The sequence below is a fragment of the Streptomyces sp. NPDC058240 genome (assembly GCF_042882135.1).
GTDB lineage: Bacteria > Actinomycetota > Actinomycetes > Streptomycetales > Streptomycetaceae > Streptomyces.
In genome coordinates this window covers 149345-206346 of sequence record NZ_JBHVWT010000011.1, presented here as the reverse complement: position 1 = coordinate 206346, position 57002 = coordinate 149345, and the positions used below count along the sequence as shown (strand labels likewise).

Sequence of the window (57002 nt, the reverse complement as noted above, 5' to 3'; positions counted from 1 at the left end):
AGATCGCGGACATGGCTACGAACGAGCCGCCGGGGGAGTTGATGTAGAGCGAGACGGGCCGGTCCGGGGCGGCGTACTCCAGGTACATGAACTGCGCGATCAGATCGGAGGCCGCCGTGTCGTCGACCGGGGTGCCGAGGAAGACGATCCGTTCGGCGAGCAGCTTGGAGTACGGATCGAGGGTGCGGGTCCCGTCGGTCGTGCGCTCGGTGAACTCGGGCAGGACATGACGGGCGGTGGGACGGAACAGCATGGCGATGCCTCTCCTCCGGGGTCTGTACGGGGGTCTGCACAAGCTTCGTAAAAAATGTACAGGACGTACAGAATGTTCTGATGGGAGCAGATCCTGGTGATCCACTAAAAATCCCAGGTCAGAGGCTGTTTTGGCTGTTCGCTGAGGGCGGATATCTCACCAATTTCTAGACGTCTTGCTCGTCAGGCTGCTTCGCCCTCACTGAAACCGAGTAGAGAAGTGAGGTGGTCCGAGGCGACGCGGAGGTCCTCGTGGCCCGGGTGGACGTACACCCGCTCGGTGAAGGTGGCGTTGGCATGCCCGGCCCATGCGGCGAGGACGACGTCCGGCACGCCGCTGACGGCAAGAAACGTGAGGCACGCGTGGCGCGCGTCGTAGAGCCGGACCTTCCTCAGCTCCAGCTTCCGCTGCAGGGAGTGCGCGGCCTCACGCAGGTGGCGAGTCGTGAGCGGCTGGCCGAGGTGTTGGGCCGTCGAGGGGCGAAGTCCTGTGCCGGCTTGGCCGCCACGCCTGCGGGCGCCGACAAGTAGCCAGGCGACCATGGACTCGACGTGTTCCTCCGTCAGTCCTCCAGGTCCTCGGCCGTGATTCCTCCTGCCCGGGAGGACTTCTGCCTGGTCAGGCCCGCACGGCCATGCTCCCGTCACAGATCAGTGAGAGAGCGTGTGAGACGACGAAGCCCTGCCGGCGCGTTCCGGCGAGGCTTCGTCACGCAACGGGCTACGGCGTTGTTCGGTATTCGGCACGGGCAGCGTTGTACTCAGGCTCTCCGCAATCAAGCACGCGTAGCAAGGATGCGGTGACGACGCGAGTCGAGCGGCCAACCTTGAGTACCTGGCACGGGAACTCGCCCCGACGAACCAGTGCGTAGCCGTACTGCGATACCGACAGCTCGGGGGCTTCTTTGCGTAATCGGATTCTTCAGGTCATTTCGGGTCCACATTCAACGAGTCTGGCTAGGAGCGTGTGTGACTGCCAGGTCGTGGCTGCTGACCGAACGCGGCAGTGGCGTATCCGTGATCTGCGGGATCGCCGGTTTGGGTAACCGGCGATCCCGCGCTGTGTTGCTCCGTCTTGAGTCACCTTGCTGAGTCTCGTTGATCTGTTCCCGATGACGCATCATGTGGAGTGCGTGGCGATTCTGGAGCCGGTCGCAAAGGGCGCCTGACCTGCGATTTCGTGCGTGCGCATTATGTGCGGTGTGGGCGTTACGGGAGATATCTTGACGCTGAAATGACGCTTGGGACGCTCATTTGACGCTCGTTCTGATGGAGTGTCAGGCGACTTGCCGGGCAGGTCAGGCCCCGTCGAGGTGGCGAGTATCAGTAGGGCGTCGAGGGCAGATGACGCTGAACGCAGCGCTCCTGGCTCCGGATGGTCAGATGTCGCGCAAGAGACCAGCGAGGCCCGTGACCTGCCGGTCTTGGTTGTTGAGAGTCGCTGACCTGCACATCTGGTCTTTCGATTGCTTCAAAGGCGTGCCGGTTACTGAGGATTTCGGGTTGTCGTCGGGTACGGTTGATGATCCTTGCGATATGCCGTTGGTATGCGTTATCCGGAGGGTGGGGGCCTGACTGAGGTTGATCCCTGGGAGCGGACACCGGGTTTCATGCAACGAGTGACAGCGTACGTGACGTGATTCTCGGCGCTGGCCGCTGGCGTCAGCACAACCTCCACCGACGATCGGGGCCTTGGGGCCCGCAAAGAAGACTGACGCTCGCAGTCGGCGTCGAGAGCTGTCACGTGATCACCGATGATGATCGTGGTCCAAGCCCCCTGCGGGGACTACCTCTTACGTGCTCGTGAGCCATCAGCTCCGGTCCAGACCGAGGAACCCGCAGGTGGACTGCGGATCCCGCCTCACCGTGGACGTCCTGCCGGGCGCCCTGCCCGTACCGTGCGCCCTGGTGGATCCCTCGGACCCCCGGTGACGGCGGCCCCGGGCTCCCTCACCGGGGAGCTGGCGAACTGGGCGAGCGCCCTGCGCGTCGAGGACGTCCCGGACCGCGTCGTCGCACTCGCGGCGTAATTCGGCACTGCCCAACTGATCGCAGGTCGCGGGCGGTCGGAGCATCGCGCGCGACGTGGGGGGTGTGCGACTGCGACCACGTTCCTATGCGGTCCCACGCCGCTGTCACGGCAGTCCCACCAGTCAGGCAAAGTCGGCCGCGGCCTTGGTCGCGGGCTCTCGGCCCGAGGTAATGCGAACGGCCCCTCGGTCCACCTCACGCGAAGGTGTGAAACCACCACGCCCCGTAGGAGTCGCCCACCCCCGTGACAACGGGCGAAGAACCGTTCCGCGCGTCAACTCCAGCCTTGAACGGCCGCACAATCTCATCCTCTGCGCATGCCATGGTGTCCGCCGGGCGCCCCCCCACGCCCACCACCGACCGAAAGCGAGGCACCGTGAAGAAGTCCATCGCCTGCTGGACCGCAGCAGTGGCATGCGTTCTGCTCGCTCTCACCGGAACCGCCGAAGCCTCCGACGCCATCATGGCAAAGCCCAAGGCGTGGTACTCCACCGCCGTCTGTGGTGTCGAGAAGATCGGAAGTGGCGACCACGGAGACAAGCAGCTCAAGGGCAACGGAAAGGGGAAGAGCAAGTCGGAGGCCGAAAAGTCCGCCCAGCGAGATGTACAGGCCCAGATCAGCAAGAAGTACGGAAAGGGGTACCGGGCGCACCACTGCACCTTCCGCAGCTCCAGGCGGTAGGCCCCGCGCCCGTGGAAACACGTGAACAACAGAAAGCGTAAGAAGCTGCCGAAGCGGCTTGCCGCGGCTGCCGGTGACGGACGAGTCGGCCTTCTCCAGCGACTCCTCGCCCAAGGGGCCGATCCCGACACTCGCGACCCTGACGGAGCCACACCGCTCTATCTCGCCGCCGTCCAAGGCGAAAACCGCTGTGCCGAGCTGCTCCTGGCGGCCGGGGCCTCGCCCAACGCCGAATCCCGGGGGTGGCGCAGCGGACTGCCACTCGCCGCAGCCACCGCCAAGGCCAACCTGCCCCTCGTCGAGCTGCTGCTGTGTCATGGAGCCGACCCGCACCTGCGGGAGTCGGGGGGTGGCTCGGCGCTCGCCTGGGCACAGGGCTGGAGCGACGACACCGAGGAGCGGCAAGCCGTCCTGGCGCGGCTGCGCAGCCTCACCGTTTGAGCCGTCCCCACCGGACGGTCGGCACCTCCGGTTTGCCGAGTGCTGCTGGGGGTGCCCCTATGTGCTTCGTCGACCCTGGCCGGGGTTGTTCACGGGGTTTGTTCTGGGTTCGCAAAGCGTGAAGTTCCCCGTGGGTCGGGTGCCGTGTGGGCAGACCTGTGGTCGATGTGGCGGGTGGCCGCGTCGGTGCGGGGACGCGACGGGGCGGAAAGGGTGTTCGAGCGAGGCTGACCCATTTCGGCCATGACGCTCCGAGTGCGCGGAAGTCACTCCCCGTGAGCGTGAGGCTGCGTCTGACCTGCTGGTTCTTGCTATGCCACTTCCGGTGAGGACACCCAGTGCTTCGCCTACGACGGCTACCGCCGTCTGACCGAAGCCTGGACCCCGTTTTCCAACGACTGCACCACCACCCGCGCGGCGTCCGCCCTCGGCGGGCCGGCCCCGTACTGGACCAGCTGGACCTACAAGCCCGGCGGCCTGCGCGACACCCAGACCGCGCACAGGGCCACCGGCGACACCAAGACCGGCTACGGCTACCCTGCCGTCAACGCTTCCGGAACCGGCCAGCCCCACACCCTGACCTCCGTCATCGTCAACAGCGGCACAGCCAAGACCTACACCTACGACGAGCACCAGGCCGTGCCTCTGCGAGGCAGGTCAGCAGCTGCCGAGCCGCCTGCCGACGCCTTCGGGCTGGCCGGGAGACCTCACGGCCAGGACGTCTGGCTGCACCAGCCCGATCGCGTCATATGAGGTGTCGATCCTCGCTGAGGCCCGCCAGGATTCAGGGCGACCAGAAAACTCTCCGTCTCACCTCGTCTCACACATCTCTCGCAGACGAGAGCGCACGGGAGCACGCGAGAGCCTCTGACCTGGATAATCGCTGTCACCACGGACCACGGCGGACCGGGTGGACATTACATAGGCTAGGAGCATGGCCTATGAGATTCCGGTGACGCAAGCCCGAGCTGAGCTCGCCGAATTGATCAACCGTGTCGTCTACGGCGGTGAGCGCGTGGTCGTGACGCGGCATGGCAAGCCGCTGGTGGCGCTCGTCTCGGCCGCTGACCTGGAGCAACTGGAGAAGGGTGAGGCGGCTGCCGAGGAGCAGGTGATCAGCTCGGTCTCCTCGATCGGCTCCTCGGTGTCCGCTCCCGGCGAACGGCGGCGTTTCGGCATCGCGGCGGAGCACAGGGGACACCACGAGCCGGGCAGCTGAGCGCCGCGCCGTCGGCCCATGACACGGGAAAGCCGGGTACCCCGTCCGCTGCGACGGGGGTACTCGGCATGTCCGGGCCGGGGGCGGCCCGCGAGTGCCGGCTTCCGGGTGCTGGCCGGAAACGCGACCGGAGGCTGCGCGCGGCGTCGGCCGCCGATGAGTACCGCGCCCAGTCCGAGCGCCGCCCACAGGGCGAGGGTGAGCAGCGGGCCGCCCGCACCGCGGCCGTCGAAGAACGCGACCTACCGCAGCAGTGAGCCGCCCGCCCCCGGTGGCATCAGCTGTCCGATCGCACCGACCGGTTCGGGCAGCAGTTCGGACGCGCTGGTGACGCCCGAGACGGGGTTGCCGAGCGGCACCATCAGCAGGGTGCCGACGCCGATGCCGGGCGGTCCGGCGAGTGCGGCCGGCCCCGCGACCGTCCCGCCGATGGCCGGCACGGTGAGTCCCGGCGTCCGGCCTCGGCCCACCAGTTGCCGGTGATCACGCCGAGCCAGTTGCCGGTTGGCCTGCGCCGCGACCGCCTCGCTCAGCAGTTGGCCGCCATGCGGGTCGTCCGGACCGACGTGGTCGAGGGCTACCGTGAGGCGGGGGTCATGCGGGCGGACGCACCCGCCGACCATGTGACGCGGACGATGATGGCGGCCGCGCAGGGGTTCTTCGCGCAGATGGCGCCTTCGGCGACGCCGAGCCGGAGGTGCTGGAGAGCGGCCTGCGCGGCCTGATGTCCATGCATCTGCCGGAGAGCAGTTAACGCGCCGGAAAAACTTCGGCTCTAACGTGCACCACCTCGCCCGGAGTCGGCGGCCCGCTGTTCAACGGCCTCGTTGAACACGGCTGTCGCCCCGCCGTGCCCAGGGCCGGTCCCGGGCACCGGACTGTGAGGTGGACGCATGCGACTGACCCCGCACGAGCAGGAACGCCTGCTCGTCCATGTTGCCGCCGACGTGGCCCGGCAGCGCCGGGCGCGCGGGCTGCGGCTCAACCACCCCGAGGCGGTCGCGCTGATCACCGTCCATCTGCTGGAGGGTGCCCGCGACGGCCGTACGGTCTCCGAACTGATGGCGTCGGGCCGCAAGGTGCTCACCCGCGACGACGTCATGGACGGGGTGCCCGAGATGATCCACGACGTCCAGGTCGAAGCCACCTTCCCGGACGGCACCAAGCTCGTCACCGTCCACGAGCCGATCGTCTGAGGGGAGGTGCCACCGATGATTCCCGGAGAGATCCTGTACGCGGACGGGCCGGTGCCGTTCAACGAGGGCCGCCCGGTCACCCGCATCACCGTGCTCAACGCCGCCGACCGGCCCGTCCAGGTCGGTTCGCACTATCACTTCGCCGAGGCCAACCCCGGCCTGGACTTCGACCGTTCGGTCGCCCGCGGCCTGCGACTGAACATCGCCGCCGGAACCGCTGTGCGTTTCGAGCCCGGTATTCCGGTCGGCATCGAACTCGTCCCGCTCGCCGGACGGCGCGTCGTCCCCGGCCTGCGCGGCGAGACAGGAGGTGCCCTCGATGGCTGAACTCGACCGTGCCGTGTACGCCGACCTGTTCGGCCCCACGACCGGCGACCGCATCCGGCTCGCCGACACGGATCTGCTCGTCGAGATCGAGGAGGACCGCTCGGGCGGCCCCGGACTCGCCGGTGACGAGGCGGTGTTCGGGGGTGGCAAGGTCATCCGCGAATCGATGGGACAGGCCCGCACCACCCGAGCCGAAGGCGCCCCGGACACCGTCATCACCGGCGCCGTGATCATCGACCACTGGGGCGTCGTCAAGGCGGACATCGGCATCCGGGACGGCCGGATCACCGGGATCGGAAAGGCCGGCAACCCGGACACCATGGACGGCGTCCACCCCGACCTGATCATCGGCCCCGAGACCGAAATCATCGCGGGCAAAGGCAAGTTCCTCACCGCTGGGGCCATCGACGCCCATGTCCACTTCATCTCGCCGACCCTGATCGACCAGGCGCTCTCCTCCGGGATCACCACCCTGGTCGGCGGCGGCACCGGACCGGCCGAAGGCACCAGGGCCACCACCATCACCCCCGGCCCCTGGCACCTTGCCCGGATGTTCGGGGCGCTGGACGCGTACCCCGTCAACATCGGCCTGCTCGGCAAGGGCAACACCATGTCGCGCGAGGCCATGCACTCCCAACTGCGCGCCGGTGCACTCGGATTCAAGATCCACGAGGACTGGGGTGCCACCCCCGCCGTCATCGATGCCTGTCTGGGAGTCTGCGAGGAGACGGGCGCCCAGCTCGCCATCCACACCGACACCCTCAACGAGGCCGGATTCGTCGCCGACACCCTCGCCGCCATCGCCGGGCGCTCCATCCACGCGTACCACACCGAAGGCGCCGGCGGCGGGCACGCGCCGGACATCATCGGCGTCGTCTCGGAGCCGTACGTGCTGCCCAGCTCCACCAATCCGACCCGGCCGCACACCGTGAACACCATCGAGGAACACCTCGACATGCTGATGGTCTGCCATCACCTCAACCCGGCCGTGCCGGAGGATCTGGCCTTCGCCGAATCCCGGATCAGGCCGTCCACCATCGCGGCCGAGGACATCCTCCACGACCTCGGGGCCATCTCGATCATCTCCTCCGACTCCCAGGCGATGGGCCGCATCGGCGAGGTCGTCCTGCGCACCTGGCAGACCGCCCATGTGATGAAGCGGCGCCGCGGAGCGCTGCCCGGCGACGGACGGGCCGACAACCGACGGGTGCGTCGTTATGTCGCCAAATACACCATCAATCCGGCGGTCGCCCAGGGGCTCGACCGGGAGATCGGCTCGGTGGAGACGGGCAAACTCGCCGACCTGGTGCTGTGGGAGCCGGCGTTCTTCGGCGTCAAGCCGCTGACCGTCATCAAGGGCGGCCAGATCGCGTACGCGCAGATGGGTGACGCCAACGCCTCCATCCCGACCCCGCAACCGGTGCTTCCCCGCCCGATGTTCGGCGCGACGGGCCGTTCCCCCGCGGACAACTCCTTCAACTTCGTGACCGACGCGGCCATCCGGGACGGGCTGCCGGAACGCCTCGGCCCCGGGAAGCGGTTCGTGCCGATCACCAGTACGCGCGGTGTCACCAAGGCGGACATGCGGGAGAACGACGCGACTCCGCGGGTCCACGTCGATCCGGACAGCTTCGCCGTGACGATCGGAGGCGAACCGGTCGAACCGGCACCGGCCGCGGAACTGCCCATGGCCCAGCGCTACTTCCTCTTCTGATGCGGCACTTGGGATGGCCGATGCGGCACATGCGGTGCCGGACCCGGCACACGCGACGCCCGATACGGGCCGTGCGATGAGCCGCGCCGCGCTGCTCGTCCTCGCCGACGGCCGGTTCCCCGCCGGTGGTCACGCCCACTCCGGCGGGGCCGAAGCGGCCGTGAAGGCAGGACGGATCCGCGACGCCGAGGACCTCGCCGAGTTCTGCCGGGGCCGCCTGCACACCGCCGGGCTCACGGCCGCCGCACTCGCCGCGGCGGCCGCCCACGGCCACGACCCGATCATGCTCGACGAGGCCGCCGACGCCCGTACCCCGTCACCCGCGCTCCGGGACGTCGCCCGCAGGCTCGGCCGGCAGCTGATGCGGGCGGCCCGCGCCACCTGGCCCGGCCCCGAACTCGCCGCGCTCGCCTCGGCCCGGCCGCGCGGCGCCCACCAGCCCGTCGTCCTCGGCCTCACCGCGCGCTCGGCAGGGCTCGGGCCCGAGGACGCCGCGCACTGCGTCGCTTACGAAAGCGTCGGCGGACCGGCCACCGCCGTCGTCCGTCTGCTCTCCCTCGACCCCTTCGAGGCCACCGCCGTCCTCGCCCGCCTCGCACCCGAACTCGACCGGATCGCCGAACAGGCCGCCGCCGCGGCGCACGGCGCCATCGACGCGCTGCCCGCCGCCTCGGCCCCGCTCCTCGACATCACCGCCGAGGCACATGCGGCCCGGCCGGTCCGCCTGTTCGCCTCATGACCCCGAACCAGGAGCCGCACCCCATGCACCTCGACCACGCCCAGCACGGCCCCGCCGCCGTGAGCGCCGACGCCGCCCGCCCCGACGGCACCCGCCGCGCCCTGCGCATCGGACTCGGCGGACCGGTCGGCTCCGGCAAGACCGCGACCGTCGCCGCCCTCTGCCGGACCCTGCGCGACCAGCTCTCCATCGCGGTGGTCACCAACGACATCTACACCCGCGAGGACGCCGCCTTCCTGCTGCGCCATGCCGTACTGCCGCCCGAGCGCATCCAGGCCGTGGAGACCGGCGCCTGCCCTCACACCGCGATCCGGGACGACATCTCCGCCAACCTCGAAGCCGTCGAGGACCTGGAGGACACCGTCGGGCCCCTCGATCTGATCCTGGTCGAATCCGGCGGCGACAACCTCACCGCCACCTTCTCCAAGGGGCTGGTCGACGCCCAGATCTTCGTCATCGACGTGGCGGGCGGTGACGACATCCCGCGCAAGGGCGGCCCCGGCGTCACCACCTCCGACCTGCTCGTCATCAACAAGACCGACCTCGCACCCCATGTCGGCTCCGATCTCGACCGGATGGCCCACGACGCCGCGCGGCAGCGCGGACCGCTCCCCGTGGCCTTCACCTCGCTCACCTCCGAGGAGGGCGTGGGGCCCGTCGCGGACTGGGTCCGTGCGCGGCTCGCCGCCTGGACCGCATGAGCGTCCGGGCCACCGCCCGGATCACCGCGGCCCTCGACGGCCGGGGCGTCACCTCGCTCCCCGTGCTGCGGGGCGACGGACCGCTCGCCCTGCGCCGGACCCGGGACACGGCCGGGTCGGGCACCCGGGTCACCGTCGTCGGCGCCATGAGCGCACCGCTCGGCGGCGACCGGCTCGCCATCGCGGCACAGGTCGGCGAAGGCGCCCGGCTCACCGTCGACTCGGCAGCGGCGACCGTTGCCATGCCGGGACCGGGAGGCGAACCCGCCACGTACGACATCGAGTTGAACGTGGGGGAGCGGGCCGAGCTGCGCTGGCTGCCGGAACAGCTCGTCTCGGCGCACGGCAGCGTTCTGCGCATGGCCACCCGGGTCCGACTCGCCCCCACCGCACGGCTGGTGCTGCGGGAGGAACAGATTCTCGGCCGCCACGCCGAAGGCACCGGCACCCTCCTCGGCCGCCTCACCGTGCACCGAGCCGGCCGGCCGCTGGTCGACCAGCAGATGGCGTACGGACCGGGATCCCCCGGCGGCTGGGACGGCGCAGCGGTCCTGGGTGGCCACCGGGCCGTCGGCCAACTGCTCGTCGTGGAACCGGCATTCGACGAGAGGCGTCCCGAAGCGCGGCTGCTGGGAGAGACCGCCGTTCTCACCCCGCTCGCCGGACCGGCCGTGCTGGTCACAGCCGTCGCCCGTGATGCACGTCTGCTGCGCCGTGTCCTGGACGAGGCGCTGGACGAACTGCTCGACGCCCCGGTGGGGTGAACACCGCTGGGCCGTGTCTCACGCCTTCCGGTCGTACGCCTCCAGCCAGGCGTCCTCCGCCGCGTAGTCGAAGAGCTTCTTCCCGTACGCCCGGAGCATGGCGGGGAAGGCCTCTGTCCAGTCCCTGCCCGCCAGCTGCGCCGCGATCCACTCGACCGTCCCGGGAAGCGACCGCGCGTAGTCCGTGACCGGCCGGTACCCCAGCTCTCGCTCGGCGGCCGTCATGTCGTACACGATGGGATGGGCGGCGCTCCAGGGCGTCGAGCCGACGCCGTCCTCCCCGGGCGCGCCCGCCATCAGCACGGTCTCCGTCGTGCGGCCGAGCGCCGCATCGACGGCCTCGCCGATCTCCGCGACCGTCGGCGCCTGCGGATCCCCGGCGTTGAGCACCCGCGAACCGGGCCGCAGGGCAGCCAGTCGGATCAGCTCGGCCAGGTTGGAGACATGGACCGGGTGGAAGCGGGACTCCCCACCGAACGCGAGCACCCGCCGGTCGCGGCCGTCCAGGAGCCGCTTCACGAAATACAGCTCACGCGGCGAGCGGCAGTACCTGCCGTGGATCGCCCCGGCCCGCAGCAGCGTCACCGGCAGCGCCTCCCCGGCCGCCAGCAGATCCCGCTCCAGCTGTATCTTCCGCGTCCCGTACGTCGTGTCGCCGGCCGGCAGGGTGCGCTGCGACTCCGGGATCGGCAGCGGGTAGTGCGGCGAACCGTCGGGTTCGCCCTGCGTGTCGAAGCTGCGGCCCCGATCGTCCTCGTACACCGCGCCGCTGGAGATCACCACCGCCGAACCGATCCGGTCCGCGAGACCGGTCAGCTGACGGGCGTGATCCGCGTCGTACGCCACCATGTCGACCAGTACGTCGCAGCCGTCGCCCAGCGCCGCCGCGAGCGCCCCGTCGGCGTCCCGGTCCAGGGCCGTCGTGCGCACCGCCTCGTCCCACCGTGCGTCCCGGCCGCCGCCGCGCGAGGCGGCCGTCACCTCCCAGCCGTCCTCGACGAGCGACTGCACGGCCACCCGCCCGATCTGTCCCGTCGCACCCAGAACCCATGCGTTTCCCTTGCTCATGAGGGCCACGCTAGGGCCGGGCGGCCACCCGTGCGGGCGACGTTCACCGAGCGCGGATCCGCCGTCGGCGTCGCAGTTTCGGGAACTTCTTCGACGGCCCGTCCTGTTCGGCCTGCGCGGCCTTCACCTTGACCGCGTACTCGTCGACGTACTCCTGACCCGAGAGCCCCAGGATCGCGTACATGATCTCGTCGGTGACCGCCCGGATCGCGGCCTTCTGGTTCTCCATACCGGCATAGCGCGAGAAGTCCAGCGGCTCACCGAAGCGGATGGTGACGCGCCTGATGCGCGGGACGACCTGCCCCGGCGGCTGGATCTCGAACGTACCCACCATCGCGCACGGCACCACGGGCACCTGCGCCTTGATCGCCATGACGGCCACGCCCACCTTGCCCTTGTAGAGCCGGCCGTCGTGCGAACGGGTGCCCTCCGGGTAGATGCCCAGCAGTTCGCCCTTGCTCAGCACACCGAGCCCTTCCCTGATCGCCGCCTGCCCCGCCTCCTTGCCGGAGCGGTCCACCGGGATCTGCCCGATGCCGCGGAAGAAGGCGGCGGTCAGCCGCCCCTTCACTCCCGGCCCGGTGAAGTACTCGGCCTTGGCGAGGAACGTGATGCGCCGTTTGAGGATCGCCGGCATCAGGAAATGGTCGGAGAACGACAGATGGTTGCCGGCGACGATGGCCGCGCCGTCCTCCGGGATGTGCTCCAGGCCCTCGATCCTGGGGCGGAAGAACAACCGTAGAAGCGGCCCGATGATGACGTACTTGAGCACCTGGTAGAACACGGGGCGGCTCCTGGGGTCCTTTGTCTGGATCATGTCCGGCTTGCCGGCGCACCTCTCCGGGAGGGCAGCCTATGCGCAGCCGTCGTCCGGTGTGACGGCCTTCCTGACGTAGTCCTCGACCGCCGCGTCGAGCCCGATGTCGTGCTGGGCCCGCTCGGACAGGTACCAGCGGTGTTCGAGGAGTTCGTGGTAGAGCTCGGCCGCGTCCATCCGGGCGGGCACATGGTCGCGCGCCGCGCGCACGGTGGGGCGGAAGATCTCGCGGACCCAGCGGTGGGCCAGCACCTCGGTGCGGGCGCCGTGCCGGTCGCCGGGGGCGTAGTCGTCCTGGGTGGCGATCCAGCTCTCCAGGTCGTTGAGGAGCCGTCGCGCCTGGTTCTCCTCGGCGTCCATCCCGGTGAGGCGCAGCAGCTGGCGCTGGTGATGGCCGGCGTCCACGACCTTGGGCACGAACGTGACCGTGTCCCCGTGGTCCGAGTGCGATATCTGCATCTCGGCGACGTCGAAGCCCAGGTCGTTGAGACGGCGGATACGGCGCTCCATGTAGTGGTGCTTGCCCGCCGGGTAGACGGAGGTGCGCGTCAGCTCCGTCCACAGCGCCGCGTAGCGCTCCTCGATCTCCAGGCCGAACGCGATCGGGTCGATGGACGGGTGCAGCGCGCCGGCCGCCTCCAGGTCGAGCATCTCGCCGCTGATGTTGACCCGCGCGAGCTCGATGTCGTACGCGCGCTGCCCGTCGCTCAGCCGGGGGTGCAGCTCCCCGGTCTCGGCGTCCACGAGGTAGGCGGCGTACGCACCCGCGTCCCGCCGGAACAGGGTGTTGGACAGCGAGCAGTCCCCCCAGGCGAACCCTGTCAGATGCAGCCTGACGAGGAGGACGGCGAGGGCGTCCATGAGGCGGTGCACCGTGCCGGGGCGCATGGTCGTCTCGAACATCGACCGGTAGGGCAGCGAACCGCCCAGATGGCGGGTGATCAGGACGGGTTCGAGCGGCGAGCCGTCGGCCTCGGTCCGTCCGGTGACCACGGCGAGCGGATCGACGGCCGGTATCCCGAGACGGTCGAGCGTACGCAGGAGTTCGTACTCGCGCAGCGCGGGCCGCTCGGCGAGCTCCTTCACCGCCACGGTCTCCTCGCCCGCTCGCGCGTAGCGCACGACGTGCCGGGAGATGCCGCGGGGGAGCGGCACGAGGTACTCGTCGGGCCACTGCTCCAGGGGTATGTGCCAGGGCAGTTCGAGCAGGAGGGCCGGGTGTTCGGGGTTGGTGGCGCTGATCTGCAGAGTCATGCGGTCACAGTCCCTGGGTCGTGCGGCGGGTCGACCGTGATCGGACCCCGAAGAGGCGGTGCGGGTCAAGGCCCTGGCCCGATCCGCACCGCCACCGCGCGGCGTCAGTCCTTCAGATGCTCCAGGATCCGGTGCATCCCGCTGTTCCAGTTCTCCTTGAGCGCCGCGACGGCCGCGTCCAGGTCGCCGCGTTGCAGGCACTCGGCGATCCGCTCGTGCTCCTCCGCGGATCGCTCCAGGATGTCCTGATCGCCCAGGGCCACCCGCTCGTAGCGGTGCATCGTCACCTTCAGGGAGGTGATCAGCTTCATCAGGCGGTCGTTGGTGCAGCCGGACAGGAGCAGGTCGTGCCACGCGTCGTCGTAACGCTCTATGACGTCGTGCGGCGCCTGCGGGGCCGAGAACGCGCGCGCCTCCTCCAGGAGGCGGGGGGCCGTCGCCGCCAGGTGCTCGGGATCGCTGGACTCCAGGGCGAGCGCCTCCAGCGTCGCGACGATCGCGGACAGGTCGCGGAACTCCTGGGCGCTGAGCGGTGTGAAGCGGAAGCCCTTGCCCCGCTCGCTGGTGATGACACCCTCGCGCTCCAGCGTGATCAGTGCCTCGCGCAGCGGAGTACGGCTGACGCCGAGTTCGGTGGCGAGCTGCCCCTCGTTGATCGGCGAGTTGGTCGCGATCGCGCCGCGCCCGAGGCGCTTGATCAGTTCCTCCTTGACCTGTTCGCGCAGCGGGCGGTTTTCGATTGGCATGTGAGGCTGCCCTCCCCTTCGGTCCGGTCGATTATCCGCTACCGGAAAGTCACGCGGTACCGGCGCCGTCGACCGGGATGACCGCTCCGCTCAGGAACGCCGAGGCGTCGGAGGCGAGGAACGCCACGGTCTGGGCGATGTCGCGGGGCTGCCCGATCCGGCCGAGGGGCCGGTCGGCGGCGTCGGCGTAGAAGGCGTCGGAGCTCTCGCCGAGCTGGCGGGCCTCCTCGGCGAGCATTCCGGTCGCCGTGTCACCGGGACAGACACAGTTGACGCGGATGTTGTCGGGGCCGTGGTCGATGGCCATGGCGCGGGTCATGTTGACGACGGCGCCCTTCGACGCGCAGTACGAGACGGCCCGGCCACCGCCGCGGATGCCCCACCCGGAGCCGGTGTTGACGATGGAGCCGCCGCCCCGGGCAGCCATCCCGGGGATCACGAGGCGGCTCATCAGCATCACCGAGCGGATGTTCACGGCCATCACCAGGTCCCAGTCGTCCTCGGTGACCTCGCAGACCGTGGAGCGGCGGATGATGCCGGCGTTGTTGAACAGGACGTCCACGCCGCCGAACCGCTCCTGCGCCGTGTCCACGACGGCCTCGCAGTCCTCGCGCCGTGACACGTCGCAGCGCACGAAGGTCCCGCCGGTGTCCTTCGCGGTGCGTTCGCCGCCGTCCGTGTCGATGTCGGCGATCACCACGCGGGCGCCGAGCTCGGCGAGTACCTGGGCGGTGGCGCGGCCGATGCCGGCTCCGCCGCCGGTCACGATCGCGCGCTTGCCGTCGAGGGAGATCATCCTGGGCTCCTTCTGTCCTGGGTTCGGGATGTCGGGGGGTGCGGGGTCACATGGCCAGGCGGTACAGCGAGGTGCGCCGCCTGCCGGTGATGACGGGAAGATGGCCGGACAGCTCCGCGTCGAGCGCGTCGTCGCCGGTGTCGAGGAGGAGGGGGCGGCCGCCGAGCGCGGCCAGTTTCGCTTCGGTGCACAGCACGAGCAGGTGCTCGCGGCCGCCCGCCGCGCGCAGGACGCGCGGCGAGATCTGCTGGTTGCCGCGGCCCAGGAGGAAGCCCTGACCGCCGATGGGGGAGAGGGCGATCCAGGCGGGGCCGAGCGCGAGGAGGGCGTCCTCGCCGGCCTCGCGTGCCACGGTCCGGGGCGGGTGGCCCGGCCGCAGGGCGAGCACGTCGACTCCGGTGAGCGAGACGTCCGCGCCGAGCGAGGCCGCCACCGCCCGGGTGGTGCTGCCGGGGCCGAGGGCGAGCAGTCCGGCCCCGACGCGCTCGGCGACCTCGGCCGCGATCCCGCCGACGGCATCCGGTGCGGTGGCGGTGCTGCCGGTCTTGCGCTGCTGCACCCGGACCGGTACGTCGGGGACGGGCAGCCACCCGAAGAGCCGGGAGGTGACGCGCCCTTCGCCCAGGGCGTCCTCGTCGCGGTCCATCACCTCGGCGTCCCGCAGCCGGACGTTTCCCGTGCGGGCGAGCCACGCCGCCGCGACCTCACCCGTGGCGCGCGGGCTGACGGCGAAGACGGCCGAGTGCATCTTCACGCCGGTCGGTACGCCGAGGACCGGGCAGGGTACGTCGCCGAGGGCGCCGAGCACGTCCCGCGCCGTGCCGTCGCCGCCGGCGAAGAGCAGGAGGTCGACGCCCTCGGCGACGACGGCCCGCACCGCGGCGGCCGTGTCCGCGGCCGAGGTGTCCCGCCCGGCCCCGGCGGCGTACACGACCCGCCCCGCAAGCCCCGCGGCGGCGACGGAGTCGGCGCCCAGAGGACCGGCGGCGGTGACGACCAGAAGCCCGGAACCCGGCGCAGGGCACCCGGCCCGGGTCGACTTGCCCGCACGCGCCGCCAGTTCGCCCAGGGCCGCGGCGGCACGCGCCCCCGCCAGGGGGTGTGCGCCGAGCGAGAGTGCCGCGCGGGCCCGGTCCGGGCCGTCGGTGCCGCCCAGGCCCACCCGGCCGCCGAGCCCGGCGACCGGGTTGACCACCAGGCCGATCCTGGTCACCGGCGGCCCGCCTCGCCCAGCACCTTGCGGCGGTAGGCGCGCCAGGAGACCGCCCATGTCGCGGGGTCGTCCAGGGCCTGAGGGCGTACCCGGTGGATGGTCGAACGGTGCGGCGCCGTGCGTACGGTCTCCGGGTCCTCGTACGCCTCGCGGGCGATCTCCGCGAGGATCGCCGCGTACTCGTCGAGGTCGGCGCGTGTGTAGGACTCGGTCGGCTCCAGCGTCATGGGTTCCGGCACCACATAGGGGTGGTGGCTGGTCCAGTAGTGCGTACCGAAGTCCGCGGCGCGCAGGCCGATGTCCTCGGAGTGCAGGCCGGTGTCCTCGTGGAGCTTCTCCCAGCTGTAGCGGACCTGCTCGACGCGTGGGCGCCCCGCGGCGTACGGGACGGAGACGCCCGGGATCTGCCGGACCTTGTGGAGGAGGTAGTTGTTGTTGAGGACGGCCGTCTCGGCGGCGGCCCGCAGGCCCTCGGCGCCGAGCGACATGATCCACGCGTAGGCGCGGACGAGGTTCGGCACGACGCCGTAGAACGGCCGCATCTTGCCGACCGACTCGGGCCGGTCGTCGTCCAGCCGGTAGGCGCCGGTCTCCGGGTCCAGCTCGACGGTGGGGCGGGGTAGATACGGGGCGAGCTCATCGGTGACCGCGCAGGCGCCCGCCGCCGGTCCGCCGCACGCGTGGGGAGTCGAGAACGTCTTGTGGAGATTGAAGTGGCACAGGTCGAAGCCCGCGTCCCGGGCGCGGGTGATGCCGAGGATGCCGTTCGCGTTGGCCTGGTCGTACGAGCACAGGCCGCCCGCCTCGTGCACGATCCGTACGAACTCCTCGATGCGCGGGTTGTAGATGCCCGTGTCCTCGGGGTTGGTGATGAGGAGCGCCGCCGTGCGCGGGCCGACCGCCGCCCTGAGTGCCTCGATGTCCGGGTAGCCGTCCGCGTCCGGGTGGAGGGTGATGACCTTGAAGCCCGCCGTCTTCGCACAGGCCGCGTTGGACGGGTGGGAGAAGATCGTCGTGATGACCTCGTCGCGCTGCTCCCGCTCGCCTCGCGCGGCGAAGTAGGCGCGGATCATCGCCACGTTGGTGTAGATCGCGGCGGAGCCCGCACCCGGCTGGAGCGAGACCCGGTCCATGCCGGAGATCTCCTTCAGGAGCTGCTCCAGGCTGTGGATGATCCCGAGGACGCCCTGGACCGTGTCCTCGTCCTGGAGGGGGTGCAGCGCCGCGATCCGCGGATCGCGGACGAACTGGTCGTTGACCTTGGGGCTGTACTTCATGGTGCAGGTGCCCTGGCCGACGTCGATGTTGAGATCGGCCCCCAGGTTCTCCTGCGAGAGGCGCAAGTAGTGGCGCAGGACCTGCTGTTGGGACATCTCCGGCAGGGCGGGCGGTTCGGCGCGGCGCAGGGCTGCGGGTATCGCCACCTGCTCGATGGACGGGTCCGCGGCCGGCACGAGGACGCCGCGCTCGCCCGGGGAACCGAGCTCGAAGATCAGCTGCTCGTCCCAGGAGGCCTGCCGGAACCGGCGCAGGCGCGGCTTGCCGGCGATGCGCGCTTCCTCGGGGGAGACGGACACGGGCGCGTGGGCGGTCACTTGACGATCTCCTCAAGGGTCGCGGCGAGCCGGTCGATGTCGGCCTTGGTGTGGACTTCGGTGACGCAGTACGCGGCCTCGTGCTCGCCGGTCGGTACGCCGCCGAAGATGCCCCGCTCCTTCAGGCCGGTGCGGATCTCGGCGGCGGTCCTGCCACCCGTGTAGCGGACCGTGAAGTCGGCGAAGTGCAGGGCGTCGCCGTACGGGACCTCGATGCCGGGCACCTCGGCCAGGCGCCTGCGGGCGTACGCGGTGAGCGAGAGGATCGTGTCGCCGATCTCCCGCATGCCCTGCGGCCCCATCAGCGCGAGATACACCCCGGCCCCGATGCCGTGCAGCGCGGCGGCCGTGCCGACCCATTCCTTGCCCTCCTCGCGCAGCGCGAACGAGGTCCGTTCGTAGGCGACGTCGCCGAAGCCGTACTCGCCCTCGACGGTCGTCGGCACGAGGCCGAACAGGCGTGACGGGTACTCGGCGACCAGCCGCTCCTCGTCGCGGGTGGCGATGAAGCCCGCGTTGCCGCCGCCGAAGCTCTGGTGCAGGCCGAGCGGCTGGATGTCGCCGCACGCGATGTCGGCCCCGTACGCGGAGGGCGGCGCGAGCACGCCGAGCGTGAGCGGATTGCAGCCCACGACGTACAACGCCCCCGCATCATGGGCGAGTTCCGCGAGGCGGGGGAGCGCCTCGTCGACGATGCCGAGCGCGGAGGGCGTGTCCGCGTACACCGCCGCGGTGTCGCCGGCGGCGAGCGCCTCACGCACCGCTTCGAGGTCGGCGCAGCCGGTCTCCGGATCGACCGGGACGACCGTCACCTCGTGGTCGGGGCGTACGTAGTCACGGATGCGGGAGAGCTTGTCGGCGTCGACCGCGGTGGCGACGAGCACGCGGCGGCGGCCGGTGATCCGGCCGGCCATGCGCAGGGCGGTTCCCGAGGCCTGGAAGCCGTCGTACACCGGGACGTTGACGATCTCGACGTCGAGCAGCTCGGCCATCATCGACTGGTACTCCCACAGCGCCTGGAAGCGGCCGTGGTCCTCGTAGGGCTCGCCCGCGTAGGCCGTGAGGAACTCGCTGCGGTTGACCACCTCGTCCACGACCGCCGGTACGTGGTGCTGGTAGCAGCCGGAGCCGAGGAAGCTGAGTGCCTGCCGCGTCGAGGTGTTGCGGCCGAGCAACTCCTCCATGTGGCGGGTGAGTTCGGCCTCCGAACGGAGCGGGGCCGGCAGATCCAGGGGGCGGTGCAGCCGGATGCCGTCCGGGATGTCGGCGTAGAAGTCCTCGACGCCCGTGGCGCCGATCTCCTCCAGCATCGCCTGCCGTACGGCCGGAACGGCGTTCGGGATGTAGGGATGGGTGTAAGGGTGGACGGAGTCCTGGGGTGACGTCATGCCGCGCCTTTCGCGTGAGCCGACCAGTGGGTCGGTCGTGGACCACAGCAGCAAAAGTCTTTGGGTGTACACCTCTTGACGGCAGGCTCCGTCATTCAGTGTTCTGAATACAGCATTAGGCATTCAGGCTCCAGGAGGCAAGAGTGTCAACAGGACCCACCCGACGGGTTGTTCTGGCAACAGGCTTCGCGACCGCGGCATCGTCCCTGGTCAGTGGATGCGCCATGGGCGGCGCGGGCGGCGGCGAGGCCCGCGACATCGGCGGCAGGAAGGACGACGGAGGGGGCAAGGTCACCGGAAAGGTCACCGTCTGGTCGTGGGACGTGGCCGCCAAGGCCATGAAGCGCCTCGCCCGCACCTTCGAGGAGCGCCACCCCGGCACCACCGTCGACGTCGTCGACATCGGCTACGACAACGCCTACGACAAGATCACCGTGGGCCTGCGCGGCGGCTCGGGCCTCGCCGACGTCCTCACGGTCGAGGGCAGCCACATGCCGCGTTACATGGGCAACTTCCCGAGCGGCTTCTACGACCTGACGAGCCTCGGCGGCCGCTACGGAGGCGACTTCGACCGCGCCGCGTGGCGCACCGTCACCGGCAAGGACAGCGCGGTCCTCGCCCTGCCCTGGGACATCGGCCCCTGCGCGCTCTACTACCGCACGGACCACTTCCGCGCCGCCGGAGTGGACCCCAACTCGCTGCTGACCTGGGACGACTACGTAGCAGCGGGTGTCCGCATCAAGAAGGCCACCGGCCGCAAGCTGCTCATCATGGACTCCACCGACGCCGGGATCCTGCCGATGCTGCTCCAGCAGCAGGGCCAGTCCTACTTCAGGAACGGCCGGGTCGCGGTCGACACCCCGGAGGCCGTGAAGGCCCTCACGCTGATGAAGACCCTGCACGACAAGGGGCTCGTCGACTACGAGAAGGGCTGGGACGGGCTCGTCACCGGCACCAAGGAGGGCAAGGCCACCACCACGCCCACGGCCGCCTGGTGGACGGGCACGCTCACCGACGAGATGCCGGAGCTGAAAGGGAAGTTCAAAGTGGTGCCGCTGCCCGGATTCACCGCCGACGGCATCCGCACCTCGAACATCGGCGGCTCCACGCTCTGCGTTCCCGCACAGAGCAAGAACCCCCGACTGGCCTGGGCGTTCATCGAGTTCCTGCTCGCCGGCAAAGCGAACCAGGTCTCCATGCTCAAGCGCGAGGGCCTCTTCCCCGCCTATCTGCCCGCGCTCGACGACCCGTACCTGAGCACGAAGCAGGAGTACTTCGGCGGACAGGCGGCCCTCGACGTGTTCGCCCGGCTCGCCCGCAACATCCCGCCGGTCGAGAACAACAAGGACGACGCGAAGGCCACCGACATCATGGTCTCCGCCGTCACCGGCGTGATGCTGCGCGGCAAGGACCCGCGCGCCGCCCTGGACTCGGCCGCGCGGCAGCTCGCAGCGGCCACCGGCCGCGAAAGGGTGAAGTAGCCCGATGGCCGTCCACACCACCTACGAGCGGCCGGTCGCCCCGGCCCGTGCCCCGGCCCCGGCACGCCGCAGGCGGCGGCGCCCCACCGCCTGGCTCTTCGCCGGACCCGCGGCCGCCCTCTTCGCGCTCTTCTTCGCCTATCCGCTGGGCGCGAGCCTCCTGCAGAGCTTCACCACCGAGGACGCCGGTGCCACCCACTGGGTCGGACTCGACCAGTACCGGCGCATGATCGACGACCCCGCATTCCTGGAGTCCCTGCTCAACACCGGGATCATCCTCGTCGTGCAGGTCCCCGTGATGATCGGCCTGGCCCTCGTCCTCGCGGTCCTGCTCAACCAGTCCTGGCTGCGCTTCCGCGGCACCTGGCGAGCGGTCTACTTCCTGCCCGCCGTCACCACACTCGTCGCGTACGCCGTCGTCTTCCAGGTCCTCCTCAAGACCGACGGCGGTCTCGTCAACCAGATACTCGGCGCTGTCGGCATCGGCCAGGTCGACTGGCTCAACAGCCCCACCTGGGCCCGCGTCTCGCTGATCGCGTCCCTGACCTGGCGCTGGACCGGCTACAACGCCGTCATCCTGCTCGCCGGACTCCAGTCCATCGGCAAGGAACAGTACGAGGCCGCCGCCATCGACGGCGCCACCACCTTCTCCACGTACGCCCGGGTGATCCTTCCCCAGCTGCGCCCGGTCGTCCTGTTCTGCGTGATCACCTCCACCATCGGGACGCTCCAGCTCTTCGACGAGAACTACGTCCTCACCCGCGGCGGCCCCGACGACGCCACCCTCACCCCGGTCGTCTACCTCTACAAAGTCGGCTTCCAGCAACTCGACTTCGGCTACGCCGCCGCCATCGCCTGGGTCGTCGTGGCCATCATCGCCGCGGTCTCCGCCCTCCAGTACGTCGCCTTCGGAAGGGAGCGCCGCCGGTGACCGCCCTCCAGCAGGCCCCCGTACGCGTCCACCCGGCCCAGCGAGCCGGCCGCTACCTCGTACGCCTGTTCCTCGTGGGCGGCGCCGTCGTCAGCCTGGTGCCGTTCCTCTGGATGGCGATTGCCGCGACGCACTCCACGTCGGAGCTGTTCCACTCCCCGCCGCCGTTCCTGCCCGGCGGCCGGCTGCTCGACAACCTCGTGCGGCTCCAGGACACCATCGGCTTCGGGAAGGTCCTCCTCAACAGTGTCGGCATCGCCGTCGTCCACACCGCGCTCAGCTCGCTGATCTCCGCCATGTGCGGCTACGGACTCGCCAAGTACCGCTTCCGCGGCCGGGGCCTGCTGCTCGGCGCCGTGCTCGCCACGATGATGATCCCGTTCCAGGTGCTGCTCGTACCGCTGTTCCAGATGATGGCGAGCGTCGGCTGGATCGACTCCTACCAGGCGGTGATCCTGCCGTTCCTGGCGAACTCCTTCGGCATCCTCCTGATGCGGCAGAGCTTCGTCGACTTCCCCGACGAGCTCCTCGAATCGGCCCGGATCGACGGCTCCGGCGAGCTGCGCACCTTCTACCAGGTCGTGCTGCCGTGTGTGCGCCCACAGCTCGGCGCCCTGGTCATCTTCACGTTCATGGCGCAGTGGAACAGCTTCATCTGGCCGCTGCTCATGCTGAACTCCGAGGACAAATACACCGTGCCCGTCGCGCTCAACACCCTCACGGGGCTCTCGCATGTCGACTACTCGGGCCTGATGCTCGGCTCGCTCCTCGCCACGCTTCCGCTGATGCTCCTCTTCCTGCTCTTCCAGCGGCAGTTCGTCGCCGGACTCCTCGGCGGGGCGGTGAAGGGATGAGCCGCCTGACCCGTGTCCCCGGCGTCCTCTACGGCGGTGACTACAACCCCGAGCAGTGGCCCGAGGAGGTCTGGGCCGAGGACGCCGAGCTGATGCGCGAGGCCGGTGTCACGATGGTGACCGTCGGCGTCTTCTCCTGGGCCCGGTTCCAACCCGGTCCGGACACCTGGGACTTCGCCTGGTTCGACCGGCTCCTCGATCTGCTGCACGCCCACGGCATCGCCGTCGACCTGGCCACCGCGACCGCGTCACCGCCGGCCTGGCTGGTGCGTGCACACCCGGAGATCCTGCCGGTCACGGCCGACGGCGTACGCCTCGAATTCGGCTCGCGCCAGCACTACTGCCCGTCCTCGCCCGAGTACCGCGCCGCCGCGCTCCGGCTCACCCGCACCCTCGCCGAACGCTACGCACACCATCCGGCCCTCGCCCTGTGGCACATCCACAACGAGTACGGCGACCATGTCACCGAGTGCTTCTGCGCCCGCTCCGCCGACCACTTCCGCACCTGGCTCACCGACCGTTACGGCACCGTCGACGGCCTCAACCACGCCTGGGGCACGGCCTTCTGGTCCCAGCGCTACGGCACGTACGAAGAGATCGAACCGCCGCGCACCGCTCCGGGACCCGTCAACCCGACGCAACTCCTGGACTGGCGGCGCTTCTGCTCCGACGCACTCCTCGAATGCCACCGCGCCGAGCGCGAGGCACTCAGAGAACTCAGCCCCGGCATCCCGGCCACCACCAACTTCATGTCGATGTTCAAGGCACTCGACTACTGGAAGTGGGCCGAGCACGAGGACCTGGTCTCCGACGACGCCTACCCGGACCCCGCCGACCCCCGCGCCCACGTCAACGCCTCCCTGAACTACGACCTGATGCGTTCCCTCAAGGGCGGCCGGCCCTGGCTGCTCCTCGAACAGGCGCCGTCCGCCGTCAGCTGGCGGCCGGTCAACGTCCCCAAGAAGCCCGGCCTGCAACGCCTCTGGTCCCTCCAGGCGCTGGCCCGCGGCGCCGACGGCATCATGTACTTCCAGTGGCGCGCCTCCCGCGCCGGCGCGGAGAAGTACCACAGCGCGCTGCTCCCGCACCGCGGCACCGCGTCCCGGGGCTGGCGCGAGACGGTTCGCTTCGGCGCCGAACTCGCCCGGCTCGGCGAGGTCACCGGCGCCACCACCCCGGCGGACGTGGCGATCGTCCTCGACTGGGACTCCTGGTGGGCGCTGGAGGCCGAGGACCACCCCTCCGCCCGGATGCGCTGGCGCGAGCTCCTGCACCCCTGGTACGCGGCGCTCCACGCCCGCGCCGTCACCGTCGACTTCGTGCCCCCGCACGCCGGCCTCGACGGCTACTGCGCGGTCCTCGCCCCCAACCTCCACCTGCTGCGGCCCGAGAACGCCGCACGCGTCGCGGCCTACGTACACGGTGGCGGCCACCTCGTGTGCGGCCCCTTCTCCGGCGTCGTCGACGGCCACGACCACATCCACGACGGCGGCGCACCCGGACCGCTGAGGGACGTACTCGGCGTGTCCGTCGACGAGTTCTGGCCGATCCCCGACGGTGCGGCGGTGCCCCTCGCCTCCGGCGCAGAGGCCACCCTGTGGAGCGAGTGGATCGAGCCCGGGGGCCCGGACACGGAGGTCGTCGACTCGTACGCGGCCGGCGAGCTGACCGGCCGCCCCGCCGTCACCCGCCACCGCTACGGCACCGGCACCGCGTGGTATGCGAGCGCCCACCTCGGCGACGGCATCGCGGCCGTGCTCGACGAGGCGCTGCGGGCGGCGGGCGTACGTTCCGTGCTCGACGTCCCCGAGGGTGTCGAGGCGACCGTGCGCTCCGGCGCCCGGGGCACGTACCTCTTCGTCCTCAACCACAACGACCACGACACGCGGACGCCACTGACCGGCCGCTACGCCGCCGGTGGCACCGACCTGCTCACCGGAGTCGCCGTCCGCGACCACATCGACCTCGGCCCGCTCGACGCCGCCGTCCTGCGCATCGACACCGACCCCCTGGGAGAGACCGGGAAATGACCCGTTGGAGAGACCGACCCATGACCGGACGCCGTCCCCTGAGCGTCCTGACCGCACTGCTCCTGGCCGGCGGCGCCCTCGCCGTACCGCAGACGGCCACCGCCCACGGACACCCGGAGCCCCCGCCCTCGTACGCCGACGTCCTCGACCTGCACGGCACCCCCGCCGCCGCCCAGCCGGGCGACGACGAGGACAACAACCCCGTCAACGTCTTCGCCGACCGCGGGGCCTGGCACGCGTACGCCCTGCCGAAGGCCGGCGACAAGGACGCCTACGGCGGCTTCTCCGGGCCCCTCTACATCGCCCAGGAATACCCCTGGTGGCTCAGCAAGTCCTTCAGCCGCATCCGCCTCACCGAACACGGCCGCGCCCTGGACCTGGCAGGCGGCGGCGCACCCCGCCTCACCTCGCTCCCGGGCCGGCTCCTCCAGTCCTACGACCTCGGCCGCGGCCTGCGCCTCACCCTCGAACTCCGCTTCGCCACCGACCGCACCGCCCTGGTCCGGGCCGAGGTCCGCAACACCGGCCCGGCACCCCGCATCCTGGGCGCCGACTGGACGGGCAGCCTGTTGCGGCCCGCCGACGAACCGATGCGCGACGCACCGTCGCTGACCGCCACCGGCTCCGGCGTCGGCGTCGGCTTCGCGAAGGTCCGCGAGACCTGGGACTACCTCACCGACGGCACGGAACGCTTCGAGGTCACCCACAAGGACCGCGTCCGCACGACGGTGGACGGCGACACCTACCGCACCGAGGCCGTGGAACCGGTGACCCTCGCGCCGGGCCGCGCGCACAGCTTCGACTGGACCGAGTCCTACACCTTCACCGCCGCCGAGCGCACGAAGGAGCAGGCGAAGGTCCGCGACGTACTGGCCCGCCCCGCATCGGTCGTGTCCGCGTCCGACGCGCGCTGGCGGGGCTATGTCGCCGGGGTGACCCGGGGCGTTCCCGCCGACCGGCGGCGCACGGCCGTGAAGTCCCTGGAGACCCTCGTCACCAACTGGCGCAGTGCGGCGGGGCGGATCAAGCACGACGGGATCACACCGTCGATCTCCTACAAGTGGTTCACCGGCGGCATCTGGGCCTGGGACACCTGGAAGCAGGCCGTCGGCACCGCACGCTTCGCGCCCGAGCTGGCCGAGTCGCAGATCCGCGCCATGTTCGACTGGCAGATCCGGGCCGACTCCACGACCCGCCCCCAGGACGCCGGGATGATCCCCGACGTCATCTTCTACAACGACCCCGCACGCGGCGGCGGCAACTGGAACGAACGCAACTCCAAGCCCCCACTGGCCGCCTGGGCGGTGTGGGAGGTGTACGCGAAGTCCGGGGACAAGGCCTTCCTGCGCGAGATGTACCCGAAGCTCGCCGCCTACCAGGCGTGGTGGCACCGCAACCGGGACCACGACCACAACGGTCTCGCCGAGTACGGCGCCACCGTCGACCCGGCCAACAACTCCACCGAGGAACGACGCCTCGCCGCGGCCTGGGAGAGCGGCATGGACAACGCGCCCCGCTTCGACGCCACCCTCGGCACCGGCATCGTCGCCAACAGGGCCGCCGACGGAACGCTCCTCGGCTACTCCATCGACCAGGAGTCCGTCGACCTCAACTCCTATCTGGCCGCCGATCAGGCCTACTTGGCGCGCATCGCCGGTGCGCTCGGCAGGGGCGTCGACGCCAGGCACTGGAAGCAGCGCTCCACCGCCACCTCCACCGCCGTCCGCACGACGATGTACGACTCCGCGGACGGCTGGTTCCACGACACCGCGCTCGGCACCGGCGCACCGCTCACGGCCCGCGGCCGCGGCATAGAGGGCGCCGTCCCGCTGTGGACCGGCACGGCATCCGCCGCACAGGCCCGCGCGGTGCGCGACAAGCTGACGGACCCGGCGGAGTTCGCCACGACCGTGCCCTTCCCGACCGTGGCGAAGAGTTCCCCCTACTTCTCGCCGACCGCGTACTGGCGCGGCCCGGTCTGGTTCGACCAGGCATACTTCGCCCTCGGTGGCCTGCGCCGCTACGGCTACGGCAAGGACGCGGACGCGTTGACGGACCGGCTCCTGACCCATGCGTCGGGCCTAGCGGGCAACGGACCGATCATGGAGAACTACGACCCGACCACCGGGGCACCGCTCAACTCGCCCAACTTCAGCTGGTCCGCGGCGCTGCTGCTGCCGATGCTGACAGGGGACGAGTAGGGGGCGGGAGGAGCCACGGCGCGTGGGCGCCGCCGTGACATCAGGAGGGCCGGGTATCCAGCAACCGGAACCGCAGCCGGCAGACCACTGCCTCCGTCTCGTGGCGTACGGCGTGGGCGACGACCGCGCCCCGCTGGTTCTGCAGCAGCCGCTGCCACACATGGGCCGGTTCGGCCTCGGGGACGAGGACGGTGATCCGGACTCCCGGATCCGCCGCCGTCAGTGCGCGTACGTACGCGGCGACCGGCCGGCCGACCGTGCGACGGTCCGAGTCCAGCCGGACCAGTGGGACGCCCGGGTTCCACAACTCCCAGTCCCGTGCCAGGGATTCGGCCCGCGACCGGTCCTCGGTATCGGGGTGGCACACCGTGACCGCCCGGACCTCGTCGCCCAGCGACACCGCGGCGGTCAGGGCTTCGCTGGTGAGCCGGGTGAGGGAGGAGACCGGAACCACGACCAGTGAGCGGGCGCGGTGCGGAGGATCCGGGATGCGGCCGACGCCCAGCCGTTCCCCGATCCTGCCGTACGCCCGGTTCACGCACTCGAAGCAGGCGACCAGCAAGGGCAGGGCGACCACGATCAGCCAGGCGCCGTCATGGAACTTGGTGGCCGTGACGACGACCGCACCGACCCCGGTCAGCAGCGCGCCCAGGCCGTTGAGCAGCGCCTTGCCCGCCCACTTCGGCCCGCGGACGCCGCGCCAGTGGACGACCATCCCGGTCTGGGCGAGGGTGAAGCCGACGAACACACCGATCGCGAAGAGCGGGACGAGGGTGTTGGTGTCGCCGCCGGAGAGCACCAGCAGCGCGGCAGAGACGGCCGAGAGGGCGAGGACCCCGTGGCGGTGCACCTGCCGGTCGGCCTTCAGACCGAACACATGCGGCAGGAAGTTGTCCCTGGCCAGCAGTCCGAGCAGCACCGGAAGCCCGCCGAAGGACGTGTTGGCGGAGAGCGCCAGCAGCACCATCGTGGCGAACTGCACGACGTAGAAGGCGAGATGGTGGCCGAACGACGCCTCGGTGAGCTGGGCCAGCACCGTGACGCCCTGCACCGGCTGCAAGCCGAACCGGGAGATGAGCACGGACAGACCGATCAGCATGACACCGAGCAGCACACCGAGCGCGACCTCCGCGCGCTGGGCCCGGCGGACGCCGGGGGCGCGGAACGACGGCACGGCGTTGGCGATGGCCTCGACACCGGTGAGCGCCGAGCAGCCCGAGGCGAAGGCCTTGAGCAGGAGCAGCGCACCGACCGCGGTGGCCTGGTCGGAGAGCGCGGAGGCATGACCGGCCGCGGCCTCGGCGCTCACCGGGGCCGAGCGGAAGAGACCGACCACGATCACCGCGAGGACCGAGCCGATGAACACCGCGGTCGGCACGACGAACGCACGCGCCGAGTCGGCGATCCCGCGCAGATTCACACCGGTGATCAGGGCCAGCACGGCGAGGCAGAGCCATACGCGGTCGTCGTGGAGACCGGGGAAGGCCGAGGTCAGCGCGGCCACTCCGGCGGTGACGGCGACCGCGACATTGAGGACGTAGTCCAGGACCAGTGAGGCGGCCGCGACCAGGCCGGTGCGGCGGCCGAGATGTGTCCGGGCGACCGCGTAGCTGCCCCCGCCGTCCGGGAAGGCGGCGATGACCTGGCGGTACGAGGCCACGAGGACGGCCAGGAGGACCGCGATCGCCAGTGTGACGGGGAGTGTGAAACCGAGTCCGTGGCCGCCGGCCGCTGCCAGGACCAGGACGATCGCCTCGGGTCCGTACGCCACCGAGGCCATCGCGTCGAGGGAGAGCGCGGCGAGGCCGGTGAGGGAGGTGAGTTTGTGGCGTGCCCCGGCATCGGGGGGTTCCTGGGCGCTCGGCGCCGTACCGGGGGCTGAGGTCAGAACGGACATGTGAGGCGCGGTCCTTCGATCGGGTCCGCTCAGCGTGAGCCCGGGTCCGGCCGCCGGTGACGGGCGCTTGCGGGATCTTGGCGCGGAACGGTGAACTCTTCGCGCGTTCCTGACGCGCGGGGCAGGGACGGGGCGCCGGTTTCCCCGGCCTGCCGTGCCCCGCCCCGCCCCGTCACACCCGCCCGGTCCGCAGCCGTACGGGACCCAGCAGGCCGCTGACACGCTGCCCGGGAAAGACGAAGCGGGTCGGGCTCGCCGCGTCCAGGTGGGGCGCCAGTGTCCCGAACACGGTGATCTCCACGGCATTGGCCCCGGGCACGACCAGACCCGTCAGGTCGAAGACGTACGGGGAGCACACCCGCACCCCCGCGGCGACGCCGCCGACCCGTACCTCCGCCGTTCCCCGGACCCGCCCGAGGTCCAGCCACACCTGTCCCGCGACGGCCTCGGCGGGCACGGTCACCTCACGGCCGTACCGCACCCCGCCGCTGTACTCGGCGAGGCCCTGGTCCTCCCAGTCACCGAGCCGGATCCGCCCGGGGCCGACCGTGCACCGCACCGGACCCGCCAGCGCGGCACCACCCTCGTACCCGGGGCGGGTCCGGACCCGCAGCGCGGCGGCCCGCGGCCCGCCGCGATCACCGGGCGGCAGTTCGACCGTCACGGTACGCACCCCCCGGGCGTCGACGGCGGTCACGCCGCGGTATTCGGAGCCGTCCACGCGGACGGTGACGTCGCCGTGCACAGAAGCCGTCAACCGTGTGGTTCCGGGCGGGAGTTCGCACCACAGCCACTCCACGCCGCCTCGGCGCCCCGGGACCGCGAACCGCACCGGAACCACCGTGCCGTCATCGGCCTCGGGGTCCAGCCACGCGGCACCCGGGAGCGGATGAGGGCGGCGGCGCAGACACAGGGCGGCGGGATCACCCACCGGCTCCCGACGCACCCGGACCGGCCCGCGCCCCCGCGCCCCCTCGGCCCACCAGCGGGAATCGCTGTGCAGCGTCGCGACGCACTCACCGTGCCCGTCGTGGAGAACCGCGTCCACCAGGACCGCGCGCTCGCCGTCGCCGGACGTCTCGACCGTGATGTCGTTGTCGCCGACACGCAGCGCTGCAGCCACGTCGTGCCGTCGGACACGCGGCACCGCGTGCTCGGCGTACGGGTCGAATCCACCCTGTTTGCCAATGAGTTGCCCGTTCACCCGTAGCGCGCAAGGCGCCAGGGAGGCCACCTGGACGACGGCCCGGTCGGGGAGCGCGGAGAGGTGCAGTGTGGTGCCCATCGTCCCGGGCGCGTGGATCCACTCCGGGCGCCGGTAGCGTTCGGGATCACGAACGAGCGCGAAATGCGCCCGCAGGTCGCAGTGCTGATTGGGTGTCAGTTCCAGTTCGAGCAGGTGGAGTCCAGCCTTCGCCCGCACCGGGCCCATCGCGAGATGGCCCTCGTCGTGGAGAGCCACCGAAGCGCCGTCGATCCGGGCCCGCTTGGCCGCCGCGGCCCCGATCGCGAGATGTCCGTCGAAGGCCTCGTCCAGGTGCAGTGCCACGCGCAGCCGCACCACCTCTCCGGCGACCGCGTGGCCGAGGTGTGCGAACTCCTCGGGCACATGCCCCTTCGGCCCCAGAACCGCGCGATGAACCGGGTCCTTGTACACGCCCAGGGTCTCGGACCATTCGAGCACCGAGGGGCCGCCTCGGCCGGGCCCCTCGCGGAGCACGACCGCGCGCGGGCCGAACGTCGCGTGGACCGTGGCGCACGCCGGACGACCGGGGCCGGAGGGGGCGGCCCAGCCGTCCCGGAGACCGTCCTCACCGGCCGCCTCCACCCGGCGCCGGAAGGTCCGGCACTCGGTGACGGCCGTGCCGGTGGGCGGCCCGGTCGCGGGGCGGGCGAAATCGCCCCAGGTGTTGTCGAGCGTCGGGACGAGCATCATGTCCCACTCCGCGTCCGGAGGAACCTCCACGACGGTGGCGACACCCGGCCGGGAGCCGCGCGCCACGGGTGCGGCCGGTTCCCGGTCGCGGTCCGGGAAGACCAGTACGGCCGCGGGGCCCGTGTCGAAGGGGACATCGACCTCGACGGCCCGCGCGTCGTCGGCGGCGGGCAGTACCGGCAGCGTCCGCGGAGCACCGCCGAACGGGTCCACCAGAACGGCCGGGCCCGAAACATCCCGGACCCGCACCCGGGCCCGTCGCGCGTAGCGGCCCGGGTCGAAGTCGTAGCGGGCGTCGACCCAGCCCAGGGCGGCGCCCCGCTCGTCGGGGGCGGCGACGGACGCACGGGTCGCCCGCGGGGCGGCCGCGGTCAGGAACACCACCGTGGCGCCGTCCACCCGACGCGCGAGAGAGGGAACCGGTGCGCGGACGACCGGGTGCGCACCGCCGAGAGCGGCGTCGAGCGAATCGGCCGGATCGTCCGTCATGGGGATGTGCACGGCCCGGCCGTCCGCGAAGCACTCCCGCAGCCCGGCCGCGGTGGCCGTGCCAGGGCCGACGAGCTGCTCGGGGAGGTCGCCCAGCGCGATCAACCGCCCACCGGCGGAGGCGAATTCGACGAGTCGCTGCGCCGTCTCCCGTTCGAGCACGGTGCACGAGGGCAGCACGACCGTGGCGTACGCCTCGTCCGTGACCCGCAGCCGCACGCCGTCGTCGAGCCGGGAGACCCGGGCGCGGGCCAGGGAGGCGTCGTCGATGACGTCGGCGTCGAGGCCCAGACGGTCCATGACGCCGGGCCGGGTGCGGAACCAGGCCATGTCCCCGACGAGTCCGAGATACACCGACTGGGCGCGCCTCGCCGCGTCGGTGACACCGTCCAGGGCGGTGCCCGCCTGGGCGGTGGTGGTGGGCAGCAGGATCGCGATGTCGCACAGATGGTGACCGAGGCTCAGGATCGCGCACAGCCGGGTCACGGCGTCGGCGAAGACGTGGTGGTGGCGCCAGTACGGCTGGCGCCAGTCGGTCGCGGGCGGAGCCCATTCCCACCAGCCGCCCTTGGTCGTGTAGTACACGGCGTGCGGGTTGTAGAGAGTGGCGCCGGCGCGGAGCCACGGGAGCAGCCAGTCGAAGGTCTCCTCCAGGGTGCCGCCCCAGCCGGTGGAGTGGAAGGCCTCGACCCAGGTGCGGGGACGGCCGTAGAGGTGGGCGAGCGAGGAGTGGATGCGGGCGTCCCCGTGGTGGTCGGAGCCGGGTGCCGAGAACCAGCGGTGCGTTCGCGCGTAGTCGGCGTACAGCTCCACGCCCGCGACCGGATGCCCGGCGCGGGCGGGGTCCTGCTGGTCGCAGCCGATCAGCAGCCCGTGGCGCCCGTGCCAGGCGGCCAGCGGCCGGAAGAACGCTTCCTCGGCCAGTTCGGCCCGGGTCAGGTGGTAGTCGCGGCGGAGCCGGTGGATGTCCGGATCCGCGCAGTCGTCGTACAGGGCGTCGAGCCGCTCGGCGATGTCGTACCCGCGAAGGCGCCGAAAGGCGTCGGCGAAGCCGGTGGACCAGGTGGGCAGGGACGGCAGTTCGTCCTGGAACGAGCCGACGACGACGGATCCGAGCCGGTCACCGAGTCGGCGCTCGAACTCCCCGTGCACCCGGTCCAGCAGCGCCGCACAGGCATCGGTGCCGAGGTAGTCGAAGCCGAGCGCGACATGGTGATGGAGTGTCAGACGCCAGCGGCCGGAGCCGGGCGCCCGTACGACCCCGTCGGCCACCGTCACCGGGTCCGCCGGACCGGTGCTCCGGCCGTCGTCGTCGAGCGGTTCGGCGCTGCCCGCGAGCGGCCGGCCGTGCGGCGGGCACCGCAGTTCGCCGGCCCGGTCCGCCGAGGACTCCACCACGGCCTGCACGCGGTCGAGCCGACGGCCGGCGCGGGCGGGTCGCTCGTCGACGAGGCGTGCCTGCAGATCGGCGCCGGAGAAGCCGAGCTGGTCGTAGAACCAGAGGGCGACCCCCAGTTCACCGGCGTCGTCGCACACCCCGTCGAGCAGCGCCCACCACGCGTCGGAGAGAAACGGCGGGTCGTCGGCATCGGAGCCGAACAGCGGCCCCGACGGCGCCAGATTGAGCAGCACGAGGTTGTGCACCCCGCCCTGTGCGAAGCGCTCCAGCTGCGCACGCAGCCGGGCCCGGTCGAGCCGCTCCCCGCTCCACCACCAGATGGCGACGGGCGAGAAGGCGCGCGGGGGCGTGGCGAGGACCGCCGCGATGCCCGGCGGGAGGAGCGGTCCGTCCTCCGGGTGTGTCATGAGAGCTCCTCAGCCCTTGAGGCCGCCCGCGAAGCCCTTGATCACATAGCGCTGGAGGACCACGAAGACGATCAGGATCGGCAGCGCCGCGAGCACCAGCCCGGCGAAGACGAGGCCGTAGTCCGAGACGTACTGGCCGACGAACGCGAAGATGCCCACCGGCACGGTCTCCTTGTCGGAGCCGCCCAGATACAGCAGCGGGGTGAAGAAGTCGTTCCAGATGAACACCGCGTTCAGGATGATCACGGTGCCGGTGATGGGGCGCAGCAGCGGGAACACGATCCGGGCGAACGCCTGCCGGTGGTTGCAGCCGTCGATCAGCGCGGCCTGCGCGTAGTCCTGCGGCAGAGCACGGATGAAACCGGTGTACAGGAAGACGGTGAACGGCAGTTGGATGCCGGTGTAGAAGAGCACCATGCCCTGGTACGTGCCGAGCCAGCCGAGGTCGTCGACGAGTTTGTAGAGCGGGATCATGCCGAGCTGGAACGGCAGCACGATGCCCAGCAGGAACAGGATGTACAGCCCGTAGCCGAGGCCACGGGCGCGCCGCGCGAGGTAGTAGGCCCCCGTGGAACCGAGGACGATGAGCAGCAGCAGACTGACGACGGTGATGACCGTGCTGTTGAGCAGGGCGGGCCCCAGCGACGCGGAGGACCAGGCGTCGCCGAAGTTGCCGAAGGTGGGCGGCGAGGGCAGCGAGAGGGGCGATTCGGAGATCTGCCGGGGGTCCTTCATCGCCAGGGTGATCAGGGCGTACACCGGGAACAGGAAGACGACGGCGACGGCGATCATGACCAGTTCCAGGGCGTACTGCCCGTACCGCGGCCTGCGGCGCCCACGTCCCGTTCTCGCCGGTCCGCGGACCGTTGCGATGCTCACGCGGTGACCTCCCTCGCACGCAGATAACGGAGCTGGACCAGGGAGACCGCGGCGACGAACAGCGCGAGGACCAGGGCCACGGCGGTGCTGTAGCCGAACTTCCCGTAGACGAACGCTTCCTTGTACAGGACGGTCGACAGCGTCTCGCTGGAGGTGCCGGGGCCGCCGTTCGTCGCCGCGTAGACCTGGTCGAAGAGTTTGAGACCTCCGATGGTCGACAGCATCAGGTTGATCGTCAGCGCCGGGGCCAGGAGCGGCCAGGTGACATAGCGGAAGCGCTGCCAGGAGCCCGCCCCGTCGATCCGCGCGGCCTCGTGGAGTTCGGCGGGCACGCCCTGGAGCCCGGCGAGGAAGACGACCATCGAGTAGCCGGCGTACTGCCACACGACCATCGCCGCGACGGACCACAGGGCGAGCGAGGGATTCCCGAGCCAGTCCTGACGCAGTCCGCCGAGCCCGACCGCGCCGAGGAGACCGTTGAGACCGGCGCCGTTCTCGGGGTTGTAGACGTACTTCCAGAGGATCGCGACCATGACGGGGCTGACCACGGCCGGTGCGAAGAAGATCAGCCGCAGCACCGCGCGGGACTTGATGTTGGTGTGGACACCGAGCGCGAGCAGGAGGCCGATGCCGTTCTGGACGACGACCACGGCGATGGTGAGGAGCAGGGTGTTGCCGACGGACTCCAGGGCCCGGCCGTCGTCGAGCAGGGTGCGGAAGTTCTCCGTACCGGTGAAGGAGAAGCCGCCGATGCCGGACCAGTCGGTGAAGGCGTACATCACCCCGGCGAGGCTCGGATAGAGCACGACGATGCCGTAGACGACGAGCGCCGGTACGACGAAGAGCCACGGTGGGACGTTGTGGTCGCGGCGCCGCACCGGGTGCTCGCGACCGGTCCGCGGACCGTCCCCGGACCGGCCGGCCGTGCCGGGGACGGTCTTCTCGGAGGTGCTCGTCACGACTTCTTCCCATAGGCCTCGTCCATCTGCCTCAGGGCGCCGTCCACGTCCTTCTTGCCCGCGAGGAGGTTCTGCACGGCGGCGAAATGGGCGGGCTGCACCTCGGCGTTGGGCCAGCTCTGGTCCATGAAGGGAACGGCCCGGTTGTCGTCGATGAGGGGCAGGAAGCCGTCGAGGACCGGGTCGGTCTTCGTCGAGGCGCCGCGCTTGAACGGGATCGCGGCCACGGACTGCGCCCAGCGGTCGACGTTCTCCTGCTTCCCGAGGAATTCGATGAACGCCTTCGCCCCGGCCGACTTCCTGGACCGTGCGGAGACCCCGAGCCCGACGACGATGCCCGCCGGGATCCACAGATTCGCGGCGTCGTCACCGCCGGGGAAGGGGAACATGCCCAGGTCCTCCGGATTCCGGGCGGCCTGGCGGAAGTTGGCGAGCACGGCGGAGACCTGGACGGCCATCGCCGCCTTGCCGCTCGCGACCATCGAGGTCTGCTGCTCGTACGTCGTTCCGTTGGGGTTCTCGTTGAAGAAGCCCCGGCGCTGCAGCTCCTGGTACTTGCCCAACGCGTCGGCCCACCCGGAGCCGCGGAAGTGAGCCTTTCCGGAGGCCATCTCGGCGTCGAATCCGGGGTTCTTCGCATAGACGGCGTTGGGGACCAGCGCGTAGGTGATCAGCTGGGTGACCCAGGGCGTCTGTGTGCCGAGCGCGATCGGGATGATGCCCTTGGCCTTCAACTTCGCGCAGACTTCGAGGAGTTCACTCCATGTCTTCGGCGGCTCGACCCCGGCCTCGGCGAAGGCCTTCTTGTTGTGGATGGCGCCGATGACGCTGCTTCCCGCCGAATACAGATACGTCTTGCCCTGGTGCCGGTACGCCGGGTGGAAGTTCGCCGGGACCTCCTTGGTCCAGGACTGCTCGCTGAGGTCGGCGAGCAGCCCGGCCTTGGCCAGCTCGACCATGGACATGGCACTGCCGCTGCCGGGATAGAGCACATGCACATCGGGGGCGTTGCCACCGGCGAGCTGGGTGCGCACCACTGTCTGCACCTGGTCCGTGGGCGCGAAGGAGGTGGCGAACTCGTCGTCGGGCCGGGACTTGCGGTAGAGGGCGACGAGCTCCTCCATCGGCTTCTGCTGGTCGGCGACGCCGACGACGCGCAGCTTGCCGGAACCGCCGGAATCGGAGCAGGCCGTCAGCACGGGCGGAAGGGCGGCGAGCGCCGCGACCCCGCCGCCGATCCGGAGAAAACCCCGGCGGCCGACCGTGCTGCGGTCCGGCCGGAAGCGAGAACCCGTCGTCATGGTGTGTCCTCCTCGTACGAACGGACGAACGATGGTTTCGCCGCCGCTCCTGATGTGCGTCGGCTCGGGGTGGGCGACGGCCGCGGCCGGTCCGCCTCGGGCGTCCCGGCACGGCCGTCCACCGGGGGATGGGCGGCGGTGAATCGGTAGGCGCCCGAGGACACGCGGTAGAGCACGTGGTCGGCGGCGGTCGAGACCGGAGTGATGTGGCGGTCGTCGGCGCTCGGCACCACGCCCGATTCGCGGACCGAGGCGGGGTCCGTGGTGGGCAGGTACACGTCGGCGGTGGCGCCGGGCGGCACCAGGACGCGCAGGGCGATCCGGCCGCCGTGCCGCTCCCAGGTCACCGCGACGGTGCCGCGGACCGACTCGTGGCGGGCGCTCGCGTGGCGGAGGCCGCCGGGGCGCGGCCGGATCCGCAGCCGCCGGTATCCCGTGGAGTCCGGCGCCTGGTCCAGGCCGGCGACACCGCGGTAGAGCCACTCGCCGACCGAGCCGAGCGCGTAGTGGTTGAAGGAGTTCATCGACGGCGCCCGGAACCCCGTGCCGGGGGTCCACCCGTCCCAGCGTTCCCAGATCGTGGTGGCGCCGTGCCGCAGCGGAAACCGCCACGACGGCACCTCGTCGCGGAGCAGGAGCGCATGGGCGAGGTCGGCCCGGCCGTGGGCATCGAGTACGGGCGCGGCGAGCGCCACCCCGAGGAAACCGGTCAGCAGGGCGGGTCCGGCCGACTCGATGAGTTCGGCGAGACGGCGGGCGGCGGCGCCGACGAGCCCGGCGGGCAGCAGCTCGAAGGCGAGCGCGACGAGATGCCCGGTCTGGGTGTCGCCCGCGACGCGTACGGAAAGGCCGTCCGCGGCCCCCTCGGAGGTGACGAAGCGCTCGGTGAACGTGCGACGGATGTCGTCCGCCAGCCGGTGGTAGCGCTGCCCGACGTCCTTTTGCCCCAGGACCTCGGCGGCCTGTGCGGTGAGACGGGCACTCTGCGCGAAGTACGCGGTGGCCACGACCTCACGGGGGGTGGGGGTGCCGGGCGCGAGCCAGTCGGAGAAGTGCGGTCCCACCCGATGGCGCCAGACCAGATCGGGATTGTGGCGGTGGATCAGATCGACCCAGGCGCACATGCCCTCCAGCGACCGGGCGAGGAAGCGGGGGTCGTCGTAGACGCGGTACAGATGCCAGGGGACGATCACCCCCGCGTCCGCCCAGCCGGGCGCGCCCTCGTCGGCGACTCCCACGAGGCGCGGGGCGACATTGGTGAAGCCGCCGTCGGGGGTGCGGGCGTCATCGACGTCGCGCAGCCACTTGGTGAAGAACGCGGCGACATCGGCGTTGAGCGCGGCCGTGGGGAGGAAGACCTGCGCGTCGGCCAGCCAGCCGAGCCGCTCGTCGCGCTGCGGACAGTCCGTGGGCACACTCACGAAGTTCGAGCGCTGCCCCCACGCCACACAGTCGTGGAGCCGCCTCAGCTCCGCGTCCGAACAGTCGAACTGCCCGGCCCACGGCGTGTCGCTGTGCAGCGCCACGGCGACGACATCGGACTCGGTCAGCTCCGGGACGCCGCTGATCTCCGCGTACCGGAACCCGTGATACGTGAAGCGCGGCTCGAACACGATGTGCTCGCGGCCGTCCCCGACGAGCACATCGGTCGCGGCAGCGGTGCGCAGATTGGCCGTGTACAGCCGCCGTGACCCGTCCAGCACCTCGGCGTGCCGGATCACCACCCGTGCCCCGGCCGCGAGGCGACGGACGCTCAGCCGTACGCGTCCGGCGAGGTTCTGGCCGAAGTCGACGACGTGGGTGCCGGGGGAGACACGTTCGACCGAGCACGGGCGCAGCTCGGTCATCGCCCGTACGGGCTCGTCGACGGATGCCACGAGGAGGCGGTGATCGGTGTCCGTGATCAGTGCCGGGGGCCAGCCGGAGTCGTCGAAGCCGGGGAGTTCCCAGCCGTCGGCGGTGTGCCGGAGGTCATGACACTCGCCCATCAGCAGATCCGCGTGGCGGACGACTCCCGTGCCGGTGCGCCAGGTGCCGTCGGTGAGGACCGCGGTGCTCCGGCCGTCCGCCCCGGTCAGGTGGAGTTCGGCCAGGAACTGGGGGGACGAGCCGTAGTGGGCTCCGGCCCTGCGTGGTTCGAAGCCGACGAATCCGCTCCACCAGCCATCGGCGACGGTGGCCGCGAGGACGTTCTCGCCGTCACGCAGCGCCTCGGTGACGTCGTACGTCTGGTACTGGACACGGTGGTGGTAGTCGGTCCAGCCGGGCGCGAGTTCGGCGTCGCCGACCCGTACGCCGTTGAGCCGGACCTCGTACAGGCCGCGCGCGCTGACATGGAGCCGGGCACGGGTGACGGCCGATGCGGTGAAGGTCCGGCGCAGGACGGGGCACGGGGCGAGCCCGTGGTCGTCGAGGGCGAACTCGCCCTCGGTGGGCGCGTCCATGACGTCGACCGGACGCGGGTCGTGGGTGATCCACGAAGCCCGCCACTCACCCGCGTGGGTGAACGCGGTCTCGAACCACGAGGTGGCCTCGGCGGGCACGTCCGACCCGGCCGGCCATACGGAGACCCGCCAGTGGAAGCGCGTACGGCCCGGGAGCGCCGGCCCCGCGTAGTCGACGGCCGTCGCGCCGGGATCCGCCACCCGGCCGGTGTCCCAGAGGATTTGACCGCCGCCGTCCAGATCCTCGGCGTGCTCGGCGACACGGACCCGGTACGCCACCGGGTCGTCGCCACGGCGGTCGGAGGCCAGCCGCCAGGAGAGCCGGGGAGCGGGTTCGTCGATCCCCAGCGGGGTGGTGCGGTGCTCGCATCGCAGAGCGTACGGCCGCAGCTTCCGGGCATCCGGCCGGCCGGCCGCCGTCCCTTCGGCGGGGCGGCGGGCGGGTACATCCGTTGCTGGGGAACCGGACACGAGCACGTCCTTCCGTCGCACCGAATTTCCCGATGTGAAATCTAACGTTAATTCTGTGGCGTGGAGACTATGAGCCGCCCTGAGGGGTGTCAAGGGTGTTGCCGACCTGTCCTCGGGCGCCCGGGAGGATGGTTGATGTCTCCTCAACTAACCGCTTGTGAACGGCAATGTGACCACCCGCGGGTGGTCTTGTGGCGTGTTATTCCTCTGTGATATCCACGCTGTGATTACCACATGGACGGGCGTGAAATCACGCGCCGATCCCACCTCGTACCGGACGGAATTCCGTTCGACGAAGGGACGAGTTTCATGCAAATGAACAGTGGGTCAGGTGGTACCGGAGGGTTCGGAAGACGGGTGATGCTCGGCGGAACGGTCGGTATGGCCCTGGCCGCGGCGGGCCTGTCGGCAGGCCGGGCCTGGGGTGACGCGCCCTTCCACGAGGATCCGTTCACCCTGGGGGTGGCGTCCGGCGATCCGTGGCCGGACGGGGTCGTACTGTGGACCCGCCTCGCTCCCCAGCCTCTCGCGCCCGACGGAAGCGGAGGCATGCCGCCGTACGCCGTCGACGTGCAGTGGGAGGTCGCCCGCGACGACCGCTTCCGCTCCGTCGTACGCCGGGGACGGACCCGCGCGGTGCCCGAACTCGCCCACTCCGTCCACGTCGAGGTCTCCGGACTCCAGCCGGACCGGCACTACTACTACCGCTTCCGCGCCGGCGCCGCGCTCAGCCCCGTCGGGCGCACCCGTACCGCGCCCCCGCCGCACAGCCGGCCCAGGGAGCTGGACTTCGCCTTCGTCTCCTGCCAGGCGTGGTTCGAGGGCTTCTACACCGCCTACCGGCACCTCGCCGAGGAGGACGTCGATCTGGTCCTGCACCTCGGCGACTACATCTACGAGAACGCCATCGACGCCATGGGCGGCGTACGCAACGTCCCGGTCGCCGCCGAGCTGCGTCCCGAGCCGATGAACCTCGTCCAGTACCGCAACCGCCACGCCCTCCACCGCTTCGACCCCGACCTCATCGCCGCCCACCAGACCCACCCGTTCGCCCTCGTCTGGGACGACCACGAGGTCGAGGACAACTGGGCGCGCGACAAGTCCAAGGCCGACAACGAGCCCGACCAGGACCCGGCGGTCTTCCGCGAGCGCGCGGCGGCCGCGTTCCAGGCGTACTACGAGCATCTGCCGCTGCGGCTGCCGAACAAGCCGAACGGCTTCGAGGCCCGGATGTACCGCCGTCTGCGCTACGGGCGGATGGCCACCTTCCACATCCTCGACACCCGGCTCTTCCGCGACGACCAGCCCTGCGGCGACGGCACCAAGAGCGGCTGCGACGAACGGCTGACGCCCGGCCGCACCATCCTCGGCCCCGAGCAGGAACAGTGGCTGTACCGCGGCCTCGGACGCTCCGACACGACGTGGAACATGATCTCCCAGCAGATTCCCGTGGCCCAGGTCGACACCGATCCCGGCCCCGGCCAGGCATTCGTGATGGACTTCTGGGACGGCTACGTGGACGCCCGCCAACGGCTGTTCAAGGAGATCACCGACCGCAGCGTGAGCAACCCCGTCGTTCTCACCGGAGACATGCACCGCCACCTCGCCGCAGATCTGAAGCAGAACTTCGACGACCCGGGATCACCCACGCTCGGCGTCGAGTTCGTCGGTTCGTCCATCTCCACCACCAAGGACGGGATGGACCTGGACCCCTCCGGTGCCAAGCTGCTCGCGGCCAACGAGCACATCAAGTTCACCAACTTCCAGCGCGGCTACGTGCGCTGCGCGCTGACCCGGGAGAGCTGCCGCGCCGATTTCCGGGTCCTCCCGTACGTCACCACCCCCGGCGCACCCGTCTCGACCCGGACCTCGTACGTGACGGAGGCCGGCCGGCCGGGTCTCCAGCAGGCCTGAGCGCATCAGGGAGGCGGTGCCCCGGAAAGGGGCGCCGCCGATGTCGCTCACCGGACGGTGAGCGACCCCTTCATGTACGGGTGAATCGTGCAGATGAACGGGTACGAGCCTGCCTTGTCCGGGGCCGTGAACGTGACCGTCTGCCCCGGCGCCACATTGCCGGTGTCGAAGACCTTGTTGCCGGTGGCGGTCAGGGTGTGGGTCGCGGAGTCCTTGTTGACCACGGTGATCAGCGTCCCCGGCGCGACCATGGGACGGGCCGGCTCGAACGCGAAGTCCTTGATCGTGATCAGCATCTTGCCGACCGGGGAGGAGGAGACCGAAGGGGCCGGTGAGACGGACGACGGTGGTGTGGCACTGGGGGACGGCGAGCTGCCGCCGCCACTGTTCGAGCACCCGCTCGCGGCGGCGGCGAACAGTCCCGCCACGATCACCGCGGCGGCCGTCCTCGCACGGTTCCCCATCAAGAGCTCCTCGGGTCGGGCCGCCGGTCCGACGGCACTGTGACCCGAACGCTAGGAGCTCCGCGACCCGGCAACGGGCAGGCGCTCGGAGCGACCCGCGGGTCGAATCCGTCCGGCGTCCCGCCGTCGGCAGCCGGTACGCCGACCGGACCCCGCCGCGATTCCCGGGGCCGGGATGCGCACGTCTGCCCGGGGTCAGGATTCGCGCGTCGCCGCCATCCCCAGGGTGATCAGACCGAGCACCACCCAGCCGAACCAGAGCCAGCCGCTGCTCCCCAGCGCCACCGTGTAGGCGGTGACCACGACCAGGGCCGTCAGCGTGAGCACTCCCATGGCCTTCGTGGATCCGGACATGCCCGCACCCTCCTCGTCGGCCGTGCGGCCGTGGATGCCATCGTCACCCCGGAGGCATGCCCACCGCTACTGCCCGCGCGCCTGCAATGAGGCGAGATAGGCGTTGTACGCCTGGAGCTCCTGGTCACCGTCCCGGTCGGCCGCACGGTCGGAGCGCTTCGCCGTCCGCTGCTCGGAGCGGTACCACTGGAAGACCAGCGCGATCAGCACCAGCACCGACGGGATCTCGCTGAAGGCCCAGGCGATACCACCCGCCCAGCCCTGGTCGCTCAGCGCGTCGATGCCCAGCGAGGCCGGCGGATGCTTGTACGTCCCCACCATCGGCGTCGTCGCCATCATCAGCGCGATACCGAAGAACGCGTGGAACGGCATCCCGGCGAACAGCTCCAGCATCCGCATCACGTAGCCGGGCCGGTGCGGTCCCGGATCGACGCCCATGATCGGCCAGAAGAACACCAGACCGACCGCGAGGAAGTGCACCATCATCACGATGTGACCGGTCTTCGAGCCCATCAGGAAGTCGAAGAGCGGGGTGAAGTACAGCCCGTACAGGCTGGCGATGAAGAGCGGAATCGTGAAGACCGGATGCGTGATGACCTTCATGTACCGGCTGTGCAGCAGCTTGAGCAGCAGCTCGCGCGGACCCGTGCGGCCACGGCCCGCGACCGGCAGCGCACGCAGCGCCAGGGTCACCGGAGCGCCCAGCAGCAGCAGGATCGGCGACAGCATGCTGATCACCATGTGCTGCACCATGTGCACGCTGAACATGACCATGCCGTAGTCGTTGAGCTTGGTGCACATCACCAGCGCGATGCTCAGCACGCCGACGACGAAGAACACGGTCCGGCCGACCGGCCAGCCGTCCCCGCGTCTGCGCAGCCGCAGCACGGCGTACGCGTACAGGCCGATGCCGAGAAGGCAGCCGATGAGGAAGAACGGGTCCGCGGAGAATTGGAGCCCACGTCCCAGCGTGAACGGCGGCAGATCCATGTTCATGCCGTGCCCGCTGTGATCCATCTGTCACTCCCGCCGGGGGCGTCCCCGATTCGTGCCGGTTGTCCCGACCAGAGTAGAACTGACCCCGGCCGAGGTTGCGGCCGGGGTCAGTCCGTCGGACAGGGTGTCGCTCAGAGCACGCACTCCGCCTCGGCGTACCGCTCGGCCGGAACGGTCTTCAGCGTCTCCACGGCCCCGCCCAGCGGCACCATCACGATGTCCGTGCCGCGCAGCGCCGTCATCATGCCGAATTCGCCGCGGTGCGCGGCCTCCACCGCGTGCCAGCCGAAGCGGGTGGCGAGCACCCGGTCGTACGCGGTCGGCGTGCCGCCGCGCTGCACATGGCCGAGGATCACCGGGCGGGCCTCCTTGCCGAGGCGCTGCTCCAGCTCGCTGGAGAGCTGCGTGGCCATGCCGGCGAACCGCTCGTGCCCGTAGATGTCCTTGGTGCCCTGCTCGATCTCCATGGACGAGCCCTCGCGAGGCTTGGCGCCCTCGGCGACGACGACGATCGCGAACTTCTTGCCGGCCGAGAAACGCCTGCCGACCACCTCGGTCAGCTCGTCGATGTCGAAGGGGCGCTCCGGCACGACGATGGCGTGAGCGCCGGCCGCCATGCCCGAGTGCAGGGCGATCCAGCCGGTGTGGCGGCCCATGACCTCGACGATCAGCACCCGCTGGTGCGATTCGGCGGTCGTCTTGAGCCGGTCGAGCGCCTCGGTCGCGACACCGACGGCGGTGTCGAAGCCGAAGGTCACATCCGTGGAGGCGATGTCGTTGTCTATGGTCTTCGGAACGCCGACGATCGGCAGGCCCGCCTCGGAGAGCAGGTTGGCCGCCTTCAGCGTGCCCTCGCCGCCGATCGGGATGATCGCGTCGAGACCGAGGTCGGAGACATGGCCCCTGGCCTGTTCCACGCCGCCCCGCAGATGGGCGGGCTGGACCCGGGAGGAGCCGAGGATCGTGCCGCCCCGGGCGAGGATGCCGCCGACCGCGTCGAGGTCGAGCTTGCGGTAGTCGCACTCGAGGAGGCCCTTCCACCCGTCGTGGAAGCCGATGACCTCGTCGCCGTGGTCGACCACCGCGCGGTGCACGACGGAACGGATGACGGCGTTGAGGCCGGGGCAGTCGCCGCCGGAGGTGAGCACACCAATTCGCATTGCCCGGGAAACCTTTGCAACGTGGGCCGACGACCGGACCACGTCGTCCGGTTGGATCCCCGCCACCCTACCGGCGCAGGGTGGCGGGACCGAACCGGGCGTCCGCCTGCTGGACTCCGCTCAGACGAGCGAAAGCAAGCGCGTCCGGCAGTCGGGGGCGGCGCAGCCCCCCGATCGCCGGACGCTCAGCGCCTCATCAGGCGGGCTGCGTCGCCGACGCGATGCGCTCGGCGCGCAGCGCCTCGTACCAGCGATCGTCCGTCGGCGGCAGGGCGTTCACATCGAGGGCCAGCTTCAGCAGCAGGTCCGCGATGTGCGGGTTGCGCGCCATCACGGGGCCGTGCATGTACGTACCGAAGACGGTGTCGTTGTACGCGCCCTCGGTGCCGTCACCGGTGCCGTTGCCCCGGCCGAACTGCACCTGGGCGAACGGCCGTGCCGTCGGGCCGAGATGGGTGACGCCCTGGTGGTTCTCGAAACCGGTCAGCGGCGGCAGGCCGAGGCGCGGGTCGATGTCGGCCAGTACGTCACCGACGCACCGGGCCCCCTCGCCGCGGGTGGAGACCACGTCGAGCAGCCCGAGACCGGCCTCGCGCTCACCGAGGTCGTTGATGAACTCGTGGCCGAGGATCTGGTAGCCGGCGCAGACCGAGAAGATGATCGCGCCGTTCGACGCGGCCCGGCTGAGCCCGCCGTCGCGGCGCAGCCGCTCCGCGGCGAGACGCTGCGGCCGGTCCTCGCCGCCGCCGATCAGATAGATGTCGCCGGACGTCGGGACCGGCTGGTCGCTGCGCACGTCGACGCGCTGCACGTCGAGACCGCGCTGCCGGGCCCGGCGCTCCACCACCAGTGCGTTGCCCTGGTCGCCGTAGGTGCTGAGGAGGTCGGGGTAGACCCAGACCAGACGCAGACCGTTGCTCATGCTTCGTCCTCTCCGGAGGTGGCCGGGGCCGGGGTCAGTTGCCGACACGACGGCGCAGATCCTGGAAGGCGGTGTAGTTGGCGATGACCTCGATACGGCCGGGCGGGGCCTGCTGCACTGCCTCGTCGAGGTTCTCGCAGACCCGGAAGTCGAGACCGGCCACTTCGAGGCGGACGGCCAGGTCCAGCTTGCGGTCGCCGAGCACGAAGATCGGGTGACCGGTGAGCTGGGTGTAGTCCACGTCCCAGAGCCAGGAGGTGTCCGTGCCGTCCGCGCCGCGCGCGTTGACGGAGAGGATCACCGGCGTGGGCGGCGGGTCGATCAGGGAAAACGTTTCGAGCCAGCCCGCCGGGTTCTTCGCCAGCAGCAGCCGCAGCTCACGGCCGAGGAAGGAGACCACGTCGTAGCGGCCCGCGACGGCCTGCACCTGGTACATGCGCTCCAGCGCGACCTGCGGCGGCACACCGAAGACGGCGGCCACGGCTGCGGAGCTGGTGGCGTTGGCCTTGTTGGCGCGGCCGGGCAGCTGGAGGTGGATCGGCCATGCCGAACCGTGCGGGTCCAGGACGTAGTCGCCGTGCAGGACCCAGCTGGGAGCGGGCCGGCGGAATCCGCACTCGCCGCAGAACCAGTCGTCGCCGGGGCGCTGCATCACACCGCCGCAGGCGGGGCAGGACCAGGCGTCGTCCTTCCACGCCTGGCCCGCCGCGACCCACACCACATTGGGGGAGGAGGACGCCGCCCAGACGATCAGCGGGTCGTCGGCGTTCGCGACGATCACGGCCTTCGAGCCGGACAGCCCCTCACGCCACTTCTCCGCCAGCATCCGGGTCTCCGCCGCGCGGTCCAGCTGGTCGCGGGAGAGGTTGAGCAGCGCGATCACCTTGGGCGTCGTGTCGCGTGCGACCCCGGCGAGGTACTTCTCGTCGACCTCGATCACGCCGTACTGCGCGTCCGAGCCGCCCGCCAGCGCCGAGGTGATGCCCGCCGGCATGTTCGCGCCGAGCGCGTTCGACACCACCGGGCCCGCGGCCCGCAGTGCCTCGGCGATCAGCCGGGTCGTCGTCGTCTTGCCGTTCGTCGCCGACACGAGGATCACGTCCAGGTGCTGCGCCAGCCGCCCCAGCAGGTCGGGGTCGAGCTTGAGCGCCACCCGGCCGCCGATCACCGATCCGCTGCCGCGCCCTGCGGCGCGTGACACCGCCGCCGCGGCCTTGCCCGCCGTCACGGCCAGCTTGGCCCGCGGCGACAGCGGCTCCGTGTTGCCTGCCATCGTCCTAGATCCTCCTTGCATCGGTCCACGCCCAGCCTATCGATGTCCGGCGCGGCGACCGCACCCTGGCACCGCCGGGAAGGTGGAGGTCGCGTGGAACGTACGATTGCGGCCATGCGAAACCGCCCGATCCCCGGCAGTTCCGGACTGATTCGTGCCATGAGCCTGCTCGGTGATCCGGTGCTGCACGGGACCTGTGAACCCGTCACGGACTTCGGTCCCTCGCTCGCCCGTCTCGTCGAGGACATGTACGCCACGATGTACGCGGCCGAGGGCGTCGGTCTCGCGGCCAACCAGATCGGCGTTCCGCTGCGCGTGTTCGTCTACGACTGCCCGGACGACGACGACACCCGTCACCTCGGCCATCTCGTCAACCCGAGGCTCGTCGAGGCCGACGGCATCACCGTACGCGGTCCGGAGGGCTGTCTTTCGCTGCCCGGCATCGAAGCGGGTACCCCGCGGTTCGACCGTGCCGTCGTCGAGGGTCTCACGGTCGACGGCGAGCCGGTGCGGGTCACCGGCACCGGCTTCTTCGCGCGATGCCTCCAGCACGAGTGCGACCATCTCGAAGGCGCGGTCTACACGGACCGGCTGACCGGGCTGCGGCGCGCCAGGGCGCTGCGCGCGGCCCGCCGGGCGCCCTGGGCGCGCACCGGCTGACCGCTCCCGCAGCCCCCGTGTCGGGGTCCTCAGAATCCGGGGCCGCCCGGCCGGTCGCCCGCGGCGGCCAGCCTGCCCCACAGCAGATCGGCCAGGCTGCTCACCAACTGCTCGCGGGAGCAGGGGCGTTCACCGAGCCACCAGTCGCCCGCGGCGTGCATCATGCCGACGATGCCGTGGCCCCAGATGCGGGCCATGGCCTCGCTGTCCGGCCCCAGGTCCACCCGCTCGGCTATCACCAGGGCGAGTTCCTCGCCGAGCCGGCGCAGCAGCGGCGCCGAGTGCCGTCCGACGTCGAAGCCCTGCTCCGTCGAGGGCGCCGCGTCGTCGGACGGGTGCATCAGGAAGCGGTAGACCTGCGGGCGGGCCTCGATCGCCGCGAGATAGGTGTCGAGCGTCGACTCGACGCGCCGACGGCGCTCGGCGGGGGCGTCGAGGGCGGCGCGCAGGGCGATCAGCAGCGCGTCGGTGTGGCGCTTGGCGAGGGCGCGGTAGAGGCCGCCCTTGTCGCCGAAGTGCCGGTAGAGGATGGGTTTGGTGATTCCGGCCTCCGCCGCGATGGCGTTCATCGAGGCCTTCGGCCCGTCTCTGAGCACCACGCGGTCGGCGGCTTCGAGCAGCTCGCGGCGGCGGCTCTCGGCCGCTGTCCGCTGGCGCTCTGCCTGTCGTGTGCTCTCCATGTCGCCTCTCCCCGCCCCTGGCCGTGCAAATGCGTCCTGCCTGCGCAACGTAACACCCTGCCCAGCGCGGTGCGGATCCGAACCGGGGCGGTTGACAGAGGCTACTTGTCGGTAACAGACTGCGGTTACCGCAAGTAACGAGTGGTTTTTCACGGCAGTACGTGGAGGGGAACATGGCGGAGTTCACGCTCGAACTCAACGATGACCAGAAGCAGGTCCGTGACTGGCTTCACGGCTTCGCCGCGGATGTGATCCGTCCGGCGGCTTCGGAGTGGGACGAGCGTGAGGAAACGCCCTGGCCCGTCATCCAGGAGGCGGCCAAGGTCGGCATCTACTCCCTCGACTTCTACGCCCAGCAGTTCTTCGACCCGACGGGGCTCGGCATCCCGATGGCGATGGAGGAGCTCTTCTGGGGGGACGCGGGCATCGCCCTGTCCATCGTCGGTACGGGCCTGGCGGCCGTGGGCGTCCTCGCCAACGGCACCGAGGAGCAGATCGGGACCTGGATCCCGCAGATGTACGGCGACGCCGACGACGTCAAGGTCGCGGCCTTCTGCTCCTCCGAGCCGGACGCGGGTTCCGACGTCGCCTCGATGCGTACCCGCGCGGTGTACGACCAGGCCAAGGACGAGTGGGTGCTGAACGGCACCAAGACCTGGGCGACCAACGGCGGCATCGCCGACGTCCATGTCGTCGTCGCCGTGGTCGACCCGGAGCTGGGGTCCAAGGGGCACGCCTCGTTCATCGTGCCGCCGGACACCCCCGGCCTCTCCCAGGGCCAGAAGTTCAAGAAGCACGGCATTCGCGCTTCGCACACCGCCGAGGTCGTCCTGGAGGACGTCCGGGTCCCCGGCCACTGTCTGCTCGGGGGCAAGGAGAAGCTCGACCAGCGCCTGGCGCGGGCCCGCGAGCGCGCCGCCTCCGGTGGCGAGCGGGTGAAGAACGCCGCGATGGCCACCTTCGAGGCGTCCCGCCCGGCGGTCGGCGCCATGGCGGTCGGCACCGCCCGTGCGGCGTACGAGGTGGCGCTGGACTACGCGAAGACCCGCACCCAGTTCGGCCGCCCGATCATCGACAACCAGGGCATCGCCTTCCAGCTCGCGGACATGCGCACGCAGATCGACGCGGCCCGGCTGCTGGTCTGGCGCGCCTCGTGGATGGCGACCACCGGCAAGCCGTTCACCTCGGCCGAGGGCTCCATGTCCAAGCTGTACGCGAGCGAGACGGCGAAGAAGGTCACCGCCCAGGCCGTCCAGATCCTCGGCGGCAACGGCTTCACCCGTGAGTACCCGGTGGAGCGGATGCACCGGGACGCGGCGATCTACACGATCTTCGAGGGCACGAGCGAGATCCAGCGCCTGGTCATCGCCCGCACCCTGTCGGGCATGCCGATCCGCTGAGACCGTCCCGCCGGGGCTGCCCCCGATCGCCGGACGGGCCGAAACGCAGGCCCGTCCGGCGTCCGGGGACGCGGTGCGTCAGGCCGGCAGGTGGGACTCGATGGCCGCGACGAGCTCGGGCGCCTCCGGCTCGATGCGCGGGCGCAGACGCGCGACCACCTCGCCCGCCGGGGAGATGAGGAACTTCTCGAAGTTCCACTGGACGTCACCGGCCTCGCCGTCCGCGTCCGCCAGCTGAGCCAGCTCGGCGTAGAGCGGATGGCGCCCTTCGCCGTTCACGTCGGTCTTCTCCAGCAGCGGGAAGCTGACACCGTACGTCGTCGAGCAGAAGGTCCGGATCTCCTCCGCGTTCCCCGGCTCCTGGCCGGCGAACTGGTTGCACGGCACGCCGAGCACGGTGAAGCCGCGGTCCGCGTACTCGTTCTGGAGCTTCACCAGGCCCGCGTACTGCGGGGTGAGCCCGCACTTGGACGCGACATTCACCAACAGGACCACCTTGCCGCTGTAGTCGGCCAGGGAGGTGGGCTCGCCGGTGAGAGTGCGCAGGGGGATGTCGTGCAGCGTCATGAAGGTCTCCTCGTAGATGTGACTTCCGTAGCCATTGTCACGCCCGGAGCCGATCCGTACGAAGCCGGTCGTCCGGCCGTCCGGAGCCCGCGCACGCCACCGACCTGCGGGAGTCCCGCCATCGCGTCGAACGCGGCATGACCCCGATGAGCGACCTGTGTGCGGTATGCGCCTCGTTCCGAACTCCTGTGCCTCGCCCAGGAGATCGGCAGGCGGCCGGGGCGCCTGCTTCGTCACAGGGGAGGCGCCGTGTGCGCAGAGCCGATCGCCTTGTAGTAGAGCGTCGTCGGCTTCAGGACCCCGGCCGGGTCTCCGGCGTAGTCCGGGATCGAGCCGCACTCCGTCCAGCCCGCCGAACGGTAGAGCCGCTCGGCCGGACTTCCGGTCTCGGTGTCCAGGACCAGCAGTGTGACGCCCGCTCCGGCGGCCGACTGTTCGACGGCGTCGAGCAGTGACCGGCCGAGGCCCCGGCCGCGGGCCGACGGACGCACCATCAGCTTGGCCACCTCCGCGCGGTGGCGGGCGTTGGGCAGTTGGGCCCGGACCAGGCCGATGGTTCCGGCGACCCGTTCCGCGTCGCGGGCGATCCAGACCTGAAGCAGGCCGGCGTCGACGGCCCCGGCCCTCTCCCGCCACCAGGCGGCGGCCACGTCACGGTCCAGCGGCGCGAGGAATCCCACCGACGATCCGCCGTTCACGGTCTCCACCAGGAGGGCGGCCAACTCATCGGCGTAGGTGACCAGTTCGGGGCCGTACACGGGGATGATCTCGGTCATGTGCGGAGTCCTTTCGCGGCCATCGCGGCGGTGGTGGCTGTCATGGCAGAACGATCATCAGGGCATAGCGGACCTGCTCCGGTCCCGGACAGTGGAAGTGCGAGGGGCCGCGCAGCCGGAACCGAAGGCAGTCGCCGCTGCGCACGGTGTGCGCGGTGCCGTCGACGGTGATCTCGACCGTTCCCTCCAGCACCCAGACATGCTGCTCCACGCCGGACACCGGTGCGTTCTCGTAGGCGATGGCGGCCCCCGCGTCGAGGGTCCCCTCGATGACCTCCGCGCGCAGACCGGTGTGCGGAGGCGACACCGAGCGGCGTACGAAGCCAGATGCCTCGTCCCGCCAGACCGGTTGCCGTGCGGCGGGGACGAGTTGCGGGGGTTCCGCCTCCACCTCCAGCAGCAGCCGGGACATCGTCCGTTCGTAGACCGTGCACAACTTGCCGAGCAGGGTGGCGGTCGGGCTCAACTCGCCGCGCTCCAACCGGGACAGCGTGGAGCGGCTCACCCCGCTGCGTCGCGAGAGTTCGTCCAGCGACCAACCGCGTTCGGTACGCAGTTCGCCCAGCCGCGCGGCGAGCCGGGCATCGACGGAGCCGGGCTCCGCCTCTTCGGTTTCTCTCACGATGGAGATGATATCCCTGGACGGAGACGGATCGTGTCTTGGTGGCCCCCGAAACGGCTGTTCTGCCGACCGGGTGCCGACATGGCAGGCTTGTTCGGGTAGGCCCCGGTGGCCCACTCGGGTCTGCCGGGTTGCTCTGCTACCCGAGGAGGCCGCAATGGCCAGTACCGCCAACGGGCCGAGAGTGGCGCCCGACGCCGCACCGAGTTCGCACCACCCCTTCCGGATCGGCTGGACCGCCTTCGCGGCGGTGCTGATGATCTTCGGCGGAGCGATGGCGATCTTCGAAGGAATCGCCGCCATCGCCAAGAGCGACGTGTTCATCGCCACGCGCAACTATGTGTTCCAGTTCAACCTCACCGGCTGGGGCTGGATCCATCTCGTGATCGGCATCGTCATCGTTCTCGCCGGCTGCGCGCTGTTCACCGGAGCCGAATGGGCACGCGTGGTGGGCATCGTGCTCGCGGGCCTGGGCGCACTCGCCAACTTCCTCTGGCTGCCCCACTACCCGCTCTGGTCCATCGTGCTCATCGCCATCGACGTCTTCATCATCTGGGCGCTGTGTGCGGATCTGCAGTGGGAGAAGCCGCAGTGGGAGAAGAAGGCCTGAGGTCACGGCAGGGGCCCGTCATCCTCGATCCGGCCGGGCGACGGCGGGGGACGGCGCGAGCCTGAGCGTGACGACATAGGAGACCACGACCGAGACGATCACGAGCGGCATGACGGTGAGGCCCTCGGACCCCAGCAGCAGCGTCGCCAGCAGCACCGACGTCATCGGGAGCTTGAGCATCGCCACGCACATGGCGCCGATGCCCATCGCGAAGCCCGACGTGAGGCCCAGTCCCGGGAGATGGGACAGGGCGATACCGCCCGCCGCTCCCACGAACATCGCCGGGAAGACGGGGCCTCCCCGGAAGCTGCTCAAGGACGCGCAGTACGCCACCGCCTTGCAGAGGACCAGCACCACAAGCGTGCCCACCGGGTATCCGGCGCTCCCGGCCAGCAGCGGGTCGAGGGCGTTCTCCCCGGAGTACAGCACCCCGGACGCGTCCCTTCCGGTGCTCTCCGCGTACACGAGGGCGGCCACGCCGACGACCAGGCCCATGACGACGGTGGCCACCACGGTCCGCCGCTCCACCCGTTCCTGGAGGAACCGGGCGAGCCGCTGGACGCCCGTGCCGACCAGGGCCGCGGCCAGGCCCACGACGAGTGCCCAGCCGAACTGCGCGATGTCGGGTCCCGATGCCCGGGGCACATGATGAAGTGCCAGGGAGTACGTCCCGCGCCCGGTCCAGGAGCCGAGTCCGGTGAAGACGAGCGCGCCGACGCCGGACGCCAGCAGACCCGGCACCAGGACCATCCCGAGCATCATCCCGGCCAGTCCCGAGGCTTCCATCAGGAGAAAGGCACCCAGGAGCGGCGACCCCAGCAGCGCGCTGATGGCGGCGAAGCTTCCCGCGGCTCCCAGCACGGCACTCGCGCCCGGCTCGATGCCGGGCCTGACCAGGCGCGCCGCGTACACGGCCAGTCCGCCGCCGAGCGCGATGAGCGGCGCCTCGGGACCGAGCACCGCTCCGACGCCCAGTGACGCGAGCGCCGCCAGCACGACGCCGGGCAGTTCCGCCGCCGAGGGCGCCCCTGCGCTCACCATCCCGTCGGCGGGCCGGTGACCGCCCTTCCCCGGCAGGTGGCGGATGGTCAGCCCGACCAGCAGGCCCGCCACGGCGAGCAGCGGCACCGGCCACCAGGACGGCGTACCGGTGAAACCGAGCGCTCGGGGCAGGTCGTGGTAGGTCAGCGACTGGAGTTCGTGGACGAGCGCGAGGAAACCGAACGCCACCGCCGAGACCGGGACTCCGATGCCCGCCGCCATCACCAGGAGCAGGGCGTAACCACGGGTGCGGATCAGCGCGAAGGGGTCCGCTGCCGCCGTGGCGGGTGGTGCGGCGGGCTCGGTCGACATGGTCGTTGTCTCCTCGGCGTCGCAACCCGTCCGGAACACGCTGTCCCGCAAGCGTCCACAAGGAGTTAGCACAATGCGCGGTTTCCGCCGTGATGTACCCGCTGGGTGCGTGCGGTGATTCCCGTACTGCCAGTCCTCTGGACCAGCGGACGGGCCGGCTTCCCGGGACGGGCTCAGACGTCCCGGGCCGCGGGAAGCCGCCCCGCCCGAACCGCTTCGACGAGCGCCCGGTGGTCCCGCTCGTTCCGGTCGGCGTACTTCTCGGCGAAACACACCAGTGCCCGGTCGAACGAGGGGCCGCGCCCCAGATACGCCGCGATGGCGATCCGGTCGCCGGAACGCGCGTGGGCACGGGCCGGCGTGGTGCCCGCAGGCCTCGCCGAACACCCGCATGCCGGACGGCACCATGTCCTGCGGCTCGACGATGCCCTTCCAGTCGCGCAACTGGCGTACGTAGAAGTCGCGGGGCCTGCCGTCGATCCCGTCCACCCGCTGCCAGCCGAGGAAGTTGTCGCCCGCCGCCTGCATCAGCCGCTGTCCCGCGACCACGCGCTCGCCCTCGTTCCGGTACGCGCCGGCGCCCGCATGGGGCGCGAGCACCGACGGGCCGGCCTCCTTGGCCTGGAGGAGCAGCGGATCCTCGCCGTCCCTGCCGAGCATCAGGATGATCCAGCAGCGCGTGCCGACACTGCCGACGCCGGCGAGGTCGCCTCGCGGGGCGTCGGGGCCGGGTCCTGGGGCGTCGGGGCCCTCCTGACTGCTCCACGGGCGTGGGCCGCTCCCGCCGCACAGCACCCGCCGACACATCTGCGCCCTGCGTCCGATCATCGCGGCTCGCCCCGGTGCCGGCATCACCTGGACGCCGCCCGTCACGTCCCACGCCCGCACCGCTACTGTCGGTCCGCGCGGCCGTGGCGCAGGCCGACCCGCCGCCAGATCGCACGCTGACACTTGAGCGCGGCCGTGCCCACCACGATCAGCACCGCGATGTTGACCAGCAGTTGGATGAGCGAACCCCGGGCATCGGACCAGCTGGTGAACGCGGTGGAGACGCTGAGGTCCGCGGCGGCCGGGATGGTCGTGACCGAGATGAAGACGCCCAGCAGGGCGCTCGTCCTGGCCTCGGTGAGGGAGACGATGCCGACGATGCCGGCCAGCGTCGCCACGGCGACCGAGAAGAAGTTGGGGGTGTTGATGAGGTTGGAGACCGGCCGCAGTCCAGCGTCGAACGCTGCCGACTGGAGGCCGAGTCCGCGGATCAGGAGACTGAAGAGGAAGGTGACGAGGATCGTCAGCAGGAAGCCCGTGAACAGCGCCGTCAGTCCCTGCCGGATCCTCGGCCGGTCGCCCCGGTCGATGCCCAGGGCGACACTGACGATGGCACCGTACTCGGGGCCGACGACCATCGCCGCGACGATCAGGATCTGGGAGTTGGTGACGATCCCGACCGAACCGATGAGGCCCGCGATGACCAGGTACAGATAGAAACTCGGCGGGTATCTCCCCTCGGCGCGGATGCGGGCCTCCACCTGCTCCCACACGGGTGCACGGGCCAGTGGCCCGAGCCGCTCGGTCCCGGCCTCGGCCGCCCGGCCGGAGAAGACCATGTCCACCGGTTCGATGACGATGGAGCCGCGCCGGTCCAGGTGCAGTGCGCGCAGGCTGCGCAGCACGTCATTGGCCGCCCCCGTCAGCACGTCGCACGCGATGCCGTCGCCGTCCGGATTGCGTGCCGCCCCCGGCTGCACCAGCACGTTCAGCACACAGGGATCACCGGCCAGCCGGTCCACCACCTGGTCGGTCAGGTCCGGCGGGCTCACCGCGCGGACATGGATCATGTCCATCCTGAACCTCCACGAAGTCCCGCACCGGCGCCGCCGATCACGTCCGGACCGGGCGCGCGGGCGGTCCCTCCTCCAGTAACACCGCGGGCGGGACGGCAGGCAATCCGGGCCGCCCGGCACCGGGGAAGCCCGGGAGGCCCGAGCGGGCGATCACGGGGCGCCGGGCGGATAGTGGAATCCGGAAAGGGATCCGTCCGGGATTGGATGCTCATGGACCGATACCCGCCCATTGCCGAGCACGGGCTGGTGGGCGACCTGCAGACCGCCGCACTGGTCTCCTCGCGGGGCGTCGTCGACTGGTTCGCCGCCCCGAGGTTCGATTCCCCCAGCATCTTCGCCGCACTGCTCGACCACGGCGGCGGCGGCTTCTTCCGGTTGGCGCCCGACGACCCCAAGAGTTCCTGCCGGCAGCTCTACTACCCGGACACCGCGGTCCTGGTCACCCGCTTCATGTCGCCGGACGGCGTCGGTGAGGTGCTCGACTGGATGCCGCCCGAGCGCACCGGGACCCCCACCGACCGGCACACCCTGGTGCGGTACGTGCGCGCGGTGCGCGGGACCGTACGGTTCGCCATGGAGTGCCGGCCCCGGTTCGACTACGGTCGGGCCTCCCACGAACTCGATCCGATCCCCGGGGGAGCCGTGTTCCGGGCACCGGGGATCGAGGCACATCTGCGGACCGGTTTCCCCGTGGTACGCGACGGCCAGGACGCCGTGGGCGAAGTGGTGCTGAACGTCGGCGAGTCGACCGTCGCGGTCTTCACCGTCTGCGCGGCGGACGGGCCCGCGCCACCGGCGCCGACCGTCGACGCCTTCACCGAACAGCTCTGGGAGGTCGTCGACTTCTGGCAGCGGTGGGTGCGCGAATCCCGCTACCGGGGCCGCTGGTCCGACATGGTCAACCGCTCCGCCATCACGCTCAAGCTGCTCACCTACGCCCCCTCCGGCGCACCGGTCGCGGCGGCGACCATGGGCCTGCCGGAGCAGGTCGGCGGCGAACGCAACTGGGACTACCGCTACACCTGGGTCAGGGACGGCGCGCTGTCGGTCCGGGCCCTGCTCGACCTCGGGTTCGTGGACGAGGCGATCGCCTTCACCCACTGGCTCGGCGACCGGCTCCGGGAGGACAGCGGAGAGGAGCCCCTCCGGATCATGTACCGCGTCGACGGGGAACCCCTGCTGACGGAGGAGATCCTGGACCACTTCGAGGGCTACCGGGGCTCGTACCCGGTACGGCTCGGCAACGCGGCCGCCGGCCAGTTGCAGCTCGACATCTACGGCGAGGCCCTCTACGCCCTGTCCGAAGGCCGTGAGGTGGGCGTCCAGTCGGGCTACCGGGGCTGGCAGGTCGTGGCCCGGACGCTCGACTGGCTCGTGGACTTCTGGGACCGGCCCGACGAGGGCATCTGGGAGACCCGCGGCGGACGGCAGGACTTCACCTACAGCCGGGTGATGTGCTGGGCGGCGTTCGACCGCGGCCTGCGCCTGGCGTCCGACCTCAGCCGACCTGCCGACACCGCCCGGTGGACCGGTGCCAGGGACGCCATCCTCGAACAGGTCATGGACCGGGGCTGGAGCGAATCCGAGCAGGCGTTCGTCCAGTACTACGGCGGGGGAGTGCTGGACGCCTCGCTGCTGCTGATGCCCAGGGTGGGGTTCCTCGCCCCGAAGGAACCGGGCTGGCTCGCCACGCTCGATGCCATGGACCGCACACTCGTGTCCGACAGCCTCGTCTACCGCTACGACCCCGCGGCGTCCCCGGACGGACTGCGGGGATCCGAGGGCACGTTCAGCCTCTGTACCTTCCTCTACGTCGACGCCCTGGCCCGCGCGGGCCGGCTGCGCAAGGCCCGCTACACCTTCGAGAAGATGCTCACGTACGCCAACCATGTCGGCCTGTTCGCCGAGGAGATCGGCCCCAGCGGCGAGCAACTCGGTAATTTCCCGCAGGCGTTCACCCACCTCTCGCTCATCACGGCGGCCCGGACTCTGGACGAGGCGCTGGACGGGGAACGCGGCTGACGGCGCTCAGAGCGACGGCTGCCGGGACGGGGGACCGAGGAGGACGGCGGTGTCGCCCGGCCGGATGTCCGGGGTCTGCGTGTGGGTGACCGGGGCGAGCCGCCCGTCGGCGCGGACGACGAACAGCACGTCGTGTCCGGCCGGGACGGCGCCGTCGGCCCGCCGCGTCAGCACCCGGGCCCCGGCCTCGTACCGGCGGGCCAGCTCCGGGCCGGTCAGGCCGGTACGGAAGAGGGGCTCGCCCCCGGTGTACGGCGCCACCACGCCCTGGCTGTCGGCGGCCGGAGCGAGCCGGTGGACCGGGCCCTCGACGCTGTCCCGCAGGGGCATGGCGGTGAGTGCGTTGAAGTCGTCCTCCTCGGTGAGCAGCAGCACACCGGTGATGCCCTCCAGCTCCGCCCCGGCCCCGGAGGCCGCCGCGAGCAGTTCGCCCGGCGCCAGGTCGCCGCGGCGACGATGCAGGATCAGCAGGGCGGGCACCCGCAGCCGGCTTGCCAGCAGCTGCGAGCCGACCGCCAGCACCACGACGAGGCCCACACCCACCATTACTTCGTCGGCCGTCATGTCCGTGCCTCCTCGGACGCCGTGCTGCCCGGCAACCATCGGTGGCGGTGGGGGAAGGGCGGGGCGCGGCTCGCGCCACTGGGCCGTCGGAGGGAACCGCCCTCCCCCCCCCCGCCCCCCAAGGCCCCCCCCCCCCCCGCCCCCCACCCCAACGCGCCCCCCCCCACCCCCCCCCCCCCCCCCCGAAGAAACAAAACCC

The 57002-nt window shown here is 70.9% G+C and carries 50 protein-coding genes and 2 pseudogenes (1 of these 52 cut by a window edge); 21 read left to right on the top strand and 31 right to left on the bottom strand.

What is annotated here, in order from left to right; translation table 11 throughout:
* Together ACFVX4_RS20445 and ACFVX4_RS20440 are read right to left on the bottom strand one after the other, a co-directional pair.
* Positions 1-250: the 5' portion of an ATP-dependent Clp protease proteolytic subunit gene (locus tag ACFVX4_RS20445; RefSeq protein WP_389979140.1), read on the bottom strand. It extends 386 nt beyond the left edge of the window; 250 of the gene's 636 nt are visible here — the first part of the coding sequence; it begins with the start codon at positions 248-250; the stop codon falls past the left edge of the window.
* 185 nt (positions 251-435) lie between these two features.
* Positions 436-795, bottom strand: coding sequence for a tyrosine-type recombinase/integrase (locus ACFVX4_RS20440; protein WP_389979083.1), 360 nt, complete (start codon positions 793-795; stop codon positions 436-438).
* Between the two features lie 1864 nt (positions 796-2659).
* On the opposite strand from ACFVX4_RS20440, the gene ACFVX4_RS20435 reads away from it, so the two are divergent.
* From ACFVX4_RS20435 to ACFVX4_RS20425, 3 genes are all read left to right on the top strand, one after another.
* Positions 2660-2965 carry a hypothetical protein gene (locus ACFVX4_RS20435; RefSeq protein ID WP_326764261.1) on the top strand — a complete coding sequence of 102 codons (306 nt, stop codon included), beginning with the start codon at positions 2660-2662 and terminating at the stop codon, positions 2963-2965.
* A 21-nt stretch (positions 2966-2986) separates the two neighbouring features.
* Positions 2987-3406, top strand: a complete 420-nt coding sequence (locus ACFVX4_RS20430; protein WP_326764260.1) for an ankyrin repeat domain-containing protein — start codon at positions 2987-2989, stop codon at positions 3404-3406.
* A 934-nt stretch (positions 3407-4340) separates the two neighbouring features.
* Positions 4341-4625, top strand: coding sequence for a type II toxin-antitoxin system Phd/YefM family antitoxin (locus tag ACFVX4_RS20425; protein ID WP_389979079.1), 285 nt, complete (start codon positions 4341-4343; stop codon positions 4623-4625).
* 86 nt (positions 4626-4711) lie between these two features.
* Here the strand turns inward: ACFVX4_RS20425 and ACFVX4_RS20420 are convergent.
* A pseudogene (locus tag ACFVX4_RS20420) lies at positions 4712-5124 on the bottom strand (ABC transporter permease); the annotation flags it as partial.
* Here ACFVX4_RS20420 and ACFVX4_RS20415 point away from each other — a divergent pair.
* The 7 genes from ACFVX4_RS20415 (at position 5105) to ACFVX4_RS20385 (ending at position 10066) form a co-directional block, all read left to right on the top strand.
* The gene (locus ACFVX4_RS20415) at positions 5105-5350 is read left to right on the top strand and encodes a hypothetical protein (RefSeq protein ID WP_389979148.1); all 246 of its coding nucleotides are present in this window, start codon (positions 5105-5107) and stop codon (positions 5348-5350) included. The pseudogene ACFVX4_RS20420 and the gene ACFVX4_RS20415 sit on opposite strands and share 20 nt — an antisense overlap.
* Positions 5351-5518: 168 nt before the next feature.
* Positions 5519-5821 carry an urease subunit gamma gene (locus ACFVX4_RS20410; protein WP_389979076.1) on the top strand — a complete coding sequence of 101 codons (303 nt, stop codon included), beginning with the start codon at positions 5519-5521 and terminating at the stop codon, positions 5819-5821.
* A 15-nt stretch (positions 5822-5836) separates the two neighbouring features.
* Positions 5837-6148, top strand: a complete 312-nt coding sequence (locus ACFVX4_RS20405) for an urease subunit beta (protein WP_389979073.1) — start codon at positions 5837-5839, stop codon at positions 6146-6148.
* Positions 6141-7862: an urease subunit alpha gene (locus ACFVX4_RS20400; protein WP_389979070.1), complete on the top strand. Its 1722-nt coding sequence runs from the start codon at positions 6141-6143 to the stop codon at positions 7860-7862. The genes ACFVX4_RS20405 and ACFVX4_RS20400 overlap by 8 nt, the downstream gene beginning before the upstream one ends.
* A gap of 76 nt (positions 7863-7938) precedes the next feature.
* Positions 7939-8601, top strand: a complete 663-nt coding sequence (locus ACFVX4_RS20395; protein ID WP_389979067.1) for an urease accessory protein UreF — start codon at positions 7939-7941, stop codon at positions 8599-8601.
* Between the two features lie 23 nt (positions 8602-8624).
* A complete protein-coding gene (ureG, locus tag ACFVX4_RS20390) occupies positions 8625-9302 on the top strand; it encodes an urease accessory protein UreG (protein ID WP_389979064.1) in 678 nt (225 codons plus the stop codon).
* Positions 9299-10066 (top strand): urease accessory protein UreD, encoded by a 768-nt coding sequence (locus tag ACFVX4_RS20385; RefSeq protein WP_389979061.1) that lies wholly within the window; start codon positions 9299-9301, stop codon positions 10064-10066. The genes ureG and ACFVX4_RS20385 overlap by 4 nt, the downstream gene beginning before the upstream one ends.
* A gap of 18 nt (positions 10067-10084) precedes the next feature.
* On the opposite strand, the gene ACFVX4_RS20380 is transcribed toward ACFVX4_RS20385, so the two are convergent.
* The 8 genes from ACFVX4_RS20380 to gcvPA form a co-directional block, all read right to left on the bottom strand.
* Positions 10085-11134: an NAD-dependent epimerase/dehydratase family protein gene (locus ACFVX4_RS20380; protein ID WP_389979058.1), complete on the bottom strand. Its 1050-nt coding sequence runs from the start codon at positions 11132-11134 to the stop codon at positions 10085-10087.
* A 43-nt stretch (positions 11135-11177) separates the two neighbouring features.
* Positions 11178-11918 carry a 1-acyl-sn-glycerol-3-phosphate acyltransferase gene (locus ACFVX4_RS20375; RefSeq protein WP_266422806.1) on the bottom strand — a complete coding sequence of 247 codons (741 nt, stop codon included), beginning with the start codon at positions 11916-11918 and terminating at the stop codon, positions 11178-11180.
* A 69-nt stretch (positions 11919-11987) separates the two neighbouring features.
* A complete protein-coding gene (locus ACFVX4_RS20370; protein ID WP_389979055.1) occupies positions 11988-13205 on the bottom strand; it encodes a DUF4032 domain-containing protein in 1218 nt (405 codons plus the stop codon).
* Between the two features lie 104 nt (positions 13206-13309).
* The gene (locus tag ACFVX4_RS20365; RefSeq protein WP_389979052.1) at positions 13310-13951 is read right to left on the bottom strand and encodes a GntR family transcriptional regulator; all 642 of its coding nucleotides are present in this window, start codon (positions 13949-13951) and stop codon (positions 13310-13312) included.
* 49 nt (positions 13952-14000) lie between these two features.
* Complete coding sequence (locus ACFVX4_RS20360) at positions 14001-14747, bottom strand: SDR family NAD(P)-dependent oxidoreductase (protein WP_389979049.1); 747 nt, start codon at positions 14745-14747, stop codon at positions 14001-14003.
* A 46-nt stretch (positions 14748-14793) separates the two neighbouring features.
* Positions 14794-15960 carry an ATP-NAD kinase family protein gene (locus ACFVX4_RS20355; protein ID WP_389979046.1) on the bottom strand — a complete coding sequence of 389 codons (1167 nt, stop codon included), beginning with the start codon at positions 15958-15960 and terminating at the stop codon, positions 14794-14796.
* Positions 15957-17555 (bottom strand): aminomethyl-transferring glycine dehydrogenase subunit GcvPB, encoded by a 1599-nt coding sequence (gcvPB, locus tag ACFVX4_RS20350; RefSeq protein ID WP_389979043.1) that lies wholly within the window; start codon positions 17553-17555, stop codon positions 15957-15959. The genes ACFVX4_RS20355 and gcvPB overlap by 4 nt, the downstream gene beginning before the upstream one ends.
* Entirely contained in the window at positions 17552-18943 is a 1392-nt protein-coding gene (gene gcvPA, locus ACFVX4_RS20345) for an aminomethyl-transferring glycine dehydrogenase subunit GcvPA (protein WP_389979040.1), read from the bottom strand. The genes gcvPB and gcvPA overlap by 4 nt, the downstream gene beginning before the upstream one ends.
* A gap of 224 nt (positions 18944-19167) precedes the next feature.
* Between gcvPA and ACFVX4_RS20340 the strand changes: the two genes are divergently transcribed.
* From ACFVX4_RS20340 to ACFVX4_RS20320, 5 genes are read left to right on the top strand one after another with little or no spacing between them, the layout of a single operon-like run.
* A complete protein-coding gene (locus tag ACFVX4_RS20340) occupies positions 19168-20424 on the top strand; it encodes an ABC transporter substrate-binding protein (RefSeq protein WP_389979037.1) in 1257 nt (418 codons plus the stop codon).
* A gap of 4 nt (positions 20425-20428) precedes the next feature.
* A complete protein-coding gene (locus tag ACFVX4_RS20335) occupies positions 20429-21355 on the top strand; it encodes a carbohydrate ABC transporter permease (RefSeq protein WP_389979034.1) in 927 nt (308 codons plus the stop codon).
* Positions 21352-22209, top strand: coding sequence for a carbohydrate ABC transporter permease (locus ACFVX4_RS20330; protein ID WP_389979031.1), 858 nt, complete (start codon positions 21352-21354; stop codon positions 22207-22209). The genes ACFVX4_RS20335 and ACFVX4_RS20330 overlap by 4 nt, the downstream gene beginning before the upstream one ends.
* A complete protein-coding gene (locus ACFVX4_RS20325) occupies positions 22206-24239 on the top strand; it encodes a beta-galactosidase (protein WP_389979028.1) in 2034 nt (677 codons plus the stop codon). Before ACFVX4_RS20330 ends, ACFVX4_RS20325 begins: the two co-directional genes overlap by 4 nt.
* Before the next feature lie 20 nt (positions 24240-24259).
* Entirely contained in the window at positions 24260-26440 is a 2181-nt protein-coding gene (locus ACFVX4_RS20320) for a trehalase family glycosidase (protein WP_389979025.1), read from the top strand.
* Positions 26441-26480: 40 nt separating this feature from the next.
* On the opposite strand, the gene ACFVX4_RS20315 is transcribed toward ACFVX4_RS20320, so the two are convergent.
* The 6 genes from ACFVX4_RS20315 to ACFVX4_RS20290 form a co-directional block, all read right to left on the bottom strand.
* Entirely contained in the window at positions 26481-28337 is a 1857-nt protein-coding gene (locus ACFVX4_RS20315) for an APC family permease (RefSeq protein WP_389979022.1), read from the bottom strand.
* Between the two features lie 172 nt (positions 28338-28509).
* Positions 28510-32568, bottom strand: coding sequence for a hypothetical protein (locus ACFVX4_RS20310; protein ID WP_389979019.1), 4059 nt, complete (start codon positions 32566-32568; stop codon positions 28510-28512).
* Positions 32569-32577: 9 nt separating this feature from the next.
* On the bottom strand, positions 32578-33447 hold the full coding sequence (locus ACFVX4_RS20305) for a carbohydrate ABC transporter permease (protein WP_389979016.1): 870 nt from the start codon (positions 33445-33447) through the stop codon (positions 32578-32580).
* Positions 33444-34406 (bottom strand): carbohydrate ABC transporter permease, encoded by a 963-nt coding sequence (locus tag ACFVX4_RS20300; protein WP_389979013.1) that lies wholly within the window; start codon positions 34404-34406, stop codon positions 33444-33446. Before ACFVX4_RS20300 ends, ACFVX4_RS20305 begins: the two co-directional genes overlap by 4 nt.
* Positions 34403-35707 (bottom strand): extracellular solute-binding protein, encoded by a 1305-nt coding sequence (locus ACFVX4_RS20295; RefSeq protein WP_389979010.1) that lies wholly within the window; start codon positions 35705-35707, stop codon positions 34403-34405. Before ACFVX4_RS20295 ends, ACFVX4_RS20300 begins: the two co-directional genes overlap by 4 nt.
* Positions 35704-38622, bottom strand: coding sequence for a family 78 glycoside hydrolase catalytic domain (locus tag ACFVX4_RS20290; RefSeq protein WP_389979007.1), 2919 nt, complete (start codon positions 38620-38622; stop codon positions 35704-35706). The genes ACFVX4_RS20295 and ACFVX4_RS20290 overlap by 4 nt, the downstream gene beginning before the upstream one ends.
* Before the next feature lie 360 nt (positions 38623-38982).
* Here ACFVX4_RS20290 and ACFVX4_RS20285 point away from each other — a divergent pair, with 360 nt between their 5' ends.
* On the top strand, positions 38983-40536 hold the full coding sequence (locus ACFVX4_RS20285) for an alkaline phosphatase D family protein (protein ID WP_389979004.1): 1554 nt from the start codon (positions 38983-38985) through the stop codon (positions 40534-40536).
* 47 nt (positions 40537-40583) lie between these two features.
* On the opposite strand, the gene ACFVX4_RS20280 is transcribed toward ACFVX4_RS20285, so the two are convergent.
* Positions 40584-40832 (bottom strand): cupredoxin domain-containing protein, encoded by a 249-nt coding sequence (locus tag ACFVX4_RS20280; RefSeq protein ID WP_389979001.1) that lies wholly within the window; start codon positions 40830-40832, stop codon positions 40584-40586.
* Between ACFVX4_RS20280 and ACFVX4_RS20275 the strand changes: the two genes are divergently transcribed.
* Positions 40822-41043 (top strand): hypothetical protein, encoded by a 222-nt coding sequence (locus tag ACFVX4_RS20275; protein ID WP_389978998.1) that lies wholly within the window; start codon positions 40822-40824, stop codon positions 41041-41043. The two genes, ACFVX4_RS20280 and ACFVX4_RS20275, sit on opposite strands and share 11 nt — an antisense overlap.
* 152 nt (positions 41044-41195) lie before the next feature.
* Here the strand turns inward: ACFVX4_RS20275 and ACFVX4_RS20270 are convergent, their stop codons facing one another.
* From ACFVX4_RS20270 to ACFVX4_RS20250, 5 genes are all read right to left on the bottom strand, one after another.
* Positions 41196-41354 (bottom strand): hypothetical protein, encoded by a 159-nt coding sequence (locus tag ACFVX4_RS20270; protein WP_107408259.1) that lies wholly within the window; start codon positions 41352-41354, stop codon positions 41196-41198.
* 66 nt (positions 41355-41420) lie between these two features.
* The gene (locus ACFVX4_RS20265) at positions 41421-42371 is read right to left on the bottom strand and encodes a cytochrome c oxidase assembly protein (RefSeq protein WP_389978995.1); all 951 of its coding nucleotides are present in this window, start codon (positions 42369-42371) and stop codon (positions 41421-41423) included.
* 110 nt (positions 42372-42481) lie between these two features.
* Positions 42482-43510 (bottom strand): 6-phosphofructokinase, encoded by a 1029-nt coding sequence (locus ACFVX4_RS20260; protein WP_389978992.1) that lies wholly within the window; start codon positions 43508-43510, stop codon positions 42482-42484.
* Between the two features lie 196 nt (positions 43511-43706).
* On the bottom strand, positions 43707-44432 hold the full coding sequence (locus ACFVX4_RS20255) for a type 1 glutamine amidotransferase (protein WP_266422871.1): 726 nt from the start codon (positions 44430-44432) through the stop codon (positions 43707-43709).
* 34 nt (positions 44433-44466) lie between these two features.
* Positions 44467-45705, bottom strand: coding sequence for a MurT ligase domain-containing protein (locus ACFVX4_RS20250; RefSeq protein WP_389978989.1), 1239 nt, complete (start codon positions 45703-45705; stop codon positions 44467-44469).
* A gap of 114 nt (positions 45706-45819) precedes the next feature.
* Between ACFVX4_RS20250 and def the strand changes: the two genes are divergently transcribed.
* Positions 45820-46365 (top strand): peptide deformylase, encoded by a 546-nt coding sequence (def, locus tag ACFVX4_RS20245; protein WP_389978986.1) that lies wholly within the window; start codon positions 45820-45822, stop codon positions 46363-46365.
* A 29-nt stretch (positions 46366-46394) separates the two neighbouring features.
* On the opposite strand, the gene ACFVX4_RS20240 is transcribed toward def, so the two are convergent.
* Positions 46395-47045: a TetR family transcriptional regulator gene (locus ACFVX4_RS20240; protein WP_385330809.1), complete on the bottom strand. Its 651-nt coding sequence runs from the start codon at positions 47043-47045 to the stop codon at positions 46395-46397.
* 173 nt (positions 47046-47218) lie between these two features.
* On the opposite strand from ACFVX4_RS20240, the gene ACFVX4_RS20235 reads away from it, so the two are divergent.
* A complete protein-coding gene (locus ACFVX4_RS20235) occupies positions 47219-48445 on the top strand; it encodes an acyl-CoA dehydrogenase family protein (RefSeq protein WP_389978983.1) in 1227 nt (408 codons plus the stop codon).
* Positions 48446-48523: 78 nt separating this feature from the next.
* Here ACFVX4_RS20235 and ACFVX4_RS20230 read toward each other — a convergent pair whose 3' ends face one another.
* The 3 genes from ACFVX4_RS20230 to ACFVX4_RS20220 form a co-directional block, all read right to left on the bottom strand.
* Entirely contained in the window at positions 48524-49012 is a 489-nt protein-coding gene (locus ACFVX4_RS20230; RefSeq protein ID WP_389978980.1) for a glutathione peroxidase, read from the bottom strand.
* A 233-nt stretch (positions 49013-49245) separates the two neighbouring features.
* Positions 49246-49788: a GNAT family N-acetyltransferase gene (locus ACFVX4_RS20225; RefSeq protein ID WP_389978977.1), complete on the bottom strand. Its 543-nt coding sequence runs from the start codon at positions 49786-49788 to the stop codon at positions 49246-49248.
* 40 nt (positions 49789-49828) lie between these two features.
* Positions 49829-50410, bottom strand: a complete 582-nt coding sequence (locus ACFVX4_RS20220; protein ID WP_389978974.1) for a helix-turn-helix domain-containing protein — start codon at positions 50408-50410, stop codon at positions 49829-49831.
* A 157-nt stretch (positions 50411-50567) separates the two neighbouring features.
* On the opposite strand from ACFVX4_RS20220, the gene ACFVX4_RS20215 reads away from it, so the two are divergent.
* Positions 50568-51020 (top strand): hypothetical protein, encoded by a 453-nt coding sequence (locus ACFVX4_RS20215; protein ID WP_389978971.1) that lies wholly within the window; start codon positions 50568-50570, stop codon positions 51018-51020.
* Between the two features lie 18 nt (positions 51021-51038).
* Here ACFVX4_RS20215 and ACFVX4_RS20210 read toward each other — a convergent pair whose 3' ends face one another.
* The 3 genes and pseudogenes from ACFVX4_RS20210 to ACFVX4_RS20200 all read right to left on the bottom strand — a co-directional run bounded on the left by ACFVX4_RS20210 (position 51039) and on the right by ACFVX4_RS20200 (position 54217).
* Positions 51039-52373, bottom strand: coding sequence for a chloride channel protein (locus ACFVX4_RS20210; RefSeq protein WP_389978968.1), 1335 nt, complete (start codon positions 52371-52373; stop codon positions 51039-51041).
* 173 nt (positions 52374-52546) lie between these two features.
* Positions 52547-53078: pseudogene (locus tag ACFVX4_RS20205) on the bottom strand (DUF2252 family protein); the annotation flags it as partial.
* 185 nt (positions 53079-53263) lie between these two features.
* Entirely contained in the window at positions 53264-54217 is a 954-nt protein-coding gene (locus ACFVX4_RS20200) for a DUF389 domain-containing protein (protein ID WP_389978965.1), read from the bottom strand.
* A 204-nt stretch (positions 54218-54421) separates the two neighbouring features.
* Between ACFVX4_RS20200 and ACFVX4_RS20195 the strand changes: the two genes are divergently transcribed.
* Entirely contained in the window at positions 54422-56239 is a 1818-nt protein-coding gene (locus ACFVX4_RS20195; protein ID WP_389978962.1) for a glycoside hydrolase family 15 protein, read from the top strand.
* A 6-nt stretch (positions 56240-56245) separates the two neighbouring features.
* Here ACFVX4_RS20195 and ACFVX4_RS20190 read toward each other — a convergent pair whose 3' ends face one another.
* Positions 56246-56803, bottom strand: coding sequence for a hypothetical protein (locus ACFVX4_RS20190; protein WP_389978959.1), 558 nt, complete (start codon positions 56801-56803; stop codon positions 56246-56248).
* Positions 56804-57002: the final 199 nt, after the last annotated feature.

Coding starts and splice junctions, on each gene's coding strand:
- ACFVX4_RS20280 (WP_389979001.1), bottom strand. CDS start 40,832: ATGCTGATCACGATCAAGGACTTCGCGTTCGAGCCGGCCCGTCCCATG.
- ACFVX4_RS20195 (WP_389978962.1), top strand. CDS start 54,422: ATGCTCATGGACCGATACCCGCCCATTGCCGAGCACGGGCTGGTGGGC.
- ACFVX4_RS20410 (WP_389979076.1), top strand. CDS start 5,519: ATGCGACTGACCCCGCACGAGCAGGAACGCCTGCTCGTCCATGTTGCC.
- ACFVX4_RS20365 (WP_389979052.1), bottom strand. CDS start 13,951: ATGCCAATCGAAAACCGCCCGCTGCGCGAACAGGTCAAGGAGGAACTG.
- ACFVX4_RS20235 (WP_389978983.1), top strand. CDS start 47,219: ATGGCGGAGTTCACGCTCGAACTCAACGATGACCAGAAGCAGGTCCGT.
- ACFVX4_RS20380 (WP_389979058.1), bottom strand. CDS start 11,134: ATGAGCAAGGGAAACGCATGGGTTCTGGGTGCGACGGGACAGATCGGG.
- ACFVX4_RS20340 (WP_389979037.1), top strand. CDS start 19,168: ATGGGCGGCGCGGGCGGCGGCGAGGCCCGCGACATCGGCGGCAGGAAG.
- ACFVX4_RS20260 (WP_389978992.1), bottom strand. CDS start 43,510: ATGCGAATTGGTGTGCTCACCTCCGGCGGCGACTGCCCCGGCCTCAAC.
- gcvPA (WP_389979040.1), bottom strand. CDS start 18,943: ATGACGTCACCCCAGGACTCCGTCCACCCTTACACCCATCCCTACATC.
- ACFVX4_RS20215 (WP_389978971.1), top strand. CDS start 50,568: ATGGCCAGTACCGCCAACGGGCCGAGAGTGGCGCCCGACGCCGCACCG.
- ACFVX4_RS20425 (WP_389979079.1), top strand. CDS start 4,341: ATGGCCTATGAGATTCCGGTGACGCAAGCCCGAGCTGAGCTCGCCGAA.
- ACFVX4_RS20370 (WP_389979055.1), bottom strand. CDS start 13,205: ATGACTCTGCAGATCAGCGCCACCAACCCCGAACACCCGGCCCTCCTG.
- ACFVX4_RS20190 (WP_389978959.1), bottom strand. CDS start 56,803: ATGACGGCCGACGAAGTAATGGTGGGTGTGGGCCTCGTCGTGGTGCTG.
- ACFVX4_RS20325 (WP_389979028.1), top strand. CDS start 22,206: ATGAGCCGCCTGACCCGTGTCCCCGGCGTCCTCTACGGCGGTGACTAC.
- ACFVX4_RS20270 (WP_107408259.1), bottom strand. CDS start 41,354: ATGTCCGGATCCACGAAGGCCATGGGAGTGCTCACGCTGACGGCCCTG.
- def (WP_389978986.1), top strand. CDS start 45,820: ATGCGAAACCGCCCGATCCCCGGCAGTTCCGGACTGATTCGTGCCATG.
- ACFVX4_RS20400 (WP_389979070.1), top strand. CDS start 6,141: ATGGCTGAACTCGACCGTGCCGTGTACGCCGACCTGTTCGGCCCCACG.
- ACFVX4_RS20225 (WP_389978977.1), bottom strand. CDS start 49,788: ATGACCGAGATCATCCCCGTGTACGGCCCCGAACTGGTCACCTACGCC.
- ACFVX4_RS20315 (WP_389979022.1), bottom strand. CDS start 28,337: ATGTCCGTTCTGACCTCAGCCCCCGGTACGGCGCCGAGCGCCCAGGAA.
- ACFVX4_RS20320 (WP_389979025.1), top strand. CDS start 24,260: ATGACCGGACGCCGTCCCCTGAGCGTCCTGACCGCACTGCTCCTGGCC.
- ACFVX4_RS20385 (WP_389979061.1), top strand. CDS start 9,299: ATGAGCGTCCGGGCCACCGCCCGGATCACCGCGGCCCTCGACGGCCGG.
- ACFVX4_RS20405 (WP_389979073.1), top strand. CDS start 5,837: ATGATTCCCGGAGAGATCCTGTACGCGGACGGGCCGGTGCCGTTCAAC.
- ACFVX4_RS20230 (WP_389978980.1), bottom strand. CDS start 49,012: ATGACGCTGCACGACATCCCCCTGCGCACTCTCACCGGCGAGCCCACC.
- ACFVX4_RS20240 (WP_385330809.1), bottom strand. CDS start 47,045: ATGGAGAGCACACGACAGGCAGAGCGCCAGCGGACAGCGGCCGAGAGC.
- ACFVX4_RS20360 (WP_389979049.1), bottom strand. CDS start 14,747: ATGATCTCCCTCGACGGCAAGCGCGCGATCGTGACCGGCGGCGGAGCC.
- ACFVX4_RS20285 (WP_389979004.1), top strand. CDS start 38,983: ATGCTCGGCGGAACGGTCGGTATGGCCCTGGCCGCGGCGGGCCTGTCG.
- ACFVX4_RS20250 (WP_389978989.1), bottom strand. CDS start 45,705: ATGGCAGGCAACACGGAGCCGCTGTCGCCGCGGGCCAAGCTGGCCGTG.
- ACFVX4_RS20255 (WP_266422871.1), bottom strand. CDS start 44,432: ATGAGCAACGGTCTGCGTCTGGTCTGGGTCTACCCCGACCTCCTCAGC.
- ACFVX4_RS20200 (WP_389978965.1), bottom strand. CDS start 54,217: ATGGACATGATCCATGTCCGCGCGGTGAGCCCGCCGGACCTGACCGAC.
- ACFVX4_RS20295 (WP_389979010.1), bottom strand. CDS start 35,707: ATGACGACGGGTTCTCGCTTCCGGCCGGACCGCAGCACGGTCGGCCGC.
- ACFVX4_RS20210 (WP_389978968.1), bottom strand. CDS start 52,373: ATGTCGACCGAGCCCGCCGCACCACCCGCCACGGCGGCAGCGGACCCC.
- ACFVX4_RS20310 (WP_389979019.1), bottom strand. CDS start 32,568: ATGACACACCCGGAGGACGGACCGCTCCTCCCGCCGGGCATCGCGGCG.
- ACFVX4_RS20335 (WP_389979034.1), top strand. CDS start 20,429: ATGGCCGTCCACACCACCTACGAGCGGCCGGTCGCCCCGGCCCGTGCC.
- ACFVX4_RS20265 (WP_389978995.1), bottom strand. CDS start 42,371: ATGGATCACAGCGGGCACGGCATGAACATGGATCTGCCGCCGTTCACG.
- ACFVX4_RS20440 (WP_389979083.1), bottom strand. CDS start 795: ATGGTCGCCTGGCTACTTGTCGGCGCCCGCAGGCGTGGCGGCCAAGCC.
- ureG (WP_389979064.1), top strand. CDS start 8,625: ATGCACCTCGACCACGCCCAGCACGGCCCCGCCGCCGTGAGCGCCGAC.
- ACFVX4_RS20395 (WP_389979067.1), top strand. CDS start 7,939: ATGAGCCGCGCCGCGCTGCTCGTCCTCGCCGACGGCCGGTTCCCCGCC.